This is a genomic window from Candidatus Zixiibacteriota bacterium (assembly GCA_040756055.1).
Classification (GTDB): Bacteria; Zixibacteria; MSB-5A5; order GN15; family FEB-12.
This window is the reverse complement of the sequence record JBFLZR010000006.1, coordinates 1-57,671: the sequence shown is the minus strand read 5'-3', so window position 1 is coordinate 57,671 and position 57,671 is coordinate 1. Positions and strand designations below refer to the sequence as shown.

Annotated in this window: 55 protein-coding genes, 1 tRNA gene and 1 other RNA gene (1 of these 57 running past the window's edge); 23 read left to right on the top strand and 34 right to left on the bottom strand. The window is 52.9% G+C overall.

The genetic code is table 11. From position 1 onward, the window contains the following. The 3 genes in view from AB1483_11790 to AB1483_11780 are tightly spaced (at most 38 nt apart) and all read right to left on the bottom strand, a layout consistent with a single transcriptional unit that may run on beyond the window. Positions 1-300, bottom strand: partial view of a polyprenol monophosphomannose synthase gene (locus AB1483_11790; GenBank protein MEW6413131.1) — the 5' end (the start) only. 426 nt of this gene lie to the left of the window's left edge; the window shows 300 of its 726 coding nt (coding positions 1-300); the start codon lies at positions 298-300; its stop codon lies beyond the left edge, outside the window. A gap of 6 nt (positions 301-306) precedes the next feature. Continuing rightward, on the bottom strand, positions 307-2,766 hold the full coding sequence (locus tag AB1483_11785) for a hypothetical protein (protein ID MEW6413130.1): 2,460 nt from the start codon (positions 2,764-2,766) through the stop codon (positions 307-309). A gap of 38 nt (positions 2,767-2,804) precedes the next feature. Then, on the bottom strand, positions 2,805-3,764 hold the full coding sequence (locus AB1483_11780; GenBank protein MEW6413129.1) for a glycosyltransferase family 2 protein: 960 nt from the start codon (positions 3,762-3,764) through the stop codon (positions 2,805-2,807). A 448-nt stretch (positions 3,765-4,212) separates the two neighbouring features. On the opposite strand from AB1483_11780, the gene AB1483_11775 reads away from it, so the two are divergent. After that, positions 4,213-5,448, top strand: coding sequence for a multiheme c-type cytochrome (locus AB1483_11775; GenBank protein ID MEW6413128.1), 1,236 nt, complete (start codon positions 4,213-4,215; stop codon positions 5,446-5,448). 176 nt (positions 5,449-5,624) lie between these two features. Here AB1483_11775 and AB1483_11770 read toward each other — a convergent pair whose 3' ends face one another. Beyond that, the gene (locus AB1483_11770) at positions 5,625-5,915 is read right to left on the bottom strand and encodes an RNA-binding protein (GenBank protein MEW6413127.1); all 291 of its coding nucleotides are present in this window, start codon (positions 5,913-5,915) and stop codon (positions 5,625-5,627) included. Between the two features lie 440 nt (positions 5,916-6,355). Between AB1483_11770 and AB1483_11765 the strand changes: the two genes are divergently transcribed. Beyond that, positions 6,356-6,922, top strand: coding sequence for a GNAT family N-acetyltransferase (locus AB1483_11765; protein ID MEW6413126.1), 567 nt, complete (start codon positions 6,356-6,358; stop codon positions 6,920-6,922). A 70-nt stretch (positions 6,923-6,992) separates the two neighbouring features. Here AB1483_11765 and AB1483_11760 read toward each other — a convergent pair whose 3' ends face one another. From AB1483_11760 to rfaE1, 18 genes are all read right to left on the bottom strand, one after another. Next, the gene (locus AB1483_11760; protein ID MEW6413125.1) at positions 6,993-8,306 is read right to left on the bottom strand and encodes a dihydroorotase; all 1,314 of its coding nucleotides are present in this window, start codon (positions 8,304-8,306) and stop codon (positions 6,993-6,995) included. A 2-nt stretch (positions 8,307-8,308) separates the two neighbouring features. Continuing rightward, positions 8,309-9,244, bottom strand: coding sequence for an aspartate carbamoyltransferase catalytic subunit (locus AB1483_11755; protein ID MEW6413124.1), 936 nt, complete (start codon positions 9,242-9,244; stop codon positions 8,309-8,311). Beyond that, positions 9,241-9,849, bottom strand: a complete 609-nt coding sequence (pyrR, locus tag AB1483_11750; GenBank protein ID MEW6413123.1) for a bifunctional pyr operon transcriptional regulator/uracil phosphoribosyltransferase PyrR — start codon at positions 9,847-9,849, stop codon at positions 9,241-9,243. Before pyrR ends, AB1483_11755 begins: the two co-directional genes overlap by 4 nt. 241 nt (positions 9,850-10,090) lie before the next feature. Next, complete coding sequence (locus AB1483_11745; GenBank protein ID MEW6413122.1) at positions 10,091-11,593, bottom strand: energy-coupling factor transporter ATPase; 1,503 nt, start codon at positions 11,591-11,593, stop codon at positions 10,091-10,093. 76 nt (positions 11,594-11,669) lie between these two features. Continuing rightward, positions 11,670-13,115, bottom strand: coding sequence for an aminomethyl-transferring glycine dehydrogenase subunit GcvPB (gene gcvPB / locus AB1483_11740; protein MEW6413121.1), 1,446 nt, complete (start codon positions 13,113-13,115; stop codon positions 11,670-11,672). Between the two features lie 27 nt (positions 13,116-13,142). After that, a complete protein-coding gene (locus AB1483_11735) occupies positions 13,143-14,012 on the bottom strand; it encodes a thioredoxin fold domain-containing protein (protein ID MEW6413120.1) in 870 nt (289 codons plus the stop codon). Between the two features lie 22 nt (positions 14,013-14,034). After that, positions 14,035-14,430 carry a hypothetical protein gene (locus AB1483_11730; GenBank protein MEW6413119.1) on the bottom strand — a complete coding sequence of 132 codons (396 nt, stop codon included), beginning with the start codon at positions 14,428-14,430 and terminating at the stop codon, positions 14,035-14,037. Further along, entirely contained in the window at positions 14,431-14,745 is a 315-nt protein-coding gene (locus AB1483_11725) for a hypothetical protein (protein MEW6413118.1), read from the bottom strand. It abuts the gene before it with no gap. A 10-nt stretch (positions 14,746-14,755) separates the two neighbouring features. Next, entirely contained in the window at positions 14,756-16,111 is a 1,356-nt protein-coding gene (gene gcvPA, locus AB1483_11720) for an aminomethyl-transferring glycine dehydrogenase subunit GcvPA (GenBank protein MEW6413117.1), read from the bottom strand. A gap of 45 nt (positions 16,112-16,156) precedes the next feature. Further along, a complete protein-coding gene (gene gcvH / locus AB1483_11715; GenBank protein ID MEW6413116.1) occupies positions 16,157-16,537 on the bottom strand; it encodes a glycine cleavage system protein GcvH in 381 nt (126 codons plus the stop codon). A gap of 82 nt (positions 16,538-16,619) precedes the next feature. Beyond that, positions 16,620-18,014 (bottom strand): acetyl-CoA carboxylase biotin carboxylase subunit, encoded by a 1,395-nt coding sequence (gene accC, locus AB1483_11710; protein MEW6413115.1) that lies wholly within the window; start codon positions 18,012-18,014, stop codon positions 16,620-16,622. 257 nt (positions 18,015-18,271) lie between these two features. Then, on the bottom strand, positions 18,272-19,429 hold the full coding sequence (locus AB1483_11705; GenBank protein ID MEW6413114.1) for a PilT/PilU family type 4a pilus ATPase: 1,158 nt from the start codon (positions 19,427-19,429) through the stop codon (positions 18,272-18,274). 21 nt (positions 19,430-19,450) lie between these two features. Next, the gene (gene accB / locus AB1483_11700; protein ID MEW6413113.1) at positions 19,451-19,942 is read right to left on the bottom strand and encodes an acetyl-CoA carboxylase biotin carboxyl carrier protein; all 492 of its coding nucleotides are present in this window, start codon (positions 19,940-19,942) and stop codon (positions 19,451-19,453) included. A gap of 89 nt (positions 19,943-20,031) precedes the next feature. Then, positions 20,032-21,105 (bottom strand): Xaa-Pro peptidase family protein, encoded by a 1,074-nt coding sequence (locus AB1483_11695; protein ID MEW6413112.1) that lies wholly within the window; start codon positions 21,103-21,105, stop codon positions 20,032-20,034. Beyond that, positions 21,086-21,742: a tetratricopeptide repeat protein gene (locus AB1483_11690; GenBank protein ID MEW6413111.1), complete on the bottom strand. Its 657-nt coding sequence runs from the start codon at positions 21,740-21,742 to the stop codon at positions 21,086-21,088. The genes AB1483_11695 and AB1483_11690 overlap by 20 nt, the downstream gene beginning before the upstream one ends. A gap of 91 nt (positions 21,743-21,833) precedes the next feature. Continuing rightward, entirely contained in the window at positions 21,834-22,298 is a 465-nt protein-coding gene (gene rfaE2, locus AB1483_11685) for a D-glycero-beta-D-manno-heptose 1-phosphate adenylyltransferase (GenBank protein MEW6413110.1), read from the bottom strand. A 4-nt stretch (positions 22,299-22,302) separates the two neighbouring features. Further along, positions 22,303-22,497, bottom strand: a complete 195-nt coding sequence (locus AB1483_11680) for a hypothetical protein (GenBank protein ID MEW6413109.1) — start codon at positions 22,495-22,497, stop codon at positions 22,303-22,305. 11 nt (positions 22,498-22,508) lie between these two features. Beyond that, complete coding sequence (gene rfaE1 / locus AB1483_11675; GenBank protein ID MEW6413108.1) at positions 22,509-23,528, bottom strand: D-glycero-beta-D-manno-heptose-7-phosphate kinase; 1,020 nt, start codon at positions 23,526-23,528, stop codon at positions 22,509-22,511. A gap of 140 nt (positions 23,529-23,668) precedes the next feature. Here rfaE1 and AB1483_11670 point away from each other — a divergent pair, with 140 nt between their 5' ends. The 4 genes from AB1483_11670 to AB1483_11655 all read left to right on the top strand — a co-directional run bounded on the left by AB1483_11670 (position 23,669) and on the right by AB1483_11655 (position 27,489). Beyond that, complete coding sequence (locus AB1483_11670) at positions 23,669-23,998, top strand: DUF3467 domain-containing protein (GenBank protein MEW6413107.1); 330 nt, start codon at positions 23,669-23,671, stop codon at positions 23,996-23,998. Further along, on the top strand, positions 23,998-25,737 hold the full coding sequence (locus AB1483_11665; GenBank protein MEW6413106.1) for a 1,4-alpha-glucan branching protein domain-containing protein: 1,740 nt from the start codon (positions 23,998-24,000) through the stop codon (positions 25,735-25,737). The genes AB1483_11670 and AB1483_11665 overlap by 1 nt, the downstream gene beginning before the upstream one ends. Positions 25,738-25,838: 101 nt before the next feature. Further along, positions 25,839-26,060: a hypothetical protein gene (locus AB1483_11660; GenBank protein ID MEW6413105.1), complete on the top strand. Its 222-nt coding sequence runs from the start codon at positions 25,839-25,841 to the stop codon at positions 26,058-26,060. Positions 26,061-26,271: 211 nt separating this feature from the next. Then, positions 26,272-27,489 carry a cache domain-containing protein gene (locus AB1483_11655; GenBank protein MEW6413104.1) on the top strand — a complete coding sequence of 406 codons (1,218 nt, stop codon included), beginning with the start codon at positions 26,272-26,274 and terminating at the stop codon, positions 27,487-27,489. Here AB1483_11655 and AB1483_11650 read toward each other — a convergent pair whose 3' ends face one another. Genes AB1483_11650 through aspS form a run of 5 tightly spaced genes read right to left on the bottom strand, consistent with a single transcriptional unit; the run spans position 27,490 to position 34,293 of the window. Continuing rightward, a complete protein-coding gene (locus tag AB1483_11650; protein ID MEW6413103.1) occupies positions 27,490-28,770 on the bottom strand; it encodes a hemolysin family protein in 1,281 nt (426 codons plus the stop codon). Positions 28,771-28,773: 3 nt separating this feature from the next. Beyond that, positions 28,774-29,202 (bottom strand): rRNA maturation RNase YbeY, encoded by a 429-nt coding sequence (gene ybeY / locus AB1483_11645; GenBank protein MEW6413102.1) that lies wholly within the window; start codon positions 29,200-29,202, stop codon positions 28,774-28,776. Beyond that, positions 29,199-31,448, bottom strand: coding sequence for an HDIG domain-containing metalloprotein (locus tag AB1483_11640; GenBank protein MEW6413101.1), 2,250 nt, complete (start codon positions 31,446-31,448; stop codon positions 29,199-29,201). Before AB1483_11640 ends, ybeY begins: the two co-directional genes overlap by 4 nt. A gap of 21 nt (positions 31,449-31,469) precedes the next feature. Next, positions 31,470-32,441, bottom strand: a complete 972-nt coding sequence (locus AB1483_11635) for a PhoH family protein (protein MEW6413100.1) — start codon at positions 32,439-32,441, stop codon at positions 31,470-31,472. A 22-nt stretch (positions 32,442-32,463) separates the two neighbouring features. Beyond that, a complete protein-coding gene (gene aspS / locus AB1483_11630; protein ID MEW6413099.1) occupies positions 32,464-34,293 on the bottom strand; it encodes an aspartate--tRNA ligase in 1,830 nt (609 codons plus the stop codon). A 407-nt stretch (positions 34,294-34,700) separates the two neighbouring features. Between aspS and AB1483_11625 the strand changes: the two genes are divergently transcribed. From AB1483_11625 to AB1483_11615, 3 genes are all read left to right on the top strand, one after another. Continuing rightward, positions 34,701-35,474: a hypothetical protein gene (locus AB1483_11625; GenBank protein ID MEW6413098.1), complete on the top strand. Its 774-nt coding sequence runs from the start codon at positions 34,701-34,703 to the stop codon at positions 35,472-35,474. Positions 35,475-35,554: 80 nt separating this feature from the next. Beyond that, positions 35,555-36,547, top strand: coding sequence for a hypothetical protein (locus AB1483_11620; protein ID MEW6413097.1), 993 nt, complete (start codon positions 35,555-35,557; stop codon positions 36,545-36,547). 91 nt (positions 36,548-36,638) lie between these two features. Further along, complete coding sequence (locus tag AB1483_11615) at positions 36,639-37,865, top strand: 4Fe-4S binding protein (GenBank protein MEW6413096.1); 1,227 nt, start codon at positions 36,639-36,641, stop codon at positions 37,863-37,865. Here the strand turns inward: AB1483_11615 and AB1483_11610 are convergent, their stop codons facing one another. After that, a complete protein-coding gene (locus AB1483_11610) occupies positions 37,866-38,072 on the bottom strand; it encodes a hypothetical protein (GenBank protein MEW6413095.1) in 207 nt (68 codons plus the stop codon). Between the two features lie 311 nt (positions 38,073-38,383). Here AB1483_11610 and AB1483_11605 point away from each other — a divergent pair, with 311 nt between their 5' ends. Next, positions 38,384-38,884, top strand: a complete 501-nt coding sequence (locus tag AB1483_11605) for a PTS sugar transporter subunit IIA (protein ID MEW6413094.1) — start codon at positions 38,384-38,386, stop codon at positions 38,882-38,884. A gap of 39 nt (positions 38,885-38,923) precedes the next feature. Here the strand turns inward: AB1483_11605 and AB1483_11600 are convergent, their stop codons facing one another. Next, positions 38,924-39,346, bottom strand: a complete 423-nt coding sequence (locus AB1483_11600; protein MEW6413093.1) for an NlpC/P60 family protein — start codon at positions 39,344-39,346, stop codon at positions 38,924-38,926. Between the two features lie 162 nt (positions 39,347-39,508). On the opposite strand from AB1483_11600, the gene AB1483_11595 reads away from it, so the two are divergent. The 4 genes from AB1483_11595 (at position 39,509) to AB1483_11580 (ending at position 42,225) form a co-directional block, all read left to right on the top strand. Further along, a complete protein-coding gene (locus tag AB1483_11595) occupies positions 39,509-40,144 on the top strand; it encodes a hypothetical protein (GenBank protein MEW6413092.1) in 636 nt (211 codons plus the stop codon). A 108-nt stretch (positions 40,145-40,252) separates the two neighbouring features. Beyond that, entirely contained in the window at positions 40,253-40,921 is a 669-nt protein-coding gene (locus AB1483_11590; protein MEW6413091.1) for a hypothetical protein, read from the top strand. Positions 40,922-40,991: 70 nt separating this feature from the next. Continuing rightward, a complete protein-coding gene (locus tag AB1483_11585; GenBank protein ID MEW6413090.1) occupies positions 40,992-41,606 on the top strand; it encodes a hypothetical protein in 615 nt (204 codons plus the stop codon). Positions 41,607-41,616: 10 nt separating this feature from the next. Then, positions 41,617-42,225 carry a hypothetical protein gene (locus AB1483_11580; GenBank protein ID MEW6413089.1) on the top strand — a complete coding sequence of 203 codons (609 nt, stop codon included), beginning with the start codon at positions 41,617-41,619 and terminating at the stop codon, positions 42,223-42,225. Between the two features lie 107 nt (positions 42,226-42,332). On the opposite strand, the gene AB1483_11575 is transcribed toward AB1483_11580, so the two are convergent. Next, on the bottom strand, positions 42,333-43,208 hold the full coding sequence (locus AB1483_11575; GenBank protein MEW6413088.1) for a DMT family transporter: 876 nt from the start codon (positions 43,206-43,208) through the stop codon (positions 42,333-42,335). Continuing rightward, positions 43,208-44,098, bottom strand: a complete 891-nt coding sequence (locus AB1483_11570) for a DMT family transporter (protein ID MEW6413087.1) — start codon at positions 44,096-44,098, stop codon at positions 43,208-43,210. Before AB1483_11570 ends, AB1483_11575 begins: the two co-directional genes overlap by 1 nt. A 146-nt stretch (positions 44,099-44,244) precedes the next feature. Between AB1483_11570 and AB1483_11565 the strand changes: the two genes are divergently transcribed. The 4 genes from AB1483_11565 (at position 44,245) to AB1483_11550 (ending at position 48,817) form a co-directional block, all read left to right on the top strand. Beyond that, a complete protein-coding gene (locus AB1483_11565; protein MEW6413086.1) occupies positions 44,245-44,706 on the top strand; it encodes a hypothetical protein in 462 nt (153 codons plus the stop codon). Between the two features lie 214 nt (positions 44,707-44,920). Beyond that, positions 44,921-46,402: a S8 family serine peptidase gene (locus AB1483_11560; protein ID MEW6413085.1), complete on the top strand. Its 1,482-nt coding sequence runs from the start codon at positions 44,921-44,923 to the stop codon at positions 46,400-46,402. Positions 46,403-46,770: 368 nt separating this feature from the next. After that, the gene (locus AB1483_11555) at positions 46,771-47,235 is read left to right on the top strand and encodes a hypothetical protein (protein ID MEW6413084.1); all 465 of its coding nucleotides are present in this window, start codon (positions 46,771-46,773) and stop codon (positions 47,233-47,235) included. A gap of 703 nt (positions 47,236-47,938) precedes the next feature. After that, positions 47,939-48,817 carry a DMT family transporter gene (locus tag AB1483_11550; GenBank protein ID MEW6413083.1) on the top strand — a complete coding sequence of 293 codons (879 nt, stop codon included), beginning with the start codon at positions 47,939-47,941 and terminating at the stop codon, positions 48,815-48,817. Between the two features lie 304 nt (positions 48,818-49,121). Here the strand turns inward: AB1483_11550 and ffs are convergent. Together ffs and AB1483_11540 are read right to left on the bottom strand one after the other, a co-directional pair. Continuing rightward, positions 49,122-49,386, bottom strand: an RNA gene (ffs, locus tag AB1483_11545) — signal recognition particle sRNA large type. A 115-nt stretch (positions 49,387-49,501) separates the two neighbouring features. Continuing rightward, positions 49,502-49,574 (bottom strand) — tRNA-Ala (locus tag AB1483_11540). A 177-nt stretch (positions 49,575-49,751) separates the two neighbouring features. Here AB1483_11540 and AB1483_11535 point away from each other — a divergent pair. From AB1483_11535 to recR, 4 genes are all read left to right on the top strand, one after another. Next, positions 49,752-50,579, top strand: coding sequence for a Fic family protein (locus AB1483_11535; protein MEW6413082.1), 828 nt, complete (start codon positions 49,752-49,754; stop codon positions 50,577-50,579). Positions 50,580-50,679: 100 nt separating this feature from the next. After that, positions 50,680-52,344: a DNA polymerase III subunit gamma/tau gene (gene dnaX, locus AB1483_11530; GenBank protein ID MEW6413081.1), complete on the top strand. Its 1,665-nt coding sequence runs from the start codon at positions 50,680-50,682 to the stop codon at positions 52,342-52,344. Between the two features lie 30 nt (positions 52,345-52,374). Next, complete coding sequence (locus AB1483_11525; GenBank protein ID MEW6413080.1) at positions 52,375-52,701, top strand: YbaB/EbfC family nucleoid-associated protein; 327 nt, start codon at positions 52,375-52,377, stop codon at positions 52,699-52,701. Between the two features lie 14 nt (positions 52,702-52,715). Then, a complete protein-coding gene (gene recR, locus AB1483_11520) occupies positions 52,716-53,315 on the top strand; it encodes a recombination mediator RecR (GenBank protein ID MEW6413079.1) in 600 nt (199 codons plus the stop codon). Between the two features lie 370 nt (positions 53,316-53,685). Here the strand turns inward: recR and AB1483_11515 are convergent, their stop codons facing one another. After that, complete coding sequence (locus AB1483_11515; protein MEW6413078.1) at positions 53,686-55,476, bottom strand: PAS domain S-box protein; 1,791 nt, start codon at positions 55,474-55,476, stop codon at positions 53,686-53,688. Positions 55,477-56,446: 970 nt separating this feature from the next. Between AB1483_11515 and AB1483_11510 the strand changes: the two genes are divergently transcribed. Then, positions 56,447-57,457, top strand: coding sequence for a SpoIIE family protein phosphatase (locus AB1483_11510; GenBank protein ID MEW6413077.1), 1,011 nt, complete (start codon positions 56,447-56,449; stop codon positions 57,455-57,457). Positions 57,458-57,671 lie beyond the last annotated feature (214 nt).

The following is a 57,671-nucleotide window of genomic DNA, read 5'->3' as shown; positions in this document are numbered from 1 at the left end:
GCCGTGTGAAAAGTCAGCGTCCATTTCGAAGATAAAATCGAATTTCTGTTCAATAGCCCACTTAAATCCGGCAATGTAAGCCTTCCCGAGACCTTCTTTATTCTGACGGTGCAGCACGAATACCTTTGATTCTTCTTTCGCCAGCCTGTCCGCGATATCCCCGGTACCATCGGGAGAATTATCATCCACAATCAACACGTGAATACGCGGATCCAGCGGCAATACGGCGTGGACAATTTTTTCGATATTGTCGCGCTCGTTGTAAGTCGGGAATATGATTAACGCACGCTGGTGAGACATAGATGCTTAACTTGTCCTTTCTTCTGCGCTCTTTGACCTGGATCTGTAAAAGTAAAAAGCCACTACCAATAGCACCCACAGAGTTGTCGCACCGGTCGCCAGCTTGCCGGTGCGGTATCTTTCGGATGAATATTTAAACAGCACCTGCTTCGCGCCGGCGGGCACAGCCACCGCGCGGAAACTGCCGTAAGAGCGAAGCAGCTCCGCCGGCTGACCATCCACATACGGATGCCACGAGTGATAATAGTTGTCCGTCATCACGAGAATCTTGTTGGCGCTGGTATTAACGCCCACTGAAACCGAATCGATCCCGTAACCGACAATCCACGCCGAGTCACTCGCCGTTGAGTCGAGTGCGATTGATATGGAAGGCTCTTGTTCGAGGTACACCACGCGCCTCAAATCATCCGCCCTCGTCATCACGCTCTCTATTATTTGCGAAGTACTGTCAAACACACGGTATTGGTCCGCCAAGTATACCCTTGGAAAAGCGTTGTCATTCTCAATAATTTTAAGCTGCCCAAACTGCGCCGCTACGGTGATCGGTTTGTCACCGAAATAATTTTCGGGTAGACTGTCCTGACCCATCCAGAGGATATATTTCGCACCTACGAGATTCAAAAAGCTCGGATTGCCCAAGTTACTTTTTCTCATCCCGCCGAGCAGCTCGTCGTACCACCGAAGCTGGTTGCCGTGGTAGCCAACCACCACTTCCGTACCGAAAAACGGAAGGAAATCATCGGGTATCGCCCTCGACGTGAGATTCAAAACTCGATACTGCCCTTCCCTTGCGGCAAAAAACTCTGTCACCGGATTGGGCGACCAGATTTGCGCCGGATCAACCGTGTCGACGAACCGACTGCCAAACCGCACGCCGTCGGCCGCCGGAAGCAGCACCAGAAGCGACAACACCCACGCTCCGGCCTTCTCGGCACGATAAAACCACACGAACAACGCAGCGGCGGATGTCATCAGAAACGCCCACCATGCCCCCGATTGAATGGCCGGAAGATTCATGTAAGCCAGGCTGAGTTTACTCACATTCTTCTGAACTTCTATCATCGGAGCCTCGCTGTAGAAAAGCGAGCACCAGACGTCAATCATCCCCTTACCGTTCGCGCTGAAAGCCAGCGCGAGTGCGAGCATGAATACCGGCAGACCGAACAGCAGATAATTAAACCTCGGCCACGCCTTGTGTTCTTTTGAGTTTCTCCGCTCAGATATCGCCTGCGCGCCCATTCCGGCAAGAAGGGCAGCCGAAAATGAAAACAGAAACATAATCATGGCTGGTGCACGGAGCGACTTCACGTTGGGAATCACCGTGTAAAACAGCTTGAACATCGGGGTCGTATCCCCGACAGCATAAATCAGGGCGAATAATCCCAGCGCGCCGAAAAAGTACGCCTCCTTTCGGCGGTAATAGGACAACCCTAATAGGGCCAGGAATATCGTTATGACTCCCACCGATTCGGAATTATCCTTGAAAGCGTTCTTGCCCCAGTAGTAGGTCTCAACACTGTGGGAACTTGTGCCGACAAATTCAGGAATAAGTTGCGAGAACGCTTCTTCTTCATGCATCGACCAGGTAGTCGCCCACTCCCATCCACTCTTCTCGCCGGAGCGAGGCGAATATTCTGTCGTATAAATATATCCCGGATAAAACTGAATCGCCGATATCAGAAGGCCAATGACCACCGCGTACAACGCCAGCGTTCCCGGCCTGACAAGCTTGAAAATATTCTTTGTTTCGGTATAGGTTATGACAAGTCGGAACAGAGTGTACAATGCCGCCGCCCAGAGCATGAAGTATGACATCTGCGCATGTGGCGACAGGATAATAAAACCAATCACCAACCCCATCAGAGAAAAGTTGAACAAAGCCTGAAGGAATCTTTCGCTGCGAAGTCCCCTGTCAAGAAACAGTATAACCAGCGGAAACAGGGTGGTGACGAAAATTTTGCCGTCGTGCCCCGGCGCGACCCACGACACCAATAGCGGCGCGAACATATAACAGGCGGCGGATAACAGCGATGGCATCTTCGAGAGCTTGAATTGCCGGGCCGTTAAATACATAAAAATACCGGACAGGAATATATGTATCACCAGATTCATCCCCAGCATCCGGTAGAAATTCCCGAAAAACTTCAGCACGGAGAGCGGATAGAAAATATCACCATGAAAAGCGTCAACGAACGGCATACCACAGAAAATATATGGATTCCACTGCGGTATCGAGCCGAACTGATGAACGTAATCGACATAGAAGTGCCTGAAGAATACGCCAGCCGTTATTGTGTCCGAGCCGAATAACATCCTGTCGGAAAAGATGAACTCCCCGAACAGAATCAGCATCCCGATCAACATGACACCAAACGCCGCCGGCGTCAGGTACGGCCATGATTCAAGATCGAATGATTTTCGCGTGGGTTTCGACTGGTCTATGGAGGGTCTATTTTTCTTTGCCAACAATCGCTCCGTTCCGGCTCGTCAATGTTACCGAAGATTTATTTCGATGTGTTCTGTTTGTTTTCAGTGAGTTTTTGAAGTTTCCGTCGCAAATCGCCCACTTCCTCTTTGATAGCCGTCTGGCCCTCGGCCATGAATCCCATCAGGAACAAACCGAATCCGAGGCCGACCAGCAAAATTACCAGGTACAAAAGCGGTAGCTGCGTCTCGCCCAGCCAGTACTTTAGATAAATCGCCCACAGCCCGACCAGGGATCCCAGCACAAAGCACGCTGAACCAATCAATCCGAAAAACAAAAGCGGCTTGCGAAGGAAAGTTATCTGGAATTTCACCGCCACCATGTCCAGCACCCCGATCGGAACCCGCCAGATAGAAAACTTGCTCGTCCCCCACTGACGTTCATAAAGCGTAATCGGGACCTCTTCGATATGGAAGCCTTCATTCGCCGCCAACACGACAAGATAGCGATGCCAGTCTCTGCGCAAAAATATCTGCTTGACCACTTCCCTGCGAAACGCCTTGACAGCGTTCAGGTCGTGAACCTTCAGATTGAATATCTTGCGGGAAATCCAGTTATAGATGCCCGAAACAAACCATTTCTTATATCTCCCCTGCTTCCATCCGGTGCTCAGGTCTGCCCCCTCAGCTATCGGTTGAACCAACCGGGGGATATCCTCCGGGCGATACTGGAGATCTGCCGGGTAGAACACGAAAACGTCCCCGCGCGCGGTCGAAAATCCGGTCTGAAGCGCCTCGGTTAGTCCCCGATTGCGCTGGTGACTGGCAAAGCGGACAAAGCTATACCTCTGCGCCGCCTGTTTAATCTTGTCCAGCGTACCATCGGTTGAGCCGTCATCGACAAACACCAGCTCCGACTCAAACGGCGCGGCCTTCAGCATTTCGTCATACTGACGGCACAACTCATCAATATTGCCCTCCTCGTTGAGAGCCGGCACGATGGTGGAAACAATGAAGTTATATTTTTCCGGGGATGACAATTGCTTTCCCTTCAGTGGTCCATACTACTCATCGGCTTCACCCTGCGAATTCGGCAGGCACTGCCGCCTTTTCGGCTGACCGGCCTCTCTCCATTATACCCATTATCGGCCAATCGGTTGAATCGGTTACCCTAATAGACGTTCAGCTAAGCCATAAGATGATACTTTATAGCCAAAAACTCAACCGCTTTTTTTGGCTAAAATTCTCCCCAATAAGAGCTTATTGAGCGAAAAAATCGAGTCCAGCCATCCTCTCTCGCGCCACAGTAGCGACTGGTAGCCTCGAAAACCCGACTGTTGCAGTCAGGATAAGCAGATAAAATGGGTGTTTATTGTATCTATATATTGACACAACCAAATCCCCGAAGCATATTCGTGTCAAGAGGGCAATCCCCGAAAATAAACAGACCGTTCGCATATTCATTTCTTTAAGGAGAGGAGATGCAAGATGCTGAGGATTATCTTCACAGCAGGCGCTGTGCTGCTGGCAGCAGTGTCGGTATCGTCTCAGACCTGCGTTGAATGTCACAACACTATCACACCGAACATCGTCATCGACTGGCAACTGAGCAAGCACAGCCAGAACGATGTCCTGTGTTCGACCTGCCACGGTGATGGTCACATGTCTACTGACGATGTGAGCAAGGTGGAAATCCCCACGGCGCAAATCTGCGGCAATTGTCACGACACACAATTTACCCAGTTCTCCAAAGGCAAACATGCGCTGGCATGGGCAGCCATGAAAGCCATGCCAACCACCCATGCCCTGCCGATGGCGCTCATCGATGGCATGAAAGGATGCGGCGGCTGCCATAAACAAGGCCTGAAATCAGTCGAAGAAATTCAGGCCCTCAAGGCCCAGGGTTCTGTCTTTGGCCATGCCTCATGCGATGCCTGTCACACCAGGCACACCTTCTCGGTCAAAGAAGCCCGCGAACCACAGGCCTGCCAGACCTGCCACATGGGTTTCGACCACCCGCAATGGGAAATGTATTCATCGTCGAAACACGGTGTCCGCTACCTTCTCAAACAAGCCGGGGTACTTCCTGAAACCGCTGCGGCTCCAACCTGCCAGACCTGTCACATGAGCGAAGGTAACCACGAGGTCCGCACGCCTTGGGGCTTTCTCGCCGTACGCCTGCCGCTCCCCGAGGACGAACAGTGGAAAGCCGATCAGATCACAATTCTTCAGGCGCTCGGTGTGCTCGATATGGAAGGCAATCCTACGGGAAGGCTTGATGTGGTAAAAGCGGCTGATGTCGCCCGGTTGACACAGGAGTCGTTCGATGTCGAACGGGCCAAACTTCTAAAGGTCTGCAGTGATTGTCATTCTGAGAATTTCGCCAAAGCCGAGCTTTCCAAAGGCGATGACATGATTCGCGAAATTGATCATCTTTTGGCCGAGGCAATCCGCGTCATTGCCGGACTCTATGCCGATGGAACACTCGCCAAACCCGGGTCCTACGCCTACCCCTTCCCTGATTTGCTGACGTTCCACGACGCCCCGACACCGATCGAACAGCGTCTGTTCGAAATGCACCTCAAACATCGTATGCGGGCTTTCCAGGGAACGTTTCACGCCAACCCGGATTACGCCTTATGGTATGGATGGAGCGAAATGGTGCGCGACCTTGCGGAAATCAAAGAAAAAGCCGCCGAAATGCGCTTCATGCACGGGAAGTGAGTCTATTGCGTATTATTGACGCTCGTGGCGACGCGCCCGGCTTGAGATGCGAAGACCGGGCCCAACCGGGCCAGCCACACCCCTTTTGGAAACTAAAAAAAAGAGACCGACCATCGGCCGGTCTCTTTAGAAACCAGTTCCGTGCCAGAGATGACACGGGTTTCAACACAGCACTTTTAGTACTGTTTGCGGTATTTGTTGCCGCCGCGGTTGCCGCCGTTATCGGTACGCGGCTTGGCCTCGTTGACATTCAACGCGCGGCCGTTCAACTCCTGACCATTCAGTCCTGCGATAGCGGCAATCGCTTCACTCTTGCCGTTCATCTCTACAAAAGCGAAACCTCTCGGCTCTCCGCTGTATTTGTCTTTAATGATGTTGACGGTTGAGACTTCGCCAAAACCCTGAAAGGCCTGGCGTAATTGTTCTTCTGTCGTATCGAACGACAAGTTTCCGATGTAGATATTCATCCTACACTCCGTAATTGCTTATCTTGAAGGAGACCACATTTTTGTGCGGTCAGTCGCCTCAAGATAAAATACATGATGCGCACGATTGCGCGTTCAATTCGAGATTTAGCTTTAACGGAGAGTTGTGGATTATTACAAGACTGCGATAAAGGCCGAACTCAAATTAATATTGACTATTCAGTATATCGGACACCTCGCCGAAAACCTACGAATATTATTGCCTGCGGCGATAAATTTTTCTCTCTGATCCTTCCCGGGAGAAACAAACACAAAAACCGATATTACTGTAAAACAGCCTAACCCTCTGTGCCACATCGTTCAGACTGTCAGGAAAAGGCGTCTCTCAGGCTCGGGCGCGACAGAACGGGTCTCGATAATTGCCCTTTGAATAAGTCAGACACAATGATATTTTATGCCGGAATTTGAATAAATGAGGCCAAATGACCACAATTAACCCCGCAAAGATATCCACCAACCGCCTGGACCTGATAGCGGCCACGCTGGAACATGTGCTCGCCGAGCTTAAGTCTCTCCAATCGCTGGCGTCACTGCTTAGAGCTGAAGTCGCTGATGGCTGGCCGCCGGGTGAATATGACCGTAGCGCCCAGGAATTCTTCCGCGACCGACTCAAAGAAGGTGGCCACACGGTTGTCGGATGGTATGGCTGGTACGCGGTCAGGCGCGGTGACACCAATCGTCGTTCGGTTCTGGTCGGAGCCGCAGGATACTTTGGCCCCCCGAATGAGCAAGGTGAAGTTGAAATCGGCCTGTCGGTTATGCCCGCATGGCGGGAGCAGGGCTTCGCCACCGAAATAGTCCGTGCCTTAATCGAAAACGCCTTCAACGATCCCCGCGTAAACAAAATCATAGCCCACACTACACCGGCAAACGTGGCATCATGCAGATTGCTCGAGAAATGCGGATTTCTCTACGTTGGCAAAGATGGCCCGCCAGGTAATATTCTCTATGAGCTACCGCGTCAGCGGTCACAGTCACAAAAGGCTTGAGCGACATGCTCAAAAGCAAAAAGGCAGGATCGCTGTGATCCTGCCTCTCTACTTTCTATTTCTCTCTGCGCTATTGCTTAAAGACTATCCGCCCGCCCAGAATAGTCATATAAGCCTGACCCGAAAGCTTCCACCCGATAAAAGGCGAGTTCTTCGATTTCGAAAAGAACTTGTCCGCCTTAACCGTCCACTTCTTATCGGGATCGATTATCGTGATATCCGCCGGTGAACCTTCCTCGAGCGTTCCTCCCGGCAGCCCCAGGATTCTCGCCGGATTGGCTGTCATCTTGCGAATGGCATCGGCCCAGGCTAGATAGCCCTTATCAATCAGGTATGTCTTAACGAGAGCAAGCGTCGTCTCAAGCCCGATCATCCCCGCCGGGGCGAGATCGAACTCGCAATCCTTGTCCTCATCCTGGTGCGGGGCGTGATCCGAAGCGATACAGTCAATCGTACCATCCACCAACCCCTCGATAACCGCATCTCTGTCCGATGCTGTCCTTATCGGCGGATTCACTCTGAGGTTGGTGTTGAACTCTTTGCCGATCTCGTCATCGGTGAGCACCATGTGGTGCGGCGTGGCCTCGGCGGTAACTCTCACGCCTTCTTTTTTGGCCGCCCTGATGGCCGCCACCGCCTGACGGGTGGAAACATGCTGTATGTGAAGCCGCGCGCCGGTGAACCGGCAGAGGGCTATATCGCGAAGCACCGCGATCTCTTCCGCCACCGGCGGCGAACCCTTCAGTCCGAGCCTGGTAGATTGATACGACTCATTCATCACCGCCCCGGCGCTGAGATACTGATCTTCAGCGTGCTGCATCACGGGAATATCGAACATCCGCGCATACTCGAGACCACGGCGCATTATCTCCGGGTTTTGCGGATACTTGCCGTCATCGCTGATAGCCACCGCGCCGATTTTCACCAGGTCGCCGATCTCCGAAAGCTCTTTCCCTTCGATATTTTTCGTCACGGCTCCCACGACATAGACGCGCGCGTCGGCATCCTTGGCCCTATCCTGAACGAACTTCACCGTCTCCTGATTGTCGATACACGGTGTCGTGTTCGGCATACAGCACACCGCTGTGAAGCCACCGGCAGCCGCCGCCCGACAACCGGACTCGATTGTCTCAGCCGCTTCTCTACCCGGCTCGCGAAGGTGAACATGGATATCTATCAGTCCGGGCACTACCAGCTTGTCGGTGGCGTCAACAATCTGATCGGCGTCGAGGCTCTTAATCTCTTTCTCCACGGCCGCCGTGGGCGTCGCGATCTTGCTGATCTTGCCGTCCTTGATAAAAACGTAGGCATCTTTCCCAAAGCCAAGAGCCGGATCTATGACCCGCCCGCCTTTTATTACCATATCGTATTTTTTGCTCGCCATATCTATTCCCCTTCCTCCTTGCGGCCCGACAGCAGGTAAAGCACCGCCATGCGCACCGCCTGACCGTTGGTCACCTGCTCCAGAATCACCGAGTTGGCTCCGTCGGCCACCTCGCTGGTAATTTCCACCCCGCGATTCATCGGTCCGGGATGCATCACCGTATAATTCTTGTTGAGCAGCCTGAGGCGGTCTTTGTTGAGACCGAAAAGGTTGGTGTATTCGCGCTGCGAAGGAAACAGTCCCGACTGCTGGCGCTCGAGTTGGATACGCATTACGTTGACAACATCGGCGCCGTCCAGAGCCTCATCCATTTTCGTGTACATATCACAACCGAATTTTTCGGCTTCGTACGGCAACAATGTCGATGGCCCGCATAGCGCGACCGAAGCCCTCATGGTCTTCAGCCCCCAGATATTGGAGCGAATCACCCGCGAATGCTTTACATCTCCTACCAGCACCACTCTCAATCCCTCGAGCTTGCCGTACTTCTTAAAAATGGTATACATATCCAGAAGAGCCTGCGTGGGGTGCTCGTGAGCGCCGTCACCGGCGTTGATGATATTGGCATCCATACACTTCGTCAGGTAGTAAGGCGCTCCCGATGAACTGTGGCGCACGACTACCATATCGATTTTCATCGCCTCGATATTCTGAACCGTGTCGCGAAGTGACTCGCCTTTCTTCACCGATGAGGTCGAAGTGCTGAAATTGACCGTATCAGCCGAAAGCCTCTTCTCCGCCAGCTCGAACGATATGCGCGTGCGTGTCGATGGTTCATAAAAGAGATTCAAAACAGTTATACCGCGCAGAGTCGGAACCTTCTTGATCGTCCGGTCAATAACCTCGCGAAACGAGTCTGTGGTCTTCAAAATAAGCGATATATCTTCCTTGGGTACATCCTCGAGACCCAGCAGGTGACGTGAATGAAGGCGACTCATTTCTTACCTCCTTTCGCGCCGCCGGATTGTCCTTTCCTGGCGGTCTTTCCCGCTGAACTTTTCCGCGGCCCCTGCTCAATCAACACCTCGTCGATGCCGTCTTTCTCCATGATATGGAGAATCACCTGATCCTCTTTCGCCGTGGGGATATTCACACCCACATAGTCGGCCTTGATCGGCAACTCCCGGTGACCCCGGTCGATCAAAACCGCCAGTTGAATCGTTTTTGGCCGACCAAAATCCACTATCTGATCCAGCGCCGCCCGCACTGTTCGCCCGGTGAATAAAACATCATCCACCAGAATCACGTTGCGATTGACTACATCGAATAAAATCTCCGTCCGCTCCACCACCGGTTGGTCCAGCTTGGAATGAACATCATCGCGATACAACCCGATATCCATCAAACCCACCGGAACCGTTACCCCCTCGAGTTCCTCAATGATCTTCGCTATTCTCTTGGCGAGATAGGCCCCGCGCGTGATTACCCCTATAACCACCAGCGATTTCGCGTCCGGATTCTGTTCGAGAATCTCGTGCGCGATCCGTGTCAGGGCACGGCTGACCTTCTTTTCATTGAGGATTACATCTGTCTTCCCGGACAAAAGTACACCTCCTGATCTACAGCTAATTGATTAATCTCTTTATGAAAAACGTGAATTCGCGTTGTGCGGGCTAATAAACTGTGGCGGTCTGTCATTTTCTCACCTTTAGTAGCCTCGCAGGACTACCTTAAAAGGTTCAGTAGTAATCTGCTTGAGATCGCTCTGGTCAATCTCGTTGGTGAGGAAAATAACTCACACGAGAGTGCAGTCAAGTATTGGATGGAAAAAAAACGAAGATTTTCTAATTTTTGGACATCGACAATTGGCCGACTGGCGAAACGATTTTGCAGTAATCCGGATTGGCAAAGAAATCCGTTCTCGGCATCACCAGGTTGCTGGCATCGTTGCGAAGATACACGACTTTGTCAGCCAGCGACTTAATCACATCTCCATCATGTGATATTATAACCAGCCCCACACCCATCTTCTTTAACTCTCCGGCCATCAGAATAAATCTCCCCACCCCTTCGGGGTCCAGCCCGCAGGTTGGTTCATCGAAGACAACAAAATCGGGCCGCATCGAAAGCACCACCGCGAAAGCAAGCCGCCTCTTCTCCCCACCCGACAGCGTAAAAGGATCACGGTCGGCGAACTTGCTGGCGTCCAGCCCGACCATAGCGAACAGCGCTATCTGCTGTTCTCTGCTGAGCCTGCGACCGAGATTCATCGGACCGAAAGCCATTTCTTCCGAGCATGTGGGAAGAAAAAACTGTTTTTCCGGCTGCTGAAAAACCCCGGTGACCCGCCCGGCAACGGCGCTGATATCAACCGGCTGACCGTTGCGATCCAGGTACGAAACGCCCCCATCCGTAGGAGTCAGCAGGCCGCAGAGCAAATTGCCCAGCGTGCTCTTGCCCGATCCCGATAATCCCACAATGCCGACCGCCTCACCCGCGGCGACGTCAAAACTCAGATTGCGGATGATGTGTCCGTTTTCGGAGTATCGGAAGCCAAGAACATCGGATTCTATTGTCACAACCGACGGTTGTTTTCGCATTGCCTGAATATCGCTGCGGTGTGGAACTACGATGCGCTTGCCTTCGGATATCGGAAACCGCAGCCCCACTCTCTCGCAGAATTCCGTCCTGCGGAATATGTCCGCCGGATCACCGTCAGCCGCAACTTCACCTTCACTGAAAACAACGAGCCTCTTATAGAGTCGGGCTATCTGCGGATACTGGGTGATATGAATCTGTATCACCCGGGGCTGACGACGCCGGATATTCTCCAATTCCTCGCGAAGCGCTGATTTCCCCTGCTCGTCAAGAAACGAATCCGGCTCATCGAGAACCAGAACATCGGGCTCGAATATCATCACCGACGCCAGCGCCACCCGCTGTTTCTCACCACCGGAAAGCTCCGTGGTGAGGCGGCGGCGAAGGTGCGTGAGGTTGAAAGTCGCCAGAGCACCCGTGATGGCGGTCTCCATTTTCTCCTGCGAATACCCCAGGTTCTCAAGCGCGAAAGCGAGTTCCTTCTCCACCGTTACAGCCACCATCTGATTATCGGGATTCTGAAAGATGATTCCAACCGGGATTGCCCTGGAGCTGATGCGAGATATCCTTACCTGCCCCTGCTGGGGCTCCACCAGCCCCGCCAGAAGCTTCGCCAGAGTCGACTTGCCGGACCCGTTGGCCCCCATCACACAGACCGTCTCACCGTCATTCACTCTGAGCGACACACTCTTGAGGGCCGGGCGGGCGTCTTCCCGATAGCGAAAGGTAACGTTTTCAAGCTCTATCATTGAAACTTCTCAGTTAAAAGGCCGATGCCGTCTGGTCTCGGCACCGGCCTGAAAAAACATACTATCGTATCCGATGTCAATAAGCGACATCAAGGTTACGCGCCGCCCCTACCTCATCAAGACGCCTCACCGGCGTATTGTGAGGAGCAGAGGTAACCATCTCGGGCGTCCGCTGAGCCTCACCGGCAATCTGCTTCATTATTCCGGCGAACCTGTCGAGTGTTTCGACACTCTCCGTTTCGGTCGGTTCGATCATCATCGCCTCGGGAACGATGAGCGGGAAGTAGTTCGTCGGCGGATGCACCCCGAAGTCCAGGAGTCGCTTCGAGATGTCGAGGGTTTTGACGCCAAACGCCTTCTGGCGACTACCGGAAACCACGAACTCGTGCATACAGTGAACGTCGTACGGCAGCTCATAGTCTTCCCGAACCAACTCTTTAAGGTAGTTGGCATTCAGAACGGCGTTTTCACTGACCCGCTTCAGACCTTCACCCCCAAGAGTACGAATATAAACCCAGGCGCGTACCATGTTGGCGAAATTGCCGTAAAACGAATGGAGCCTGCCGATCGAGTGCGGACGGTCGTAGTCGAAAAACAGCTTGCCATCGGCGTCCTTCTCCAGTACCGGAAGAGGAAGGAATTTCCGCAGTCCTTCCGTGACGCCAACAGCGCCCGCGCCCGGTCCACCACCACCGTGCGGAGTGGAAAACGTCTTGTGCAGGTTGAAGTGCATGACGTCGAACCCGACATCGCCCGGACGAAAGATGCCCATGTTGGCGTTAAGATTAGCGCCATCCATGTACATCAGACCGCCACCCTTGTGGACGATTTCAGCGATCTCCTTGATGTGAGTCTCGAAAATCCCGAGCGTGTTCGGGTTGGTCATCATCATCCCGGCCACCTCGTCGTCCATAACCTCGGCTACGACATCGGGCGATATCACTCCCTTGCTGTTCGATTTTACCTGAACCGAAGTGAAGCCGACCGATGTTACCGATGCCGGGTTGGTGCCATGCGCGGAGTCGGGTATAATGACCTTGGTCCGTTTCTGTCCGCGGTGCTGATGGTAGGCCCGCATGATAAGCAGTCCGGCGAACTCGCCGTGAGCGCCGGCCACCGGCTGAAGCGATACACCGGCAAAGCCGGATATCTCCTTGAGATACCCTTCAAGTTCCCACATCAAACGCAGAGTACCCGGCGCGGAGCTGCAGGGAGCCAGCGGATGGTGCTCACGAAAATCCGGCAACGACGCCACTTTGTCGTTGTGTTTCGGGTTGTACTTCATCGTGCACGACCCAAGAGGATAAAACCCCTTATCAATGTGGTGATTTTTCACCGATAACCCCACAAAATGCCGCATCGCCTCCCCTTCGGCCACTTGCGGAAGTTCGGCCGGCGCTTTTCGACGAAAACCCGCAGGGATGGCTTTCAGTATCTCGTCCGCCGTCCGCGATGTTTCCGGCAGCGTGTACCCTTTCCTGCCCGGAACCGACCTGTCGTAAATAAGATTAGCCTCGCTCATCAGAACCGTTCTGCTTTCCAGTCTACTCTAGTTGGTTTCTTCTTCTTTTATACCTTTGAGCTTCTTGATCTGCTCGGTGGCATACTCAACATCCTCTGACTGAGGATAATTCGCGATAAAATTCTCAAAGGCCGCGATCGCTTTGGCGGTGTCGCCTTCCTGACGATACACGATAGCCGTCCAGATATCCGCACCTTCAGCGAAAGTCGTACCCTTGAAGTCCTTTGCGATTTGTGCGAACGCATCACGCGCTCCGGCGTAATCTTTGGCCCTCCGGAGCATATCGGCCAGCGACATACGGCTCTCTCCCGAAAGAGAATCCGCCGGATCACCTTCGGCGATCACCTTCTCAAACCAAACTTTTGCATCGTCCGGGGCGCCGCGGTATTTGTACTTGTCGGCGATCTCAAGAAACAACTCGCGGTCCGACGAACCCTCGGCCTGACCCAGCAAGTCTTCCAGAGTCCCGACACCATTCTGGTAGTCATCGACCTTCTGAATGAACTCATCAGCCGGCAGATAGCCTACGATGCGGTCGATCTCGTTGCCATCCTTGTCAACGAGCACCAGCGTCGGATAGCCGCTGACATTGTAAGCTTTCGCGGTGGCGGAATCTACCTCCGCATTTATTTTGACCAGCACGACGTTGTTAACGAAATAGTCAATAACGGCTGAGTCCGTAAACACCTCAGCGTTGAGCTTCTTACACCACGTGCACCAATCGGTATAGAAATCCATCAAGATGGGCTTGTCCGCGCCGGCGGCCTGTTTCCCCTCTTCGAGCGTCGTGTAAAAAGGCGCCTCGGTCAGCGGCTCCTGAACCTGCTTCTGACCACAGGATACCACCACCGTGGCAACGACCATTAGAACTAACAAAATTGTTGAGACTGTGCGCATAACTTCTCCCGGTCTAAGAATATTAAATTAACGGATTATCAACATCCGGTTGCTTCAGTTCATCGCCGAGCACGGCCCGCAATACCAGCCTGGCCTCATCTCCGAATTCCTTCGGTACGAGAATGAGGTTTGCCTGCGATTCCGGCACAGTGGTGCTGGCATGATGAACTGTGAAATCTCCGCCCCTGCTAATCGTAGATGGTACAAAAACCGATGGTATGTTGTTGGAATCCAGCGATCCCTGCGCCACTTTCGACGTCGCCTTCCCCATCACCCCGCCGATAAGCACCCAGCTGTCATCGGGGCTCACTGCCGGCGCAAAACTCCTCGGCAACTTCGCCACAAGAGTCTCGCCGCAATCGGGACAAACCACCAGTTTGTCTTGAAACTCATACTTGCATCCGGGGCAATATAGCAATTACTTTTCCTTTCTTTGCCATTTATCGCCGAGCGTCATATCAAGAATATCCGACGCCTCCTGGATATACTCCTGCGGTACCATGACCTCAAAAAGCGCCGAACCCGGCTTATAAAAAGGGTTCAGGGGCAACCCAATATTACCGAAAAAACCGGATCTCGAAATAATAACCACCGGTATCTCATACGAGCCAAGCGTCTCCGTGGCAAAATCCGCCGAAAACTTATCCTCGATTTCGCCAAGACTGACCCACTGCTGATCCTCAGCATCGTTGAGCTCGTGACCACAGATGTAGCAACTCGTAGCACCTTCCATAAGCTCGGCTTTACATACCGGACAGTACGCCACTGCTTGCCAGTTCCTTTAGGCTGTTTACCAGCTGATCGATCTCTTCGGAAGTTCTCTTCTCCGTCAAAGCGACAACAAGGCAGTCGTCCATGCCGTCAAACCAGCGCCCGGCGTTCACTCCGCAAAGCACCTGATTATCCAACAAAGCCAATATGACCTTCTGGGCCGGAACCGGAGTTTTAACGGTGAATTCTCGCACAAAAGGAGCTTTGAAATATGGTTCGAAGCCTTCAATGGCGAAGATCTTCCCGGCTGCCTCCTGAGCCTTTTCAGCCGAGAGCAGCGCCACCTTTTCGAGTCCCGTCTTGCCCAACAGCGTCATATAAACCGATGCCGCCGTGGCGCAAAGCGCCTGATTGGTGCATATGTTCGATGTCGCCTTCTCACGGCGAATGTGCTGCTCACGAGTTTGAAGCGTAAGCACAAACCCTTCCTTACCGTCGACATCTTTTGTCCGGCTGGCAATCCGTCCCGGCATATAGCGAACAAGCTCTTTCCTGGCCGCAAAAAATCCAAGAAGCGGACCGCCGAACGATACCGGCAAACCCAGCGCCTGACCTTCACCCACCACGATATCCGCGCCCCAGTCGGACGGAGTCTTGAGTATGGCCTGAGCGATTGGGTCAACCGACATAATCAGCTTGGCACCAACCTTGTGAACAGCATCCGCCAAACCGTCGAGCTGTTCGAGCAAACCGAAGAAATTGGGCTGACTCACCAGCACACAGGCCGTCTGATCGTCCAGCGCGGCCATAATTCCGTCACTATCGCTCACCCCGCCATTAAGCGGGACGGTCACGATATCCACTTCGCGGCCGGACAAATACGTCGCGATAACCTCCCGGTACAACGGATTGACGGTTTCCGATAAAACCACCTTGCCGCGACGGGTCACGCTCGTCGCCAGGATGACAGCCTCCGCAGCCGCAGTGGCACCGTCATACATCGACGCATTCGCCACATCCATCCCGGTCAAACGGCAGATGTGGCTCTGGAACTCGTAAATCACTTGAAGCGTTCCCTGGGATACTTCGGCCTGATACGGTGTGTACGCCGTCATGAATTCCGGACGGCTGATAATCGTATCAACCGCCGCCGGAATGAAATGATCATAAACACCGCCGCCGGCAAAGGAAATCAAACCTTCCCGGTTTTCGCGGGACAACCTTTGGGCTTCCCGGATTATCTCCATCTCCGACGAAGCAGGTATTTCAAGGGGACGTTTTAATCTCAGCCGGTCAGGTATGACACTGAAAATTTCTTCTAAGCTCTTTACCCCAATCTTCTGAAGCATCTTCCGACGATCATCGTCGGTGTTTGGTATATAGGGCATATCTTTCTTTCTTCGAATTCATATGTAACACAGCATTAAAGTGGCTCAGCCAATTACTGAATTATAACCGGTGGCATCGAGAAGTTGTTCAATTTCTGTGGCATTCGAAAACTCGATCTTGAGCATCCACCCGTCACCATACGGATCGCGATTGATAATCATCGGGTCGTCATCCAAGGCCGCGTTGACCTCGACAACCTTGCCGGAGACCGGGGCGTACATGTCGGACACCGCTTTCACCGCCTCGATCGTACCGAACGGCTTCATCTGCACGACACTATCTCCTACGGAAGGTAATTCCACAAATACTATATCACCCAGCTCACCCTGGGCGTAATCGGTGATCCCGACAATTGCGACCTTACCCTCGACCTTCACCCATTCATGCTCTTTGGTGTATTTCAGTTCGGCAGGTACATTAGCCATTTTCCAAGCTCCTGTTTATTTTTTAGACTACATCTGTTTTATACTGGTCATATGTTATTAAGGTGCGGCGCAACATCCGCGCCTATTCCTTCGCCTCGGCTGAGACTTCAGACTCCACCGGCGCCGGCTTGTCAACCTTCTTGAACCGGGTTTCCAGAAATCCAATATCATACTTACCGGCCACAAAATCCGGATGATTGAAAATTTCGCGATGGAAACCGACCGTTGTCGGCACTCCCTCCACAATAAACTCATCGAGGGCGTGACGCATTTTTACAACCGCCTGCTCGCGAGTACGTGCCTTGACAATCAGCTTGGCAATCATCGAATCATAATAAGGCGGGATCAGATACCCCGTGTAAACCGCCCGGTCAATTCGAACCCCGGGCCCACCGGGCACGTGAAGCGCAGTGATAACACCGGGCATCGGACGGAAGTCCTTCTCGGGATCTTCGGCGTTTATCCGGCACTCTATCGACGCCCACTTGTGAACAAGATCCTCCTGGCGATAAGTCAGCTTTTCGCCCATCGCCACCTTGAGCTGATCCTTGACGAGATCCACTTCAAAGGCCTCTTCGGTAACCGGATGTTCGACCTGTATTCTCGTGTTCATTTCCATGAAAAAGAAGTTCAGGTGTCGGTCGACCAGAAATTCAATCGTGCCCGCGCCGCGATAACCCACCAGTTTCGCGCCTTTGATGGCCGCCTCGCCCATGCGAGCACGAAGTTCTTCAGTCATCAGCGGCGACGGCGTTTCTTCGATAAGCTTCTGGTGCCTTCTCTGTATCGAACAGTCGCGCTCACCGAAATGGAAGTAGTTGCCGTGCTGGTCCCCCATTATCTGGATCTCCACGTGATGGGGATTCTCAATGAACTTCTCGAGATAAAGGTCAGGATTACTGAAAGCGTTGGCGGCCTCGGTGGACGCCAGGTGGAAACCGCGCTCAAGCTCGGCCATGTCACGGCAAACGCGCATACCCTTTCCGCCACCGCCGGCAACCGCCTTGAGAATCACGGGATAACCGATCTCTCTGGCTATCTCGGTGGCGTCATCGAACGATGCCACCACGCCATCCGAACCTGGCGTTACCGGAACACCGGCCTGCCTCATCAATTCCTTTGCCTTCACTTTATCGCCAAGCTGGCGAATCTGCTCGGGCGTCGGGCCAATAAACGTTATCCCGCACGACTCGCAAATTTCAGCGAAATCGGCGTTCTCGGCAAGGAACCCATATCCCGGGTGGATCGCATCGGCGTTCGTTACCTCGGCCGCGGCAATGATCCTTTTGCTGTCAAGATACGACTTACCCGGCTGGGGCGGCCCGATACAAACGTCCTCATCGGCAAATCGAACATGCAAAGCATCACGGTCCGCCTCCGAGTACACCGCCACTGTCTTTATTCCGAGCTCCTTGCAGGCGCGTATGACGCGAAGGGCTATCTCGCCCCGATTGGCTATAAGTACTTTTTCAAACAATGTCTTACCCTTATCACAGTATCATCACACGCCGTGCTCGTCCAATACTCCAAAATTCAGCACGGCACCGTCCAGAAATTGAAAGGCAATATAAGCCAAACAACCGCCCCTGACAACATTAAAGGAAGATTTTTTGACCACCCGAATCCGGTCGTATCCCGTTGACAGGCAACGAAAACCGCCTCGCTCGCGCAAACGCAAAAAGGCTCCGAACCATCAAGGTACGGAGCCTTCCTCTGTTCCCAATTTTCTACGACCTAATACTTGGTGAAATCGCTGCTCGCATCCAGACGACGACCACTGCGGGTGTCATCTTCACCCTCCCCCTCTTTCCACCGATCGGCAGTACCGGTGATGCCCCGCAGCCTGAGGTCAAAGTCCTCAGGATTAGTCGCATGGCGCATAGCTTCATCGAACGAAATCAAACCCTGCTTGTGAAGCTTCATGATGGACTGATCGAATGTCTGCATACCGTACTGAACACCGCCCCCCTCCATTAGATCCGTAATACCGGCTGTTTTGTCCGGATCGATTATACACTCCTTGATCGCCCCGGAATCAAACATGATTTCCAGAGCCGGAACCCGGCCGGGCATGTCATCACGGGTCAACAGACGCTGGCAAACAATACCCTTGAGCGTACCGGCCAGAAGCAACCTGATCTGCTGGTGCTGGTGCGGCGGGAAAAACGATATGATACGCGTAATTGTCTCCACCACGTTCATGGTGTGAAGCGTGGTCAACACCAGGTGACCGGTGTCAGCCGCGGTGAGAGCGATCGACATCGTCTCGATATCGCGAACCTCACCGATGAGGATGACATCCGGGTCCTGACGAAACGCGTGACGAAGCGCGGCGGCGAAGGTCTCGGTGTCTCCTCCCACCTCGCGCTGCGAAATAATCGACTTCTTGTCCCGGTAAATATACTCGATAGGATCTTCAATCGTCAGAACGTTGTCCGTCCGCTTGGCGTTCATCTCTTCGATAAGCGCCGCCAGCGTCGTCGACTTACCCGAACCGGTCGTCCCCGTAATGATAACCAACCCGCGCCGGAGCTGGGCTATCTTGCGTACCGAATCAGGGAGGTGAAGCTCTTCGAAAGTGGGCACACTCGTGTTTACCGCACGAATGGCGATGCCGGTAGTACCTCTTTGACGGAAAAGATTGATACGAAAACGACCCAGCTTCGCTACTGACAAAGCCAGGTCCATCTCATGCTTGCGGTCGAAACGCTCCCGCTGAGCATCGTTGAGAATCTGTGAGACTACTTGATCCATCAGGTCTATCGTAACCGGATCGGTCGCTATCTGCTCGAGACGACCGTTGACTCGGAGATGGGGTCTTATACCGACGCGAATATGAAGATCCGAAGCTTTACGGTTGAGCATGTCAACCAGCATCTGCTTTAATGTCATAAAAACCCCTTTCCGGTTATTCTAACCCGCTGGATCGATCAAGAATAACTCCTGGCCAAATTCGACCGGTTGGGCGTTTTCGACTAGTATCTTGGCGACCCGACCGCTGACCTCGGATTCTATCTCGTTCATCAGCTTCATGGCTTCGACTATACAGACCACCTGTCCAACAGAGATCTTCTCATTCAGCGAAACATACGGGTCAGCTTCGGGCGACGGCGCCGCGTAGAACGTTCCAACCATCGGCGACTTTACCGCCACCAAACGTCCGGTATCTTCCGCTGGAGGCGCTTGAGCCGGTGCCGGGGGTGCCGATGGAGCAGGTCGTGGAGTCTCGATATTGCTCGCAGCCACAATCGGCCGCACCATTGCGGCACTTTCACCGCTGCCGTTCGACGATGAACCGAGTCGGTGGGTGATTCTGACCTTCCGGCCCCAACTTGAGACCTCTAATGATTCAATATCGGATTCCTCGACCAGTCTTATTAGCTTTTTGATGTACTTTTCATTCATAATGTTACCTCAATGGTTAACACTGAAACAAGGGCAGACATAATCCTGCCCCGCACTCATTTTAGAGGCTCTATAATAAACGAATCGAATTACAGTTCCAACAAGTTTTTTGGAGCCTTGGTCAGGACCCTGCAACCAGTTCTGGTGACAACAACGTCATCCTCGATCCGTACCCCCCCCCAGCCCGGGATATAAATCCCCGGCTCAATAGTTAAGACATTGTTGGTCATGAGCTTATCTTCAGATATCGGAGATACCCTGGGGCCAACATGCACATAGAAGCCAATTCCGTGCCCGGTCCCGTGACCGAACTCTTTGCCGTACCCGGCCTTAGTGATGATCCGGCGGCATACAGCATCAACAGCCTTGCCCGAAACCCCTGCCTTAACACGACTTATGCCGGCCTTGTTGGCTTTCAGCACGATAGTGTAGATTTTTTTCTGTTTGGGAGCCGCCTTCCCGACGACAACCGTGCGGGTCATATCCGACACATACCCGTTGACAGTCGCCCCGAAATCGAACGTTACGAAATCCCCTTTTTGGATTTTCTTTTGTGACGCCACTCCGTGCGGCAGGGCCGAACGGTAACCGGAGGCTACTATGCTTTCAAACGCGGCCTTCTGGGAACCAAGCATAATCATCTGGTACTCCAGTTCCGCCGCCACCTCGCTTTCCCGGATACCCGGCTTAACAAGCGGTAAAACTCGCTCGAATGCCTTGTCGGCAATATCTGCCGCTTTGGCAATGTCAGCTATCTCCTGCGGATCCTTTACCCAGCCAAGGTCAGCGAAAATCGCGTCTGCCCCCACGAACAGCGCTTTGGGTATGTCTTTTTTGAGGCTGTTCAGGCCGGCCACCGTAAGATATTCGCCATTGTATCCATACCTGCGATTGCTGACATTGAAAGCGGGGAAATCTTTCAACGCGGCCGTCGGAACGCCTTTGATGATATTTATCCGCGCTCCCTTGACCTCTTTGGCCGCCTGTTCCTTGTAACGAAAATCAGTAAAGAACTCGGCCTGGCTGCGGGTAAGCGCCAGCATACCGGAGGAGCCCGTGTAACCACATAGATAGCGCACGTGATCCAGATGCGTGACAATCACTCCATCGAGATTCTCGGCCAACATCTTCCTGCGAATAGCATCAATCCGTTTTTTTGACATGGGAGCTTTCCTTTTCCTTTATCTTTTCCTCGGCCAGAGCAAGTTTTTCGGCGATTCGCGGGTTGGAGCCGCTTCGGCTCAACTCCCTGTATACGTCCAACGCCATACGCGCGTAGCCCTGCTTTAAAAACAGATCACCGACTGTCTCGGTGTAAAAAGGAATCGCCCGTCGCGACTCCGCTGTCTTCACAGCAGCCGCCTCTTCCTCAGTCCGCTTTAGTGTAATTGTTCGTGTTGTTTCGGGTCTGCCCCTCGGTATCGGACAACTGAGCACCCGACTCAGCGCATCTATCTGCTGAATTCGTCCGTAATTCGACAGCGCGCCAAATTCATCCCCCGATGTATACTTGATGTCCCCAAGATACTTCAGCGCCACCACATTGTCGGGGTCCTGCCCCAGCACCCGGTAAAATTGCTCCGTCGCCGGCTCGGCCTGACCAGCGTGGTAAAGGGCCCTGGCATATACGAGCCGAAGCGACAACAGCGAGGGGGCCTGGGCAAGATGCTCACGGCAGATTTCCACCGCCCGCGAAAACCTTCCCTCGCGCAGATGCATCGATGCCAACGCGGCCGGGTATCCCTTCGCACTCAACTCGTCGACAACAAACCCCGTCGCGCCCGGTACTTCCTTAAACATGGCTTATAAGAAACACCCAAAAGGCGCAAAAATCAAGACCCGCCGAACACTAAGACTGATTGATTTTGAAGTTGGAAAAATGCGCTGTCGATCATTTGAGTCGATCGAGAAGCCCGCTGGTCGACCGCCCTCGGGTCAGCGTCACCCTCTTAACCTTGCCCCCATAGGACTTAACAAACTTCGCTCCGGCAATCTCTTCGATCCTGTAGTCGGCCCCCTTAACCAGAACATCGGGACGAACCGACTCAATTAGCTTGTCGGGTCGGTCTTCACCAAAAAAAACGACAAAGTCAACCGGCTTCAGAGCCAGAAGAATAATCGCCCTGTCCTTCTGAGGCTGAACCGGACGATTTTTCCCCTTGAGGCGACGCACCGACGCATCGGAGTTGAGTCCCACTATCAGTACGTCTCCGAATGATTTTGCCTTCGCCAGATACTCTACGTGGCCGCGATGAATAATATCGAAAACCCCGTTGGTGAATACGACTCTCTTGCCTGCCCTTTTGAGCTGCCGCATCAGCGCGGGTACATTTTTTCTGGGTATCAGGTTTTTCACGGGTTCATCTCAACGATGGAAGTTCACCCCAAACGCCAAGCACAAGCAAAATCACACCTCCGGCCAGCATAAACCAGCCGTCAACCGGGTGTATGCGCTGACGCTCCTTCTTTTTTCCGTAGGTCCTGCGCAGATATTCGGCTATAAGCATCAGGCCTATCGCCGCCTGGATGATACGAAAGAATGTGAATCCCTCCATAGACAACTGACTTATGTTGTGGCCTTGGTAAGATTCCCGTTGCGGATATTGTGTTCAAGCTCCGTGATAAGTTGAGGGACTGTCACCGAAGCCGTACCAACCTCGGCGACCGTTATACCGGCGCCGGCATTGGCAACAACCGCCGCCTCAACAAGGTCGGCGCCGCCACAAACGGCCGACACGAAGGTGGCAATAACCGTATCACCGGCTCCGGTCACGTCGTAGACTTTCCTCGCGAATGTCGGGATGTGCGTCGGTTCCTGCCCTGAGCGAAAAATCGACATACCATCGGCGCCGCGAGTAATCAATATCGACTTCGCTTCCAGCTTCTTCAAAAGACCGTTGCCTACCTCGAGAAGATCCTGCTCGTTGCGAATTCTCTTGCCGTAAGCAAATCCGGCCTCATGATGGTTGGGCGTTATAACCGAAACCTTGCGATAATTGTGAAAGTGCGTCTCTTTCGGGTCCACCGCTACGAAAATGCTTTTCTCTAAACAAATATCCATCACCTGCTGAAGCAGCGAAAGCGTAATCACACCCTTACCATAGTCCGATATGATAACCGCCGAGATTTCATCCACGACCGATTTAAAGCGACTGATAACCTTCCGCTCGATTTCCTTATCAAGCTCGTGAATATTCTCGCGGTCCGTACGAACCACCTGCTGGTTGTTGGCGATAACCCTGGTCTTCATGGTTGTCCGACGCGAAGGATCATTCACCACATAGTCCCCGGAAATGCGCCTCTCTTTCAACAACTGGCTGAGCTTTACCGAGGCTTCATCCTCCCCAACGGTGCCAATCAAGACGGGCTCATCACCGAGCGCCTTGATATTGGCCGCGACATTGGCCGACCCGCCGAGCAGATAACGATCCGATGTTATCTCCACCACGGGAACAGGGGCTTCCGGCGAGATGCGGCTGACTGTACCGAAAAGGTATTCGTCAAGCATCACATCTCCCAAAATCAATATCCTGGATTGTCCCATCCCCTTGGAAATCGTGGCTATTCTCTCGGTGGTTAAAGGCATATTGTGTCCATTATTTCAAATCGATAACGTTATTCAACTCGCATAAATAGTTTGACTTAAGCCAAGAATATATTAAAATGCGATGCCCTAAACAAGTCTTAACCCGACAATGACGAAAATAAAACGGAATAGGTATTAAAATGAAGCAACCGCAACATTCACAACAGATTAACATCGAACTCGGAGAAAAGGAAGCCGAGGGGATTTACGCTAACCTTGCCATGATTATGCATTCTCCGACCGAAATGATTATTGATTTCGCCCGCGTCATGCCGCGCCTGCCGAAATCGAAAGTTCTCGCTCGCATCATCATGACACCCATGCACGCAAAAATGCTCCACCAGGCTCTTGCCGAAAATATCAGGAAATTTGAGAGCGAATTCGGCGAAATAAAAATGTATGGCGCCCCGGACAAATCCTCAAAACCCATCGGCTTCCAGTCCGCAGCCGAAGAAATCGGGGAGAAATAATGTCAAAAGGATACTTCGCTTTCGTTTTGCACAGCCATTTGCCCTACGTCCTGTCACACGGACGTTGGCCTCATGGCACCGACTGGTTGTGCGAAGCGGCCGCCGAGACTTATTTGCCAATCCAGAGGATGCTTCGCGAACTCATTGAACAGGGATATCAGCCCAAACTGACTATCGGACTCTCTCCGGTTCTGTGCGAACAGCTGGCCGACAACTCCTTCAAGGAAGAGTTTATCGTATACCTCAACCAGAAAATCAAGGCTGCCGAATATGATGCCGAAGAGTTCTACAAGTACGGCCAGAAAAATATGCTCAACACCGCCCACTTGTGGGAGAAGTTTTACCGGCTCAACCTTGAGCACTTCAACAACATTGGCCAGGATATTATCTACGAGTTCCGAAAACTCCAGGATGAAGGTTTCCTCGAAATAATCACCTGCGGCGCGACGCACGGTTACTATCCCCTGCTGTCACGCGATGAATCCCTTCAGGCCCAAACCAAAATGGCGGTGAAAAATTATCGCAAGCACTTCGGGCGCAACCCCAGAGGCATCTGGCTGCCCGAGTGTGCCTATCGTCCTCGCTACGCCTGGACACCTCCGGTGCCCATCCGCGGCAGCCAGCAGCCCTATTCACGCAAGGGAGCCGACGAGTTCCTGACCGAAAATGGCCTGGACTTCTTTATCATCGATTCGGCCCTTCTCAAGGGTGGCAAGTCAATCGGCGTCTACATCGACCGCTTCGAAGCGCTCAAGCTGCTCTGGGGACAGTTCGAGAAATACTACACGCCGCGGGAAGAACAATTCGACAAGACCCCTCGCGAGGTGTATCTGATATCATCATCTCCCGAAGGCAAACAGCCGACCGCCATATTCACCCGCGATCCGGAAACCGGTCTTCTGGTCTGGTCGGGTGAACACGGATATCCGGGCGACGGCAACTATGTCGATTTTCACAAGAAGCGTTTCCCCGGCGGACATCGCTACTGGGCGGTGACATCATCCAAAGCCGACCTCGCCGACAAAGTCGAGTATAACCATCAGAGTGCTTTGGCGCGCATTCCCGAAAACGCCGCCCACTTCAGCGGCAAGGTCGAAGAAATCCTATCCGCGTATTACGAATCCGATGGCAAAGAAGGCATCCTGGTTGCCCCGTACGACGCCGAACTTTTCGGGCACTGGTGGTTCGAAGGACCGGGGTTTCTAAAACAGGTCATCAAAAACATGTGCAAGAGCGACAAAATCGAACTCACTTTCCTTTCGGAAGACCTCGAACAACGCAGGCCATCGCAAATTATCAGCATTCCCGAAGGCAGTTGGGGACAGGGTAATCATCACTATATCTGGCTGAATGAACACACGGAATGGACCTGGAAGCATATTTACGAGTGTGAAGCAAAAATGACCGAGTTGGCCCGTTGGTGGCTGGACCATCCGGACAACCATGACAACCAGCTTCAATCCGTCCTGAAACAACTTGCCCGAGAACTTATGCTTCTTTCAGCCTCTGACTGGCAGTTTTTGATTTCGACTTTCGCGGCCCGCGACTATGCCGAGCTGAGGTTGACCGAACACTACGAGGATTTCAGGCGCCTCGCGGCCATCGCCGACAAAAAGATTGCCGGTGATAAAATCGAGCCCGGCGAGTGGCAATTCTACCTCGATTGCAACAAGCGCGACTCGCTGTTCGAAGATATCGAGATAGAGTGGTTCGCCAGAGTAGAGTATCCGGCCGACTAGAATTTACGACCTCGAAGACTTTTTGAAAAAGTGATAAGGAAGGTGCCCTGCGGCACCTTTTTTATTTGATTTCACCACTGCCAACAACAGATATTCTCCTCATGACACTGACACAGAGCCTGGAAAAATGCCCCTACTGCCGGGAGACCATAGCCGCAGGGGCCACCCGATGCAAACATTGCCATGCCAGTCTCGTTGAAAACGGGAACAACGCCGCCTTTGGATCCAAATACAATACCTTCCGCACAGGATTCCTCTGCGGCATCCTTTTCACCCTCATCTTGGTCGTTCTCGGTTACCTCCACTTCAGCGCCGGCAACTAAGTGGCGTAAGGCGCAGCCGAACAAAAACTTAGCGCCGCAACAGAACGCTCAAGTTATCCGGTCTTCATGACGATAATATAATACTATGGAAGTGCTTTTATTACACACACTTCCCTCCGCGGAATCTGGCCGGGGCAGAACCACTGGGGATTGCTACACCGCGAAGTCAAGCTGAGCAAAACAGGCGTGTCCTCAATTCAACGGGGTATAGATGGGCAGCGAGAGGATAAAGCTCCGGATCCTTATTCCACTGACAATAGCCATTGTCGGCCTTCTCGGCGCATTTATTTCAGGAGCCTTTCGTCTTCTCAACAACGACCTCAATGGCGAAATCAGACACTATCTCACTTCCGTCAAGAAGGTCATCAAAAGCCGTCATCACAATGACGTCGAAGTCATGAGCGCCTCCCTGCAGTACCTTCAGGAAAATCAGACCCTGCGCAATGCCTACACGCAACGAGATCGCGGTCGGCTCGCGCAACTCATGACCATCTATTTCCATGAGTTGAAACACAACCATAATATCACTCACTTCAGTATTCACGACCCCGACGGCTCCAATTTTCTCAGACTCCACCAGCCGCACCACTTCGGTGACCGAATCCAGCGATTCACGTTTGAAAAGGCGGCTGAGTCAGGCGCTCCCTTCTTCGGCATGGAGTTGAATCCCGACGGACTCTTTATCCTTCGCATGGTGTCACCGTGGTACGTCGACGGAAAATTGCTCGCCTACCTTGAAATTGGCAAAGAACTCAAGTACATGACCCGCAGCGTTCCCGCCGAACTGGGCGTGAACGTGATCGCCTTCGTAAACAAGGCTTATGTGGACCGCCGGAAGTGGGAAGAACGCCACAAGACAGTAGACAGCAACGACACCTGGAACGATTACCGAGATTTCGTAATTATCGACAAATCCATGTCAGTCCAGCCGGCATTAATAAACGACTTTCTCTCCATTGACCACAGTCTCCACGATCAACTCCCTCTGCGCTTCACACAGAACGATCGATGCTACATGACCTCTGTGTTCCAGTTGATCGATGCGCAGAACCGTGATGTAGGCGATATGATGGTTTTTTACGATGTCACTGACCAGGTCGGCAGAGCGCACCGGCTGCTCTTTCTGATATCCACAATCTGCGTAGTGGTAGGACTTGGCCTGTTCGTATCATTCTACAAGATGCTCGACAGTCTCGAGCAAGAACTCTCTGAGTCACGCGACAGAGTTTTGCAGGAGAGCCGCAAACGACTCGAGGTGGAACAGAAACACGCCCGAGAACTGGCCAGACACGTCATCGAAGTTGAAATAGCGAAGACCAAGGCTCTTAACGCCGCCAGGGAAGCTGAAAAGGCAAAAGAAGAAGCTGAGAAAGCTCAGCTTGAACTGCAAAATAGAATTGAAAGAAACATCCCTGTCAAGGGTAGATGATCAGGTGCCGGTGGTCGGACTCTTTTTTCTCACAGTAACCTGAACGATTCTCTGCCCCTCCACTCGATCCACCTCGAACTCCAAATCGTTCCAGCGAATCCTTTGTCCCTGCGAAGGGACCGAACCGACGATATCGTATATCAACCCCCCGACAGTATCGTAATCGGCCTGCTCATATTCCGTATCCAGATAATCCTGAAGCTTTTCCATCAGAAGACCGGCGCTGACAACATAGCGGCCGTCCCCCATATCGGCGAAATCAGCGTCCTCCGAATCGTGTTCATCCTGAATCTCACCGAATATCTCTTCGATAATATCCTCGAGCGTAACCAACCCGGCAACTCCCCCGTACTCATCCGCCACCAGCGCTATGTGCTGCCGCTTATCTTTGAACTCCCTCAAAAGCTCACCGATAATTTTGGTCTCAGGAATGAAGTATGGCTTGCGAAGATACTTGCTGATATCGAACTTCTCACCCGCCTCGGGAGGATTGCTGAAAAGATCCTTAACGTAAATAAGGCCGATCATTTTGTCTATGGTGTCCTGGAAGACCGGATAACGGGAGTGTCCGTCCCTGGCGACAAGACGACGAATCTCCCTGAAACTCATCTTTTCCTCGATGCCGATAATGTCAATCCGCGGTATCATGATCTCGCGCACAACCGTTTGATCGAGAAGAAATATCTGTCCGATCATGGCCTTTTCTTCCTCATCGACAATCCGCTCTCCGATTCCGGCATGCTCGGCAACCGTTTCAATAGCTCTTTCGACGATCTCCTCTTTTTCCTCTTCGGTCACTTTTTCTTCAGATGCCCATCTCCTGGTTATCACGTGATAGAACTTCAGCATCGGCGTAAAAATCACGTACACGGCCCGTATCATCCACAGATGCCTCAGCATCCGCACGGTTATCGCCTTGCGCGAAGACTGTCTGGGGAGAATCTCCACTATCGTGACATAAAAAATCCAGACAATTGCCAGACCCACCGGATAGGCCGCAAAACGCGATATCTTGAGCGTCTCGGAAACACTTGAAAAAATCCCCAGCGAAAGAGCCGATATCACGAGCAAGGCGAACGACTTGTATGTCTCGCTGACCTGCATCAGCGACCTGGGGTCACCCGCCAGCATCGTCAGAAACGCCCGCTGAGATGGCGACGCCGATGGAAACAGGGTCTCGATCTCGTCAGGATCGATATATACCGCCGACGCGTACAGCGAGACGACATAACCCGAAACATAGGCCGCTACTATAATGAGAATGCTGATGAAATCAAACACGACCTATCTCCCTGAAAATTCCACGAAGTAATCTTCCAGCGACTTCATCTGCTCGGCATCCTTTTTCTTGACATGGTCGTATCCGAATAGATGAAGAAACCCGTGACAACTGAGCCGCACTATTTCTTCCGCCGGCGTTACGTTATTATCCCTGGCCTGCCTTGCGGCCGTCGGCGCCGACACATACACTTCGCCCAGCAGGCTCTCCTCGCAATCCGGAGTGTCGATATTGAACGATAGAACGTCCGTCGTCTTATCAATCTTTCTGAATCGCTTGTTCAACTCGCGCATCCGGTCATCGTCGATTATCACCAGATTCACGTTACCCTGCCACCCCGGCTTCTTCTCCTCGGCGCTCAGCTTGTCGAACATCTTTTCGAGCCGTTTGACCGGCAGCCTTCCCCCGGTTTCTTTGTAAATATGGAGTTTCACTCTTCGTCCGTCTTTTCCTTCTTGGGATAGACCACTCGGTGATGGAACGCGCCGATAAGCACCTGGGCGAACGCCTCCTTGATACGGGCCAGGTCGCGAAGAGTCAGCGGGCACTGGTCCAATTCTCCCGACTGAAACCGTTCGTTAATTATCCGCTGAATCAAATTGTTTATGCGAGCCGGCTTCGGATCATCCAGCGTCCTACTGGCCGCCTCAATAGCATCGGCCAGCATGGCGATACCGGTCTCCCGCGTCTGCGGCTTCGGACCGGGATAACGGAACTTATCCACCACCGCCTCATTCGCCCCCTGCTCCCTCGCCCGATTGTAGAAATAAGACTGCACCATCGTACCATGATGTTCCTCGATGAAATTCAGCACATCATCGGGTATGCCCGCTTCCTCGCCGAGCTGACGACCCATCTTCACGTGCGACGATAGAATGATCGACGACATCGATGGCGTCAGTTCGTCGTGCTTGGACTTCACACTCAACTGGTTTTCCACAAAGTATTCCGGAATTTCAATCTTGCCAATATCGTGAAAATACGCGCCTACCCTCGCCAGAAGCGGATTGGCGCCTATGGCCGTGGCCGCCGCTTCGCAGAGATTCCCGACAATTATCGAGTGATGATATGTCCCCGGAGCTTCGAGGGCCAGACGTTTGAGCAAAGGATGGTTCGGGTCCGACAACTCCAAGAGCGTGATGTCGGTCGTAAAACCGAAGAGTGACTCGAAGAAGGGAAGGATCCCGATGGCCAGAAGCGAGGTCACGATACCGTTGACCACGCCATAACCCACCTCCACAAGCAGGTCCGTGTTCGGCACCAGCTTCAGCGTCTCCACCAGCGCCGAATAGGCCGCGAAAGTAAACGCCACCGAATACATGATGCGGAAAAACTGCGTCCGCTTGCGCACCCGGCCCGAAGTAAGACTGGCCACCGTACCGACTGATATAGTCATGAAGGTCAAAGTGAAATCGAACCTGTGCATTATCCCCAGAAGCAGCGCCAGCACCACCGTCGATAAAATGCCTATCTCGGCGTCGAACAGAATTGTCACCAGAATCGGCAGAAGCGCCACGGGATACAAGTAAATCGATGCCTCGGTGAGCGTACCGATCAAGTAAATAAGAAACAACTGAAGACCGAACACCATAAACAGCGCCAGCAGCTTGGCGTTGGATTTGAAAACGTCACGTCGGAAATAATACAAAAACAGATAAAGCACCGAGAACGCGGCCAGCACCAGAAGCAGTCGAGCCAGCGCCGGAAGCACCGAGGCCGCCCAGGGCTGATCCGATTCCTGGGTGCGAAGCATCCGGGCCATTTCGCGAAGCACTCTCTCCTGACGCGCGTTGATTCGTTGACCGCTGCGCAGTATGATATCGTTCTTCTCGACAACTTCTTTAACGCGCGATATCGACGCCAGCGCTTCATCAACCCGACGGTTGTATTCGGCCATGTTGATCCGGAGGTTCGGCTGAATGAAATTCCGCCCCACCTGGAAATGATACTCCACGTCGATCGAATCCGTGACATCGATCTTGCTCAGCGCCGTCAAAAGGCGCAATATCGCATCCTCAACGCTGTACAGACGGTCGCGGGAGTACATATTCTGGCGATCGCCGCGGCGGATAACCACATTTTTGTTGCGCGATTCCGGCAGCGAGTAACCATCCGGCAACACGCCAATGCGATAGATCGTGGTATCGAAAATATTCTTCAGACGACTTGCTACCGCAGCCAGGGTGTTGCGCCTGAATGATTCCGTTATGGCCGACTCACTCATCAGCGGAAATCGCTTCGCCACTGTCTCGAGCCGGACACGCGATACCGCCGTATCGGCTCCCGACACGTTCTTCTTCAATGAATCCACCAGCCGGAAAAATCGATCCAGCCCGGTATAGGCGTTCTTGACTATGGTCGAATCGTAGTCTATCACAAAGGGAATCGCCAGCTTAGTATCCTCAATCTCGTCGCTCACCTCACGGTCGGTCTTCATGACCGTGATCTCGAACGGAGCGATAACATCCTCGAGCGCGATCTCCCCGCGGCGAGGCATATCCAGCGGATCAAACAGCGACCGACCCGGATAGATCGTCGCCACCAATAGCGACACAAGGATCAGAAGAAGAAACTTCAATGTGCGCGAATGAAATGATGATTGCGGGCGCTGACGCGTCTCACTCTGAACTTTGAGAAGCTTCTTTATGCGCCGCTTGATTTTTACTAAAAATGAAAACATAGGGCGAAATTCCCTTTCGCCTTAATCCTTTCTTCTGGATTTCTCGGACTTCTCGTATGCCTTGATAATCTTCTGAACCAGATGATGCCGGATAACGTCCTTCTCCGTCAAATAAACAAAACTTATTCCGTCGATCCCCGCAAGTATCTTCTGCACCTTAACCAGCCCCGAATTGCGGCGATCATTGAGGTCAATCTGCGTTATATCCCCGGTGATAATAGCCTTCGATTTCTCCCCGATACGCGTCAGAAACATCTTCATCTGCGGACTGGTCGTATTCTGCGCCTCATCGAGTACCACAAACGCCTCGTTGAGCGTCCGCCCTCTCATAAACGCCAGAGGAGCTATCTCGATAACGCCCAACTCAAGCAGCTTGCGAATTTTGTCCGCCTGAAGCATATCATACAAAGCATCATAGACAGGACGAAGATAAGGATCAACCTTGGCGCGAATATCCCCCGGTAAAAACCCGAGCGACTCACCGGCCTCCACCGCCGGACGCGTGAACACGATCCGGTTTACTTTCTTGGCTTTCAACTCCGCCACCGCCATCGCCACCGCCAGGTAGGTCTTGCCTGTCCCCGCCGGACCTATCGAAAAAACAATGTCGTTCTTCTCCACCGCCTCAACATACTTCGACTGCCCGATCGTCTTCGGCTTTATCACCTTCTTCAGCGAATTGGTCAGCAACTGCTCGGTGCCGATATACTCCGCCGGACCGTACCCGTTCTCCTTGACCATCCCTATCGCGTAGTGAACATATTGCTCTGTCAAGTAATCTCCCTGCTTTACCCGCGTGAGAAAATCGTTCAATAGACGAATCACCATATCTACATCGCGTTGCGACCCTTCCACCACAATCCGGTCGCCGCGCGCCACTATCTTGGCCGGGATGTGCGCTTCTATCAAGCGCAGGAACACATCGTTCTGACCGAACAACAACCGCTGGTCGATTCCCTCCACCACAAAATTCCGAACCTGTTTCTCGTTCACATCCACGCCCATATCCACCCTGTTACTCTTTGCCGGTATTCTTAAGCGACAAGCCGAGCTCTTCGAGCTGCGCGCTGTCGATTTCCGATGGCGACCCGTCCATGAGCGACATGGCATTGGTCGTCTTCGGAAACGCGATAACGTCCCTGATAGTATCCGTACCCGTCATCAGCGACACCAGCCTGTCCAATCCTGCCGCTATGCCCGCGTGAGGCGGAGCGCCATACTGAAGCGCCCTCAGAAGAAATCCGAACATCTTGTCGGCCCGCTCGGCATCGATACCGAGAATACTCAGGATCTTCTCCTGAAGTTCCCGGCGGTTGATTCGTTGTCCGCCCGACGCTATCTCCCAGCCGTTGATGACGAGATCATACTGCTGTGCCCTCGCCCTGCGCCACGGATGATTCGGATCGGAGCCATCGACCGAACTGGAGAATCCTTCCTCGATCAGCGGCAAATCCTCTTCCATCGGGTGCGACACGATATTGTGCATCGCCATAAACGTCTTCGAATCCGGATCAAATTCAAACAGCGGGAACTGCGTCACCCACAGAAGTTTCCATTTATTCGCGTCCACCAGACCGTGCGTACGTCCGAGGTGAAGACGAATCTGCCCCAGAATGCTCTCGGTCTTGTACTTTTTGTCGGAGACGATAAACAGGGCGTCGCCGGCCTCGACCGATGCCTTCTTGAGCAGCTTTTCTTTGACGGCTTCACCGATAAATTTCAAAATCGGCGACTTGTCGCCATCGGCCGCTCTCAGGATATACGCCAGTCCACCCGCTCCATGCGATTTGGCCAGTTCCGTCAACTCATCGATCTGCTTGCGTGAGTACGACCCGCCACCCTTGAGCACCACGCCTTTAACGACCCCGCCGGCCTTGACATTGTCGGCGAAAACCTTGAAATCACAATCGCGGACCTCATCGGACAGGTCAATCAATTCCATGCCGAACCGAAGGTCGGGCTTGTCTATTCCCCAGCGATTCATCACCTCTTCGTACGTGAACCTCGGGAACGGCGTCTCGATATCAACATTGAGCGTCTCTTTGTACAGATACTTCATCAAACCTTCGACCACCGCGAACACATCCTCCGGCGTGACATACGACATCTCTACGTCTATTTGCGTATGTTCCGGCTGACGGTCCGAGCGAAGGTCTTCATCGCGAAGACAACGCGCCAGTTGAAAATACTTGTCGAACCCCGACATCATCAAAATCTGCTTGAACAACTGCGGCGACTGCGGCAGAGCGTAGAACTTCCCTTTCGATACCCGGCTCGGCACCACATAATCGCGCGCTCCTTCCGGTGTCGATCTTATCAAAAGCGGCGTCTCGATTTCATAAAAGCCCTGTCCACTCAAATAATTACGCACCGCCAGGGCGATTTCGTGACGTTTACGGATTTTCTCCTGAAGCGGCTTGCGCCTCAGGTCCAGATAACGATACTCCAACCGCAATAGCTCTTTCGCGCTCGTTTCATCGGTGATCTCGAATGGCGGCGTCATTGATTCGGACAGGATATGGAACTGATCCACCCGGACCTCTATTTCGCCGGTCGCCATATTCGGATTACGACTGCCTTCAGGGCGAGGGGCCACTGTGCCGGCTGCGCTGACGACAAATTCGTGCCGCACCCGTTCGGCCTCGGCCAGCATCTTTTTATCTATTTTTTCGGGATCGATAACGATCTGTGTCAAACCGTATCTGTCGCGGAGGTCTATGAAAAGAACGCCGCCCAGATTGCGGTAGCTGTTAACCCAGCCATTGAGCTTAACCTTTCGGTCAGCATCTGAAAGCCTCAATTCACCACAGGTGTGAGTTCGCTTAAGGTCTGAATATGCTGGCACTAACTCCTCTCTAACTGTCTGCCGTTTAATTAAATATCGGCACCTGCCGGCAATAGCTAAATCGCCCCGGCAGGCCAACTTGCGGCGGAAATGTACGCTTTTCCACAATATAAGTCAAGTAGACCGATTTTTTGCCTCCTTGTCCCCTCTCCGCCTCGAAAGAACCAACTCCGGGTGCGCCATCCCGCCTTTGGCGGGACTGTGGGATCCCAACCAATAAAAAAACAAGACTATATTTGCCCGCAATAAGGTCTATCTCAAACAAATGTAGGTCGAAACCCCTGCTCGTTAGAGTCGCCGCGTAGCGGAGAGGTTTCGACAATCCGGAAACCCGACATCTTCACTGATTGACAAACGCCTCAATTTAACCGTCTTTATGGCAGATAGATTTATGCGGGAGGATAACAATGCTCCATCAGCGACTATATATTTCGATAATTCTGTGCCTGCTCTGCTTCTCTGCTGCCAAAGCCCAGCCCGGCCCGGTGCCCGACGCCGATTCGGCTATCGCGATGGCCCTCGCCTACACCGGCTTTGCAGATACCAGAGGCTTTTCGTCTGACAAAGTACTAGCTGCACAGCGCTCGCAGGTTATGCAGGATACACTATCACCCCACCTCCATCGGCTGATAAATGGCCGTGCGGCGTGGCTCGTGGAGTTTCAGGACATCAAAATGAAACGAAACAGTTCCGACACCAACTTATTCGGGCCAGACGATTGGAACAGCCAAGTCTATATAGATGCGAACACGGGCCAGTTGCTCAAAATAGTCTGTTGGAATCCTCAGACATCCGGTCCGGATGACAACCGGTGGCGCAACATTCGCTTGTGCATGCCCCTCACATACGACCCTGAACCAAGGTTATCTGCTGCCCCAACTCCGGGTACATTTAGAGATGCGCTGATATTCGAGCACAACCACTGGGTGCCGGCGCCGCAGCGAATTGAAGGTTATCTCTTGGACTTTGCGCCATTAGGTGACGATTCCAGGAGATCACCGGAAGCCACCGAGACCACGTCGCTCTGGTATATCCTCATGAAGGATGTGAACGTTCATGCCTTTCGTCCCGAGTTCGGCATCGTACCCTTGGTAGCTTTCAGGTGTTTCGATCCATTCGCGCGCACGTTAGGCCGCTGTGGCGGAGTCGCGTCTGGCAAACCAGTCGAGGAAGACGAGTAGCCCGGCAACACCCCGCACTTGACAAACCCCTCCCCGCATCCGTCTTTATGGCAGATAAGACTAAAACGCGGGAGGATGAAATGCCTGAAACACATGATACCGTCCTGATAGGTCGAAACCCCGTGTTTCCCAATTCGCCCAATGGCGGGCCAGTGCGGGTCTCCCGTCTCAGGGGAGAGGTTTCGACAATCCGAAAGTCATTGATACTTCTCTTAGCAACGCTTCTGTCATTCTCCACCACTTACGCATCCGACAACAAATGGGAGATTGAGATCGCCTTGGACAAACAGGAATATGTACTTTATGAGCCAGTGTGGCTTGATGTTACTCTAACAAATATTGCATTGGATACGATAAGAACCTACGGAGTAAGTGCGCCCAATCATCGCCAGTTTCACATTTTGTTAACTGACAGCGATGGCAAACAAATGAAACACACTGGCTTGAAATTCTCCTTTGCGGGAGGTCCCGGCGACCTTTTGCTGGACGCTGGTGAATCGGATTATGACAGTTTTAATCTCCTAGAACTATTTAGATCGATGGAATTGAACACTGGCTACGTTGTGCTACCTAACCGGTTTCCGTTTATCCCGGAGGGAACCTATTCTGTAGTGATTGAGTTTGAAAGTGAACTTTCTAACGTATTGACATTCAGTATCGTTGCGCCACACGGGCAGGAGGAAGAAGTCCTAAGGAAGATTGAGCAGGCTAGTCGTGGCTGGTCAAAAAACGATACCGACCGGTCGTCTCAGATATTCGGACAAATCGAGAGTGAATACCCAAACAGTCCTTTCACTGAAAAATGTTACTATCTCTCTAGAGTATATTCTAAAAGTGTTTGGGAAGGGATGAGAGGTGGCTCCCATGACATACGAGTCTTAAATCGTGAGATGTTGTCAAAATTCCCCAACTCTGGGTATGTAAAGAGTCGGTTATGGTCAGTGACACGCGAAATGACTGAAGACGAGGAAATCGAGCTATATACCAGATTGATTGCCGAGCATCCTGATACAAGGTGCTCCAAGATAGCCGGTTTGTTGAAAAAGAGATTGTTAGCTAAGCGGGAGGACTAATATGCGTGCAATAACCCCCCCAATTTTTTGAACAATTTCCCGCCGTCACCGGTTTAACCCAATAAGTGAAACCACACAACCGGAACCGACATTGAAAACAAAACCTTATCTGACCGCAATCGGCATCATAGCTGCCGCAGTACTTTTCTCCACCCTATCCGTAAACCTCTGGGGAGACAAACCCGAAAAGATCGAAACACACCAAATCATAATCGACTCCCCCGATTCCTCCCCGGCAGCCATTGCTAAAGCGAACAATATCCCCCTCAAGCCCGTTCTCATGGCGCTCAAAATCGACAGCACCCACGCCGCCACAACAACACTGACCGAACTCAACCTGACCACCGAACAAGCCGCCGCCGCGATCGGCAAAATGATGATCAAATACTCCGAAGAACAATCCAAGAACTGGATGAAGATCTTCATAAAATTCCTGATGTGGTTTATTGTCCTGCCGATCCCGTTCGTGCTGATGTTGAAAAGAAAACTCACCCCGCGCAAACGAAAAATCCTGCTCGCCTCGGGCTTCGTCATCTTCGGCATCGTGCTCGGCTCGGACCCCAGCCCGATGGGCACGGTCAAAGATGCTGTCTATCTTATCGCCGCCCACGAAACCGTGTTCTGGCCCCGTATAGTCGCCCTGGGAATTTTCCTGCTGACAGTTGTGCTCGCCAACAAATTTATCTGCTCGTGGGGATGTCAATTCGGGCTGCTTCAGGATTTCCTCTTCCGACTCGGTCGAAACAAAGTCGACCGCAAAGGCATCATCAAACAATACAAACCACCCTTCTGGCTCTCCAACGGCGTGCGCATCACGGTCTTCGTGGCGTTTACTCTGATTGGCGTTTTGTGGGCGTTTGATTTTATAGGCGCTATCGACCCGTTCAAAATCTTCAACCCCACCGCCATGACCGCCGCCGGCATCATTTTCGTCGCTATCGTGCTGGTCGCCGCGCTGTTCGTCTACCGCCCGTGGTGCCACTTTGCCTGTCCGTTCGGACTGGTATCATGGTTTTTTGAGAAACTGGCTATTTTCAATATCAAAGTCGACTACACCAAATGCACCGCCTGCCAGGCCTGCAACGCCGCCTGCCCATCGACCGTCATGGATGCCATCCTCAAGAAAGACAAAACCATCCCGGACTGCTTCGCCTGCGGCATCTGTATCGAATCGTGCCCCACCGATGCTGTCTCGCTTACGGCGCGACATCACGCCCGCTTCGACATCACCGACCCGCAAAACGCCGACATCGCCGCCAGACTTCGCGCCCCGGCAAAAGCACGTTCAACACCTCAATCTTCCGACGTCACAACCTAACTACGCTGTTGTGTCAGGTCTTGATTTCTGCTTGCAGAAATTGTGACCTGATTCGTGGGCGGCAGATGTCCTCACCTGCCCCACACAACGGTAGGTCGAAATCCCCTGCCCGTCAGGGTCTCCGCATAGCGGAGAGGTTTCGACACTCCCTGCGGCCAGTTCCGGCAGGTCCTGTAAATGCGCTTCGTGGGCGGCAGATGTCCTCATCTGCCCCACACAACGGTAGGTTAAACTTGGGTACCCCACCGTCTTGTCCCGCCAGGGTACACGGGTGCCCCACAACTTGAGGCTTGTTGAATAACCCTTACGCCGTTGTGTCAGGTCTTGATTTCTGCTTGCAGAAATTGTGACCTGACACATAAACTCAAGAGCGGCACAAACGCCAGATCACATAAGTCTGCTACGCGGATTGTGAGACCTGCCGGTCTACCACTTTTTCAACAACCCCGTTGACAACCGCCTCATTCTATACGTATAATGGCCTTAATTTGTAACACCTTGTTACCGATACATTTACTATGAATTTGTCGCGATATTTCAGAGAAGACCTCGTTAAGCTGGAAATGACCACCGAGATCGAGCCTCTCGGCGAAGAGGAATCGGTCGATAAGTGGCGCCAGCGGGGTAAAGAAGCGATCATTGAAGAACTCGTGTCGTTGCTTGAAGTCGGCAACCGTATCGGCAATCGCAACAAACTTCTGCTGGATTTTATCAATCGCGAAAAGAAAGCCACCACCGCTATCGGTCACGGTGTGGCCTTCCCGCACATTCGCTCGATGCAGGCCAAAGACTTCATGATAGCTTTCGCGCGGTCAACCGAGGGGTATGATTTCGATGCCCCCGACCACAGCCTGTCGCACCTGTTTTTCGTGATGGCGGCCCCGCCCTATGATGACAACCTCTACCTGAAAGTCTTCAAGTCGCTCGCCGAGATGCTTCAATACGAATCGTTCCGCGAGGAGCTCATGTCGCTGCAAAGCCCCGGCGAACTTATCCGCGCCCTCCGCACCATGGAATGAGCCGCCTTGCGGCGTTTATCTGACATATCCCGGAAGATCTCAGAATAAATCGACGATCTTCATCTTTTTCGCGTCAAAACGTATCGGCCTGATTTTCACGAAGGCATTGTCACGCCACGCACTGCCGACATCTTTCGTACTCGAACTACCTCCCGATGCTCCAATCTGAAAATGCTCATCCAGACAAATCGTCACGTGAACCGCTCTCCCCCGCTCGTTCAGATAGAACAGCAGCCCTCCCTTTACCGGTCGTTCGACGATTTTATCTTCGAAAAGCTTCAGCAGTCCGTCAGCGGAGTAATCATCCCTCTCGCCGACCAGACCTGCCGATTTCAAGCACTCGATAACGTATCCTGAACAGTCGAACCCCGATGGGTCATCGCCGCCCCACACATACGGTGTCCCCAGATACGTCATCGCTATCCTGAGAAACCACATCTTGCCATTGACTTTCTTTTCCATGACAAAGGGCCGAACGAGAGTCACTTCCTCAGGTCTTGTAGCGAAACTGCTCAGTTGGCTTGTAGCGTTGGCACGAGATTCAAAACATTGACAAATCGTTCCGGTTTCGTTATAATTTGACCAGTCAATCATTATATCACGCCATCAAAATGGGAGGTTTCTTTGTTGACAAAGTGTATAATCGTGCTCGCGGTTATTACTCTCGTTCTGTCATCCAATGCCTTCGCCCAGGGCGAGTTCCTGCGCAAGGGCGAAAGCTGTTTAGGTGGCGGGCCAATAACCACATTCGCAACCAGCCCTACCGGCACCGGACTGACCGCCGGAATCTCCATTATAGGGAGCTTCGACCTGGCTTTCAGCTATATCGGTGCCGATGAATCGGGAGACGAATATTCTGCCATGATAGCCATACACTCCAAACGGCAAATGGGAAAGCACCTCACCGGCTTCGCTGTTAACGTTGGATACGATGTTGTCAAACTCGAAGAGTCATCCTGGAGCTATTCTACTCGCACCTATCACTTCCTCATAGCCGGCGTAACGGGGTACGACAATATGTACCCACATCCGGACATTCAGGTAAGTATCGGCGGAACTTTCGCGTTCTTGTACAATAGCGACAATGGTGTCACCGATCACTTCAAAAGTGTCGAGTCTAACGTCAGCCTGAGTCTCACCACAATCTTCGGCTGTCGCGGTAACCTGAGGCCGTATCTAATGATTGGAGGCACGCAGGGGAGTCTTTCGGGAAGCGATATTAACGGGGTTGCCGGGCTCGGCCTACTGGCGGTATTATAAAAGGCCACTCAGCTTCGCCTCTTGCGCCCAAACATTGACAATTCCTTCTGTTATTAGTATACTCTGAATCGTCAATCATTATATCACGCCATTTAACGGGAGGTCTCTTTGTTAATTAAGCGTATAATCGTACTCACAATTATCACTCTCGTTCTGTCATCCACCGCCTTCGCTCAGGGCGAGTTCCTGCACCCCGGCGAAAGCGGCTTATTTGCTTTACACAATTGGGGTTTTTCAGAAAGATTGGCCCTTAACGAGACACCGATTTCGTCTTTCGAAGGCCAGGAAAGCTGGTCAGTTACTGCCGGCTTCAGTTACAAAGGCATCACTGAGATCAGTCTTTCTTACAGAGATAGAGACTACATCCAGGTGAAAGACTACCGGGCGACTTTTACCTACTACTTGAAGAGTCAAAAGGCGTGGGGAATGGCTGGGGCGGGATTGATGGCGGGATATTCCAGTGCAGAAACGGCTAATCCCACACCGTACAATTCCCTCTACTGGGATCGCAATGATCTCGTTCTCGGTGTTACAATCTTCTCAAATTACCAAGCGAGAAACATTTTCGCGATGCAGTTAATTCTGTCCGGTGTAATTCTCACCGCGTTGGAGTCCAGGCCGGACGGAGCAATAGCCGAGATGCGAGGTCGCTTTAGAATTGCCCTCCTGCCGAAAGAACCGATCCGACCATTCTTCGCGGTCGGGATCGGTTTCGAAGACAAAGGAGGAACGGACACCTACGGGACAATTGAAGCCGGAGTACTGACGGCATTTTGAACAGACTCCTCAGCAAGGAACATGAATTCTGACTCAAGAAACCTAATAAGAGAAAATTCACGAGGTCCAAATGAAAAATATCACCCGCGTCTTTCTCACGCTGACAGTCGCTATTCTGTCATCCAATGCCTTCGCCCAGGGCGAGTTCCTGCGCCCCGGGGAAAGCGGCCTCGGTTTACGCGGGATTTTGTCCAATGGAGATTACGTGGACAGAGCGGGCGTGAGTATTGGCGCGACAATAAGTCGATTCGCGGATCTGTGCTATTCCTATTCTAACAATAGCGACTTTGAGCAGAGGAGTCACACCGGGACAATCACGTTCTACCTGAGGCACGGCACTGACCGAAGTTTATTTGGAGTCGGTCTGACAGGCGGCTTTCAATCAATCGAACATAGCCGATACCATTACGGCGCGCTAAATTCTTTTCTGATTGGTATTGCTGCGTTTAAGAACTTCTACATTTCAGAGCAGGTACTTCTGCAGCCGTCGCTCTCGAGTCTCTTCGCGTTCCGGACCGATAACGCCTCTGACGGAGTACAAGGAAACATTGGCGGAAAACTGGCTGTCTGTCTGTTTCACAACAAGAGACTCCGCCCGTTCGTAAACATCGGCATCGACCTCCCCGATAGCTGGTCCACCGATTACTATACAACCTTAGGCGCCGGTCTGGTCGCCGTGATTTGAGGAGGGATATATGTTTCGCAAAATAATCTTCTTCGCCGTGATCACCGCAGCCCTGTTTTCGACCGATGTAACCGCCCAAAGCGAGTACCTTCGCGACGGTGAACACGGAATCGGGCTTGCCGGCTCGCTTATGTTCGGGCGCGACGTGGGCGGCGGCGGGGGGACTATTGGCTATAGAATTGCCGGAAATTTGGATTTCTCCGCCTCCATCGCCCATAACACCGATGCCAATACCAAATCATACTCAACCGCCTTCACCTACCACATCAAGCAAGGTAACAAAAGGAATGTATTCGGCGTTGCCGTGCTTGCAGGCTTTACCGCCGCCGAGCATACAGTCCACTATGGGAGACAGAATTTTTTTCTGGTCGGACTTGCGGTGTACGACAACCTTTATGTCTCCTCCCAATTTGTGGTGCAGCCTTATTTGTCTCATACCTTTGGTGTCCTCACTGGTCACGCCTGGGAGAGAACGCAGGCAAGCATGGACCTGGGTTTGACTTTTGGCTTCGCTCAAAGAGAAGAAATCCGGCCTTTTCTGGGCGTTGCTGGGGTAATCCCTGATAACGGAACCAACGTCTTTGTTACTGCGGGTGGAGGACTTGTCTTAGTCTGGTAAGAATGAGTAACCAGTCATTATATTACAGTACAAAATAAGAGGATTCCATATCCATCAAGCGCATAATCGTGCTCGCGATCTCGTAATCCGGGCCGGTGTTTTATAAATCAGCCAATGACCTTCGTCCGCGTCTGCGCCAGATAAACCCCGCCAAGCACCAGCATCCCACCCACCGCCGTGAAAACACCAAATGGCTCACCCAAATAAGGCACCGCCAATGCCGTCGTCGCCAGCGGCTCCAGATACAAAAAAATGCCCGCCCGCGATGCTCCCAGACTGGATACCCCCTCCTGCCAGAACCAGTGCGCTATCGCCAACGATAACACCCCCAGAAACAAAAGTGCCAGCACCGCCTCAAAGGGCAGATGAAGAAATTTGTCCCAGTCCGATGTAAACAGCATGTAGGTCACAAGTATCACCGCCGATGGAAGAAGTATCGATGATGTCACCGCCAGCGGATCGTACTTACGCGAAAGATCACGTGTCGCCACCGTGTAAAGCGCCCACGTGTGCGCCGAGGCCAGCACCAGCCAGTCCCCTACCGAACTCAACCAGCTCAAGTCGGTAATGTCGCCCCGCGACACCAGAAGCAAAATCCCGGCCGTCGCCACCGCTATACCGGCAATCTCTTTATATCCGATCTTCTCCCTGAGAATCAGGTACGACATCACCGCCAGCACCAGCGGCGTGATAGAAATGATCCAGCCGGTGTTCGTAGCTGTCGTGTACTTTATTCCCGTAATCTGAATCAAAAAGTGCGCGGTTATTATCGCGGCGCCCAAAAGCACCTGCCAGCGATGCCGCGGGCTGAAACTAAACTTGACCTTTCGAGCGAACACCACCACGAACAGAACCGGAAGCCCCACGATAAACCGAAGCCCCATAAGTTCGACGGGATTGACATAGCTCAAGAGAATCTTGGTCGCCACGAACGACCACCCCCAGAATATCACCGCCAGAAGTAAATATACCCGCACCAGCATTACACATCATGCTCCCGTAAACGAACCCTGCCGAATCTCTCCGAAACATAAACGCCGATACTGATGAGAATCGCTCCCACCACAAGCCATATCGTAATCGCCTCACCGATAAGAACCCATGCCCCGATCATCGTGATCAACGGCTCGATGTATAGATAAACGCCGACCTCGGCGGCTGTCTGACGGGCCAATCCCTCCGACCACAACCAGAACGCCACCGCCAGACAAAAAATGCCCAGAAAGAAAAGACTTATTACCGTGTCATCCTGAAGATGCATAAACTTCTGATATCCCGAAGTAACGAGCGTCCACGGCACGAACACCAGCCCGGCAATAGCTGTCATCCAGAACGTCGCCACCAGCGGATTCACCTTTCTGGTGATATCGCGGGTCCCGATGGTATATATGGCCCACGTTACACACGAACCGAGTACGATTAAATCCCCACGCGAATGTATCCACGCCAGATTGGAAGGATCCCCGTTGTATGTCAGAAAGATCACCCCGGAGCAGGCGACAGCCAATCCCAGCCATTGATACAAACTGAATTTCTCGTTAAGGAATATCCAGCCCAGAATAGCGATAAATATCGGCGCCGTCGTCAGTATCCAGGCTGTGTTCGAAGCCGATGTTTCCTTCATACCGGTCGCCATCACCCAGAAATGCAAAAACACCATAAACGACGCGAACAGAAGTTTCCCGCGCATCGCCACGGGCCATATTCGAAGACCCTTGAATCGCAATATGAGATACAACGTTGGAGCCGCCAGCAGAAATCTGACCGATATCATCTCAACCGGCTCGAGTTCCTCCAGAACCACCTTGATAGCGATATAAGATATCCCCCAGAATACCACCGGGATAATCAGAAACCACGATGACCTGCGCATAATGAGGGGAATTAATGCTTAAACTAATGTACTTACAAGCGGTTTGTTCACAGCCGTCTCCCCAACGACTGAAGACAAAAGCATTTGAGTTTTCCAGTTATGTTCGTGATATTGCAAAAAACGATAACTCGCACAGGAGGACAACAATGGACCTGTACCTTATCAGACATATGCTGGCCACCCTGGCCTTCCGTACCCAGCACGCTCTACGCGGCGCCCCTGACAACTATCCCGACTTCAAAGCCGGTAACGATACCTTGACACCCACGCAGATAATAAATCACATGGCCGACATCGCTGTCGCTTCCGGTGAATACTACCGCGGCCGCAAGTATGAGTTGCCCGAACCGGTCCCCTACCGGCAGGCTATCGAAAGATTCCATACCGGCCTGACTGACCTCGATCGCACTCTCGCCGAATCGAAACAGCCCGATGATGCCCTTATCCTGCAGTTTTATCAGGGCCCCTGGCTGGATATGATGACTCACGTCGGCCAACTCATGATGCTTCGTCGGCTGGCAGGCTCTCCCGTGAAGACCGAACCCTACTACAAATCAGACATCAAGGTCGGTCACCTCGGCCCCGACCAGCCTCTTGAAACAGCTTGAAAACGGGCTGACAGACAACAACAATAGGTATACCTATCCGATTTGCCCACTCTCACACGCCGCCTCCAACAAAAAACCGCATAATCCGTATCTTTTTTGTCAACTATGGCTGATTGCTTGTTCGTAATGTCTTAGTAAAAAACGACGCTGGGAAACCCCACACTAAACAGGCGGTTCTCCAAACCGCCAATGTATCACTAAAAAGGAGGCTTGAATGAATCGCTACACAATTTCAACCGGAAAATTTGGACTCTCATCGAGACAAATTACAGGTTTGAAAAGCTTGGTAGCAATCCTCTCTGTCGCCGCGATGCTGATATTCGCAGGTTGTAGCGATGCCGACCTTCCCGTCACCGGTGGTGCTTCACAGGACCTCGGTATGGCTAACAGCGGGAATGGCGTCCTCGGTATCAACGTGCTGCTTAACACAGCCGTGACCGACGAAATCCTTGCCGACCTTGGCAATTATGGCAAGGTCCGGGACATAATGTACAAAGTGAACGCAGTAACTATGCAGGCCAAGGCGGATCAACTCGGAACCATCCAGGCCCTGCCTTATGTAGCGGTCGCGAACCCCGATGCCGAACGCGAAGGAAAGCCGGTTGACCTCGTCAGCGCCACCGATTTCCTCGGCGGAATCAGCACCTGGGATCAGGACGCGATAAATGTGACAGTGCAGCCGTTTAGCTCGGCTCGCGATGTAACCTACACCGGTAACGGCGTCTTTGTCGCCATCCTCGACACCGGATTGCTCGACTCATGGCGCAAGTATTTCCCGCAGGAACGCATAGCTGTTGAATACGCCAAATCGTTTGGTGGTGGCGGTGGCGAAGTCGGCAATGTTTCCGAACAGCCTAACAAATGGGAGCATGATCAGAACTCTCATGGCACACACGTGACAAGCACAGTAATCGGTTACAGCCTGAGAGGCACTGCGATTAACGGCGCCGCTCCTATGGCTACGATTATTCCGGTTAAAGTTCTAAACCAGAATGGCTCCGGATGGTCATCGGTCATCGCCCGCGGTATCGAGTACATCGGCGACCTCAAAGCGGGCCCGCTGGCTGACTACCCGGTGGTAATCAACATGAGCCTCGGCGGACCGGTCCTTGACGCTGTCGAGCAGGCCGCCATCGACTATGCCATCGCCCAAGGGGTCATCATTGTCGCCTCTGCCGGCAATCGCGGTCTCATGGGCATGGGCTACCCCGGCGCCTACGAACCGGTAATCTCATCGGCCGCCTCCGGATGGCTCGGCGAATGGCAGCCTTTCCCGAACGGCGGATGGTGGTATAACCTCGATGTAGCCGAGCCCACCAACCCGGCCAACTTCTACATCACCGACTTCTCCAGCCGCGAACTCGCCGGCCAGGACCTCGACATAGCCGCCCCCGGCTCGTGGGTCGTCGGACCCTATCAGGTCAACAGCGGCAACAGCATGTCTTACTACTTCCTGGGCGGTACCTCCATGGCCAGCCCGCACGTCGCCGGTGTCGTAGCTCTGATGTGCGAAAAGAACCCCTTCCTGACCGCGGCACAGGCTGAGTCAATTCTTGAATCGACCGCCATTCCGCTTCCTCCGGGAAGTCTCGATGTACAGGGGCCGAGTGGCGCGCTTGAGACATTTACCTGGGGTACCGATGCTACCGGCGCGGGTCTGCTTGATGCAGCCGCGGCGCTGTCAGCTACCCCGTAACAAAGAATTCCACTCCAATCACAGGAGAGCCCGCTCACAAGGCGGGCTTTCTTGTTTGTGCCGCACCACACGGTACCCCGTTAATCGGATGAATCCCCCTACAATGAACCTCAAGGTACATCAAACTGATTTTATCAGGTTTTTCGGTAAGTAGCTAAGCACCTACAATACAACCAATTACCTAACGCCTGCCTAACTTTGGCACACCAGTTGTTATAGGCAATGGCATAGAGCAAGTGGCACCTTAGCAACTGTTAACGTTAAGCACAAGGAGGATGCGTTATTACCTGACGACTCGAACGACTCTCACTTTACGACTCTCCTACGACGACTACTCTAATGAAATCTGAAAACTGGAGGAATGGGAAATGAAAACGACACTTAAAACACTAATCGCTCTGACATCTGTTATATGTCTCACCATCTTTGCCACACCGAACATTACCTACGCTCAGACCATGACGATCGCCCCCTTTAAGATCGTCCTTAACCAGCAGGGCAATACTGAGTCCGTTCAGGCGGTTGTCCCTATGACTCTCGAGTCCGGCTATCTGTTCTCGAGTTGCGAGGCCACGCTGTATATCGGCGGGGTGATGATTGCCGAGAACTATGACGCCAAGTACTGCTACATTGATGACAACCTGCTCATCTACTTCGACCGAGTCGGCGTAATCGGCGACGAAGCGCTCGCTGACATGGCCAATACCATCCAGACCGCCACCGTGGAGGGGACTCTCATGATGGTCAACACCGATGGTGACATGATCAGCCGCGGATTCTCTGCTTATGACGATGTCGAGATAGTCGACCCCGAAAAGACCGTCAATAAGTAGCATCCTGACATCGGCGGACAACCCGCCGTCTACTTATCCATACATCCCCCATCGGGCCTCACGCCTTCAGGCGCGGGGCCCGACGGCTTTGCATTGCCAGTTCCGTCAGCTTCGGTCGCCCGACGAAGTCGGCGATGTAAACTGACGGCAAAAAAGATCACCACTCACATCGGGTGGCATGTTCAAACTTGTTCGGATATGACCCCGTGCGCGGTCCCGCGCTTGGTTGTATACTCATCTGCCCGTGCCCAACGCTCCCTCACCCGTTCCGTCAGTTCCTGTCGCCGGACGAAGTCGGCGATGTAAACTGGCGGCAAAAAAGATCACCACTCACATCGGGTGATATGTTCAAACTTGTTTGGACATGACCCCAGATAGGTCGAAATCCCCTGTTTCCTAATCCGCCATCGGCGGGCCCGTCAGGGTTTCCGCCACCGGCGGAGAGGTTTCGACAACTGGTGCGCGATCCCGCGCTTCGCTGGATCTTGGTCTGCCTGTGCCCAACGCTCCCTCACCCGTTCCGTCAGTTCCTGTCGCCCGACGAAGTCGGCGATGTGAACTGACGGCAAACAAAATCACCACTCGCATCGGGTGGCATGTTCAAACTTGTTTGGACATGACCACCCGCCCCGGCGGCGTGTGACCCGACGGTTACGCAAAACCACATATTGACAACCGACTCCCTTTTCATCTAATTGGCCGGATGTCTACCCCTCGCAACAATACTCTCGCCCATATCGGCCTGTTCTATTCCGCCGCCATTTGGGGATCCACTTTTTTCATCGTCAAAGATGTCCTCTCCGATATCGACCCCGTGATCCTCGTCGCCTACCGCTTCCTGATAGCCGGAGCTATTCTACTGGGCTATCTGCTCGCTACACGACGACCCATATTTGCCGGCATTAAGCGCGCCGCCTTCCTCGCGATTATTCTGTTCCTGCTATATATTCCTCAGACTGTCGGCCTCAAATACACCACCGCCTCTAACTCCGGTTTCATCACGGGACTGTTCGTGGCATTCGTACCGATATTTCTCAAAACGATCTTCAAGCGCAGCCCGACCGTCATGGAAGTCATCGCCTCAATCGTCTCGCTTATCGGCTTATGGGTGCTGACAGGCGGGATGCGCGATATAAACATCGGAGATATGCTCACCCTGATGGCCGCCGTGACTTATGCCCTCCACGTTCTTTATAGCGACAAGTACATGAAACAGGGCATGGATCCGTTCATCCTTACCTGCCAGCAGATGCTCATTATCGGGATTCTTAGCATTGTCGCCGGCGCTGCTTTGAACCTTCCCTTTACTGTCGGATCATCGAAAGCCTGGTGGATAATCATATTCCTGGCCCTCTTGCCCACGATGTCGGCCTTTGTGATACAGGTCCTTGCGCAGAGAATCGTCTCGCCCGTGCGGGTATCTCTGGTATTTGCTCTTGAGCCTGTATTTGCCGGAATATTCGCCTGGACTCTGGGAGGTGAGACGGTTGTAATGCACCGCGCCTTCGGCGGCCTCTTGATATTTTCCGCCCTCATCCTCTCCGGCCTACCAACACCGGGACGAAAACCTCAGACACTGTAGGGCGGGTCCGTCTTCGAACCCGCCATTCCAGCGCGTCACGGGTGGCATGTTCAAACTTGTTTGGACATGACCACCAACTCGTTCCGTCGGGTCTTGCGCCGCCCCGGTGGCGTGTGACCCGACGGTCACGCAAAACCGCATTCCGCGCCCGGCCCCGCGCTTCGCGGGATCTTCATCTGCCCGTGCCCATCGCTCTCCCCACCCGTTCCGTCAGTTCCTGCCGCCCCACGAAATCGGCGATGTGAACTGACAGCTTGAGACAATCAAAAAAGCCCCTCCGCCTTTCAACAGAAGGGCCTTATTTGTGTGCACCCACCTCCGAACCGCTGCCGAGAAACCCTCCGGCCAGCCGGCTCCGGCCGGGCAACCCCGCAACACACAAGAGGATCTACTTACCGCTGCTACCTTCCGGTCCTGACGGGGTTCATAGGCTCATGTTGTACGGGACCCAACCATCAACGCTGCTTAACCATCGAAATTAAACGACCGCTAAGCCCTCGGGTGGGAATTCGACCCCGGTATAGCGGGTTCCGGGTTACAGGGCACCGCTAACTCCCCATCTAGCACAGACATAGTCTGATTTGCCGGGGAAGCGTCTCAAGCAGCCGCCAGGCTTGGCAGCCGCAGCGAAACTCTATCCCACAAACGGTTAAGCCGCCTCCGTGAAGGCGGCTGATATCTTTATGGAGCAGATCGGGATCGAACCGACGACCTCCACGTTGCGAACGTGGCGCTCTCCCAGCTGAGCTACTGCCCCAGTAATCTCCTCTTTCGGCCTCCAAAAATAATAAAGCCCGTCTTCTCTTACAAGCTGTTTCTGCATCAATTTCCAACACCGCCCCCAAATCCGGCCCGCGAAAAAAACCCATCCGCAGATGAACCTTACGAAAAAACTCTCGTATACAAAACGATACAGGCAAAGGGAACTCAGGTCGTGGATAAAGCTTTCAAACTTCGAACCAGAGATCATTATTTCGACATAAAAGAAAGACTCGAGGCTCATCTGGGAGCCAAAGATGAAGTCTTCAGAGCGTTGCGCACCGCCAGCGTTGTTAATTCGTCGGCTCTCGATGATCCATCGGTTGACCCCGTCTTTCTCTATCTCGCCCTTGACCGACTGCCCGAACGTCGATGGGAACGAATCGCGCCCGATTACGGTCGGGCTATGTGCGAAGTAACCGCTCTGTACAACATTACCGGGCGCATCGAAGAACTCGCTCTGGCCAAACACTCTTTGGCAGTCCCTCTGATTCTCCAGCTCCATCGCACCCTGTTTGAAAGGACGCGCTATAGCGATGCCGGCAAGTTTCGCGCCGGTGACGATATCGAGCCGATGACCGAATGCCCGCTTCCCCATCACTCTAAACTACCGGAACTGTTCGAACACCACCTGACCTGGTTGATCAATCGATTGAGAATTTTCGGCATCGCCACCAAAGATAATTTCATGGAAATGTTCCACATTGCCGCCGAAGCTCACTACCGGATCGCCACCACCCTGCCATTCGAATGCGGCAATGGACGAGTCGCGCGGCTCATAGGCGACTATGTCCTCATCTACACCGGCCTTCAATACGCCCTTATTTTGTCCCATGACCGCGAGGAATATCTCGATGCTGTCCGAAGCTCCGCCATCGATAGCCTGACGCCGCTGGTGAACTACCTGATAACCGCTTTCGAGGCAACGCTGAAAAGACTCGATGGTTTCGTCGCCCTCACCGAGAGCGCGAAACAGGAAGTCTACCGCAACAACCTTTCTTAAACCTTGCCGATGGCGGTCAATTTCCGCTTACCATCACATATTGATCTTTGCCTGAAAATATCGTTCCCACAGGCACTCGTTTTTCGTATATTAGCCACCTATGAGCTATCTCGTTTTCGCCCGAAAATACCGACCGCAAAACTTTGAAGATATTGTCGCGCAGGAACATGTAACCAAAACCCTGCAAAACAGTATCAAAAACGACCGGATCGGTTCAGCCTATCTTTTTTGCGGCCCGCGCGGTACCGGTAAAACTTCCACCGCCCGCATTCTGGCCAAAGCGGTCAACTGCGTTAATGGCCCGACTCCTCAGCCATGCGGCGAATGCTCTGCCTGCCAGGAAATCACCCGCGGTTCATCGCTCGATGTTCTCGAAATCGACGCCGCCTCGAATACGGGTGTCGATGATATCCGACGTCTGCGCGAAAATGTCCGCCACTCCCCAGCCGGAGGGAAAAAGCTCATATATGTCATCGATGAAGTCCACCGTCTTTCCGGACCGGCCTTCGATGCCCTGCTTAAGACACTCGAAGAACCACCTCCGCACGCCATGTTCATCCTGGCCACTACCGAACCGTTCAAAGTGCCGGAGACAATCCTCTCCCGCACCCAGCGCTTCGACTTCAAACGCGTTTCAGTAAAAGAGCTGGCCAATCACCTGACCAATATCGCCCGGGCCGAGAAGATGAAAATTACCGATGGCGCCCTGCGCCTGATTGCCCGCAAGGCTGATGGCTCCGTGCGCGACTCGCTGTCATTGCTCGACCAGATTGCCGCCTTCACGACTGACAGCATCACCGAAGAGCACGTTATCCAGGCCCTTGGGCTGGTCGACCGAAGGTTCCTGTTCGATTTTACCGCCGCCATCGCTTCGAGAGAAAGCAAAACTGCGCTCCGCCTGATAAAAACGATCTTCGACAGCGGCGTTGACCCCAAAGATTTCGTGGCCGAACTCCTCGAACACTTCCGCGTCCTCCTCGTACTGATCACCGACAAAGAATCCGGCGACCTGCTGGCGTTCGGCGAAGAAGAACTGAGCGATTACTCCGAACAGGCAGCCTGCTTCACTGTGGGCGACATCATTCGCCTCATGAAAACCATGGCCGACTTAAACTCCGACCTCAAAGACAGCGGTCTCGATGGACGTCTGCTTCTCGAAATGACGGCGGTCAAAATGGCCGAGATGGAATCCACCGTGAAATTCGAGGAAGTCCTTCAGGCGATCCAGCAATCACCCGCCAATACCGGCGGCGACCTGTTCGGCCAGCCCGAAAAAAAAAAGAGTGAATCCCTGAGCACTCCGGTCACTCTCGTAAGAAACCAGCCCGAAGAAAAACCCGCTCCGCCACCTATCCACGATCGCGCTGTCAATATCCTCATGCTTCGCTCCGGCTGGGACAATTTTCTGGATATCCTCAAAGCCAAACGGCCCATGCTGGCCTCACAGCTGGGGATGGTCCAGCTTCGCGAAATCAAAGAAAACAGAGTGCTGGCGGTCTTTCCGTCATCGGGTGAAAATTCCAAAGTAATAGTTGAAAAACCGGACAATATAAAATTTATTACCGACCTGTTGCGCGAGCATTTCAAGGCCAATCTCAGCCTCAGACTGGAAATAGACCACAGCCTGAAAGCTCCCGCACAAACGGAGAAACAAAACAACGGTTCGGCTGTTGATGTAAAAAAGCTGGTCGAGAGCTCGCCGCGAATCCGTATGCTCATTGAGAAAGTCAACGGCGAGGTGATCGGCGTCAAAAAACCCAAATGACAACGGTTGAGTAATTCAAAGGAGATTGCAATGTCTAAAGGCGGACTGGGAAATATGATGAAGCAGTTCCAGCAGATGCAGGCCAAGATGGAAGAAATCCAGGCTGAACTGGAACGAACCGAAGTCGAGGGAACCTCCGGCGGCGGTATGGTCAAAATCACCATCAATGGCAAAATGGACATCACCGGCGTCAATATCGACCCCGAGGTCGTCGATCCCGATGATGTCGAGATGCTTCAGGACCTGATTCTCGCGGCCGTCAAACAGGCCAAAGAAAAAGCCCAGGAGCTTCAAGCGGAAAAAATGTCGGCTCTCACCGGCGGTCTGAATATCCCCGGCATGAACCTACCTTTCTGAGGTAATGTGTGACCATGTTTAAATCGGCAGGATCCGTAGAGCGTTTGGCCAATCGATTGGCGCGGCTGCCCGGTATCGGGCGGAAATCCGCCGCGCGACTGGCCTTTCATATTCTCAAACTCTCCAAAGAAGAAGCTTTCGAATTGGCCGACACCATTCGCGAGGTCAAAGAGAAAGTCGGCTTCTGCTCGGTCTGCAACAACATCTCCGAGACCGACCCCTGCCAGATTTGCGATGATCCCAAACGCCAGCGCAATGTCATCTGCGTTGTCGAAGAGACCGCCGATGCTGCCGCGATTGATAAAGCCGAGGGTTTCAGAGGCCTCTTTCACATTCTCGGGGGAAGGCTCTCGCCGCTCGACGGTATCGGGCCGGATGATCTGAAAATAGCCGAGCTGTTAAACCGGCTGCACTCCGGCGAGGTCGAGGAACTGATTATCGCCACCAATCCCAATGTCGAGGGGGAGGCTACCGCTATTTACCTGTCAAAGCTGATCAAACCGATGGGCATCAGGGTGACGCGCATCGCCCGCGGCTTGCCGGTCGGATCGGATCTTGAGTTCGCCGACTCGATCACGCTCACCCGCGCCCTCGAGGGCCGCCAGGATTTTTAGCAGGCAATCGCTATATTTCTCGTGGATAGATCGGGAGAGGACCAATCGCAATAAAAGTGTGGTCGGGATCTCGATACGTGTCAAAGATGTCTGTCAAAGATGTCGATCAAAGATGTCTATTCGAAGTTGTCGAACCAACGATGTCAATCCAAGATGTCAGCCCAAGTTGTCAGTCCAAGATGTCAGTCAAAGATGTCAATCAAAGATGTCGTTCAACAGCCACAATGAAGTGGCCTGTGCTCGTGACCACAGTTGCGGCATCGAGATCCCGTTGTCAAGCGAGATGTATGTCCGCGACCACACGCAATAAATCGGTAATTTTGAACGACTTAGCAATCCGCAAAAAGTGCGTATAAAATGCGTATACCCGTTATGAAATCCAGGGTCGGGACCTGAGGTAAGTAGTTAGATTGACCTGGCTGCGTTTTATCTGAAGTTTGTCTCGAATCGACTCTCTATGTTTCTGAACCGTGTCCAGCGATATCCCGAGCACTTCGGCTATCTCCTTAGATGACAACCCGTTACGAATCATCTCGCAAATCTGAATCTCCCTTCCCGAAAGACGAGCCAGGTTGCGCTTGAAGACATCGATCTCCCTGGCAAGAATCGATTTGAGGATATCTTCAAGATGGTCGATATCTTTGGCCGGCAACTTGCCATCATGACTTCGCAATTTCGACACCACCGGCAGCAGAAGATTCTCGACTTTCATCGACAGCTCTTCGCGGAATTGATCCCGGTCTTTCTCGATATGCTCGAGAATCTCCTTCATGGCGATATTTTTCTGACTCAGGGCTTCGCTTTCCGCCTGAAGTCGCTCTTTGGCGCCGAGGACTTCCTGCTCGGCGCGGAGCCGCTGGAGTTCGGCCACGGCGCGAGAGGCGAAAATGGTGAGCAGAGACTCTGCCTGTTTGACCAATTCTTCGGTAATAGCATCGTGATGCATGATAGCTATGATCCCCATCACCTCCCCCTCGGCGGTGACTAACGGCGCGCCGAGATAGACTCGTATGTCAAGTTGCTTCAGCAGGTGCCCTTTCGGAAAAGACGACTGTACATCGCTGAAGCAAAACGGCAGCGCCTTTTTGACAATCTCGGCACACGGTGTCCCGGACAGAGCATAGGTGATATTCTCGCGGAACTCACCCCTGTCATAAAACGCCAGCGTATCGACACCCGTCTCGTCGCCACCGTGCAACTCCGCCACAAGCGCGCTGCTGACACCGAGGCCTTTGGCGAGATGTTCCACCAGTGACCTGAAAAACTCCTGTCCGGTTGTCAGCGAGGTTCCTTGCACCACCGACCGGAGCATGGTCTCCGCTCTCTTTCGCTCGGTGACATCTCGCACCACCGCCAGCAAATAGCTGTCGCCCGCGACCTGAAAGGAACTCAGCGAAACCTCGGCGTCGAACAATTCGCCGTTGATCCGCCGGTGTTTCCACGGGAAAAACTGCGGCCGACCGCTCAACGCCTCGTTGATAAGATACTCCGCTTTGGCCCGCGATGCCTGACCATCGGGCTGATACTCGGGAGAAAATTCCCACGGATGCAGTCCGATCATTTCCTCCCGCTTGTCATATCCGAACATCTCGACAGTCCGGCTGTTGCAGTCTATTATCTCCTCGCCCCGGAACACGAAAATAACATCGTTGGCGGCCTCGAAAACTTTTCGGTATTTCGCCTCACTCGACAGCAGTTCTCTTCGGGCGCGCCACTGCTCGGTAACATCGACACCGATGCTCAATACGCCCTCGGGCGCACGACCGGAATTATATATTATGCTGTTGCTCCATTTGATTATCTTTTCCTCGCCGGATTTCGTGATAATCGGATTTTCGTAATCGGTAATCGGCGCCTTGCCTATGACAACATCCCGGAAGATCTTTTCAACGCCGCCGCGAACTACGTCCGGAATGAACAACTCCATCCAGTTGCGACCGATAACCTCATCTTTGGTGTACCCGGTCAACTGTTCGGCCATTCTATTGAAGAGAGTTATATTGGCATCGAGGTCGAGCGTAAGGACTATCGCGTTGGCCGTCTCAATGAGATTTTCGTTGAATTCCTTGGCAGCCCTAAGCTCACGTTCCAGCCTACGATGGTCCGCCAAAGACCGCTCCAGCTGACCGACTTTTTCTTCAAGATGATTAGTCTTAGCCATCTTGTCCCTCATTAAATCGCCCGGACCTTATACGTACGAAGGTTACTGCTAACGAGCAGGATAGTATTTAAGGTTCCACAGGATGAAGGCAAGGTGTCTTGCAGCCGAGGATATTCTTATTGCCTTTCAGCCGCCCTCTACTCTCTCAAGAAACGGATTAACGCTCTACGTGTCAACTCAAAAATACCAGACCGCGCCTGTCTTCTTTTCGCAGCAACGCATTCTCCCGCAAAACCGATTAAACCTCCCCCCTCACCCCAACCCTCTCCCGGAGGGCGAGGGAGGAAGAGGCATGAGGTCGCGTTTGATTAGATCGCCGTCAGGTGACATCCCCGAAACTTTCGGGGACAGCACCTGACGGAACCCGTTAGATGCGATCGGCAAGGTCGCGTCATTCCGTTGAAAACTTCCGAGTCCGCCTGTGGCGGGACGGAATCCAGTCAGTCTTCGCAGGGAAGAATCCGAAGCGGTTCTGCCGACGGGTGGCAGGCTCAAACTTTGTTTGGGCCTGACCTGTTGTATCCGGACGGGTGGCAGGCTCAAACCTTGTTTGGGCCTGACCTGTAGGGGTTCAAAATTTTGAACCCCTACAACGACGGGTGACAAAATGCCCCGGTGCCCCATCCGCTTACGGTGGGAATAGGGTCCCCCATCCGCTTGCGGTGGGAATAGGGTGCCCCATAGCTTGCTATGGGATTCGTACCCGGTGAATCTTCCGATTCACCGGGTAGCACGTTTGATCAATCGAACGCCTACTGTGCCCCGCCTAACAGTTGGGCTAATCTCGAATTATCTCCCACCTGCCGCTGACGCTATAGGCGGGGTATCATCGTGCTGTCAGGTGTCCCCACCTGACAGTCTTCGCAGGGATAAACCCGACCCATTTTCTACTTTCTGAACTTAAACCTTATACTCCCCCGAACGTATGTATAATTGACGGCAATACGTGCCGGGTCCAGAAAGTGATTTTATGCAACTATCCGATTTCAGACATTTCCGCGATCTTCTCATAGAGCGCCGACAGAACCTGACTGACTGGCTCAATTCCGGCGCCGGTCTTCGCGACGAAGAAGCCGCCGCCGTCAGGCAACTCATGGGCCAGATAAAGGATGCCCTCGGGCGAATCGAGAGCGGCTCATTCGGCAAGTGCGACATTTGCCACGATGGTATCGAGCCCGACCGTCTCGAAATCCAGCCGATCCGGCGCGTCTGCCTCGAGTGCATCAGCGAAGCCGAGAAGGCCGCCCTTGAAGAGGACCTCTTTCTGGCCAGCAAGATTCATCGCGCCCTGCTTCCGCAGCGCATCCCCGCGATCCCCCGTTTCGACCTGGCTGTCAAATCGCTTGCCGCGAGCGATATCGGCGGCGATTATTATGATTTTCTCGAAGGCCCCGATGGCAACACCATGCGGATTGTCATCGCCGATGCTATGGGACACGGCCTTCCCGCCGGACTGCTCATGTCGAATTTCCAGGGAGCACTGCGCGTCCTCTCCGCCGACATCGACTCCCCCGCCCCGCTGGTTACGCGCCTCAATCAATGGATCTGCCGCAATGTGCCGGTGACGAAGTTCGTGTCGATGGTCTGTTTGTGTCTTCATAAAACATCGGCCGACGAAACCCACATCACTTTTGCCAACGCCGGACATCCTCCCCCGATTGTATTTCGCGATGGTGGTTCGGTTGAGCTGCTCGAGGCCACCGGGACGGTGATGGGGGTGCACGAGGATTTCCGCTACGACGAGGGCAGCCTGAAGCTGCGCGCGGGGGATTATTTGGCGCTTTACACCGATGGTATCACCGAGGCGCAGAATGTGTCGGGCGAGGAGTTCGAGCAGGAGCGGATCGTGGAGTTTTTCCGCGACCGTGCCGGGCGACCGTTTGATGGTGTTGTCGATGATCTTCTTTTGAATGTTCTTGATTTCACCGGTGGCCGTCGGAACGCCGACGACATCACCGCCATCATCCTCCACCGCAAATAAATCCATCCAGACTTGGTCAATCGGACCGAGCCGTTCCCCCTCTCTCAGATTCTTTGTAGGTCAAAATCCCCTGTTTCCTAATCCGCCGGTACAAACCCAGAACATAGGTTACAGTTTAGACTCATGACATAGGTAACACTTATAATACGGTACAAATCAAGGAGGATTGGTTGTGCCGTGGAAAGAGAGCTGTGTCATGAACGAACGGATGAAG

What these genes read in the sequence shown, in the direction of transcription:
- AB1483_11655 (MEW6413104.1), top strand. Translation starts at nt 26,272, where the DNA reads ATGGGCAGCGAGAGGATAAAGCTCCGGATCCTTATTCCACTGACAATA.
- AB1483_11760 (MEW6413125.1), bottom strand. Translation starts at nt 8,306, where the DNA reads ATGGCGAGCAAAAAATACGATATGGTAATAAAAGGCGGGCGGGTCATA.
- AB1483_11670 (MEW6413107.1), top strand. Translation starts at nt 23,669, where the DNA reads ATGAAGCAACCGCAACATTCACAACAGATTAACATCGAACTCGGAGAA.
- AB1483_11690 (MEW6413111.1), bottom strand. Translation starts at nt 21,742, where the DNA reads ATGTTTAAGGAAGTACCGGGCGCGACGGGGTTTGTTGTCGACGAGTTG.
- AB1483_11575 (MEW6413088.1), bottom strand. Translation starts at nt 43,208, where the DNA reads ATGCTGGTGCGGGTATATTTACTTCTGGCGGTGATATTCTGGGGGTGG.
- AB1483_11745 (MEW6413122.1), bottom strand. Translation starts at nt 11,593, where the DNA reads ATGATAGAGCTTGAAAACGTTACCTTTCGCTATCGGGAAGACGCCCGC.
- AB1483_11620 (MEW6413097.1), top strand. Translation starts at nt 35,555, where the DNA reads ATGCCTGAAACACATGATACCGTCCTGATAGGTCGAAACCCCGTGTTT.
- AB1483_11525 (MEW6413080.1), top strand. Translation starts at nt 52,375, where the DNA reads ATGTCTAAAGGCGGACTGGGAAATATGATGAAGCAGTTCCAGCAGATG.
- AB1483_11585 (MEW6413090.1), top strand. Translation starts at nt 40,992, where the DNA reads ATGAAAAATATCACCCGCGTCTTTCTCACGCTGACAGTCGCTATTCTG.
- AB1483_11680 (MEW6413109.1), bottom strand. Translation starts at nt 22,497, where the DNA reads ATGGAGGGATTCACATTCTTTCGTATCATCCAGGCGGCGATAGGCCTG.
- AB1483_11625 (MEW6413098.1), top strand. Translation starts at nt 34,701, where the DNA reads ATGCTCCATCAGCGACTATATATTTCGATAATTCTGTGCCTGCTCTGC.
- AB1483_11560 (MEW6413085.1), top strand. Translation starts at nt 44,921, where the DNA reads ATGAATCGCTACACAATTTCAACCGGAAAATTTGGACTCTCATCGAGA.
- AB1483_11515 (MEW6413078.1), bottom strand. Translation starts at nt 55,476, where the DNA reads ATGGCTAAGACTAATCATCTTGAAGAAAAAGTCGGTCAGCTGGAGCGG.
- AB1483_11610 (MEW6413095.1), bottom strand. Translation starts at nt 38,072, where the DNA reads ATGAGGACATCTGCCGCCCACGAAGCGCATTTACAGGACCTGCCGGAA.
- AB1483_11695 (MEW6413112.1), bottom strand. Translation starts at nt 21,105, where the DNA reads ATGTCAAAAAAACGGATTGATGCTATTCGCAGGAAGATGTTGGCCGAG.
- AB1483_11770 (MEW6413127.1), bottom strand. Translation starts at nt 5,915, where the DNA reads ATGAATATCTACATCGGAAACTTGTCGTTCGATACGACAGAAGAACAA.
- AB1483_11705 (MEW6413114.1), bottom strand. Translation starts at nt 19,429, where the DNA reads ATGACATTAAAGCAGATGCTGGTTGACATGCTCAACCGTAAAGCTTCG.
- AB1483_11605 (MEW6413094.1), top strand. Translation starts at nt 38,384, where the DNA reads ATGAATTTGTCGCGATATTTCAGAGAAGACCTCGTTAAGCTGGAAATG.
- AB1483_11640 (MEW6413101.1), bottom strand. Translation starts at nt 31,448, where the DNA reads ATGTTTTCATTTTTAGTAAAAATCAAGCGGCGCATAAAGAAGCTTCTC.
- gcvH (MEW6413116.1), bottom strand. Translation starts at nt 16,537, where the DNA reads ATGGCTAATGTACCTGCCGAACTGAAATACACCAAAGAGCATGAATGG.
- AB1483_11510 (MEW6413077.1), top strand. Translation starts at nt 56,447, where the DNA reads ATGCAACTATCCGATTTCAGACATTTCCGCGATCTTCTCATAGAGCGC.
- dnaX (MEW6413081.1), top strand. Translation starts at nt 50,680, where the DNA reads ATGAGCTATCTCGTTTTCGCCCGAAAATACCGACCGCAAAACTTTGAA.
- recR (MEW6413079.1), top strand. Translation starts at nt 52,716, where the DNA reads ATGTTTAAATCGGCAGGATCCGTAGAGCGTTTGGCCAATCGATTGGCG.
- rfaE1 (MEW6413108.1), bottom strand. Translation starts at nt 23,528, where the DNA reads ATGCCTTTAACCACCGAGAGAATAGCCACGATTTCCAAGGGGATGGGA.
- AB1483_11600 (MEW6413093.1), bottom strand. Translation starts at nt 39,346, where the DNA reads ATGGAAAAGAAAGTCAATGGCAAGATGTGGTTTCTCAGGATAGCGATG.
- AB1483_11580 (MEW6413089.1), top strand. Translation starts at nt 41,617, where the DNA reads ATGTTTCGCAAAATAATCTTCTTCGCCGTGATCACCGCAGCCCTGTTT.
- AB1483_11570 (MEW6413087.1), bottom strand. Translation starts at nt 44,098, where the DNA reads ATGCGCAGGTCATCGTGGTTTCTGATTATCCCGGTGGTATTCTGGGGG.
- AB1483_11765 (MEW6413126.1), top strand. Translation starts at nt 6,356, where the DNA reads ATGACCACAATTAACCCCGCAAAGATATCCACCAACCGCCTGGACCTG.
- gcvPB (MEW6413121.1), bottom strand. Translation starts at nt 13,115, where the DNA reads ATGAGCGAGGCTAATCTTATTTACGACAGGTCGGTTCCGGGCAGGAAA.
- AB1483_11550 (MEW6413083.1), top strand. Translation starts at nt 47,939, where the DNA reads ATGTCTACCCCTCGCAACAATACTCTCGCCCATATCGGCCTGTTCTAT.
- AB1483_11555 (MEW6413084.1), top strand. Translation starts at nt 46,771, where the DNA reads ATGAAAACGACACTTAAAACACTAATCGCTCTGACATCTGTTATATGT.
- AB1483_11735 (MEW6413120.1), bottom strand. Translation starts at nt 14,012, where the DNA reads ATGCGCACAGTCTCAACAATTTTGTTAGTTCTAATGGTCGTTGCCACG.
- AB1483_11565 (MEW6413086.1), top strand. Translation starts at nt 44,245, where the DNA reads ATGGACCTGTACCTTATCAGACATATGCTGGCCACCCTGGCCTTCCGT.
- accB (MEW6413113.1), bottom strand. Translation starts at nt 19,942, where the DNA reads ATGAATGAAAAGTACATCAAAAAGCTAATAAGACTGGTCGAGGAATCC.
- AB1483_11725 (MEW6413118.1), bottom strand. Translation starts at nt 14,745, where the DNA reads ATGGAAGGTGCTACGAGTTGCTACATCTGTGGTCACGAGCTCAACGAT.
- AB1483_11665 (MEW6413106.1), top strand. Translation starts at nt 23,998, where the DNA reads ATGTCAAAAGGATACTTCGCTTTCGTTTTGCACAGCCATTTGCCCTAC.
- AB1483_11660 (MEW6413105.1), top strand. Translation starts at nt 25,839, where the DNA reads ATGACACTGACACAGAGCCTGGAAAAATGCCCCTACTGCCGGGAGACC.
- AB1483_11755 (MEW6413124.1), bottom strand. Translation starts at nt 9,244, where the DNA reads ATGAGTCGCCTTCATTCACGTCACCTGCTGGGTCTCGAGGATGTACCC.
- AB1483_11775 (MEW6413128.1), top strand. Translation starts at nt 4,213, where the DNA reads ATGCTGAGGATTATCTTCACAGCAGGCGCTGTGCTGCTGGCAGCAGTG.
- gcvPA (MEW6413117.1), bottom strand. Translation starts at nt 16,111, where the DNA reads ATGCCCTATATACCAAACACCGACGATGATCGTCGGAAGATGCTTCAG.